This is a genomic window from Streptomyces sioyaensis (assembly GCF_004122735.1).
In the GTDB taxonomy this organism is placed as follows: domain Bacteria; phylum Actinomycetota; class Actinomycetes; order Streptomycetales; family Streptomycetaceae; genus Streptomyces; species Streptomyces sioyaensis.
In genome coordinates, this window is sequence record NZ_SDIF01000050.1 from 1 (window position 1) to 46,613 (window position 46,613).

Below are 46,613 nucleotides of genomic sequence, written 5' to 3' on the forward strand. Positions count from 1 at the left end.
GACGGAGGTCCTCGCGGACGGGTTCTCCTGCCGCACCCAGCTGGAGCAGCTGAGCGCCCGCCCCGGCTGAGTCGTCCTCCCCCAGCGCCTCCGCCAGGACCTCCGCCAGGTGTCGGCCGGGGCGGGCGCTCAGCTGCTCCAGCTGGGTGCGGCAGGAGAACCCGTCCGCGAGGACCTCCGTCCCCTCGGGGGCTTCCCTTACGGCGGGCAGCAACTGGTCCTCGGCGCAGGCCACCGACACCTCGTAGTGGCCGCGCTCGAAGCCGAAGTTGCCGGCCAGGCCGCAGCAGCCGCCGGTCAACGAGCCGGTGAGGCCGGCGCGTTCGCGCAGCCGGCGGTCGGCGGCGTCGCCCAGGACCGCGTGCTGGTGGCAGTGGGTCTGGCCGGCGACGGGGCGGTCGAGGCGCGGGGGCTGCCAGTCGGGGGCCAGTTCCTCCAGGGCCTGGGCGAAGGTCCGTACGGAGGTGGCCAGTCGGGCCGCCCGGGGGTCGTCGGGGAGCAGTTCGGGCAGGTCCGTGCGGAGGGCGGCGGCGCAGCTGGGTTCGAGGACGACCAGGGGGCGGCCGTCCCGGAGGAGGGGGCCGAGCACGTCCACCGTGCGGCGCATGACGGCGCGGGCCTGGTCGAGCTGGCCGGTGGAGACGTAGGTCAGGCCGCAGCACAGCGGGCGGTGGCGGCGCGGGAGGAGCGCGGCGGGGCCCGTGCGCGGGGGTGCGGTCGGCGGGAGGAGGGGGCGCAGGCCGGCCGCTTCCAGGACGCGGACGGCGGAGCGGCCGACCTCGGGGGAGAGGTGGTTGGTGAAGGTGTCGGGCCAGAGGACGACCGTACGGCCGGTGGCGGGGTGCGGGGCTCCGGTGGTCCGGCGCCGGTGCCACCACCAGTGGGTGAAGGTCTCGGTGGCCAGGGCGGGGATCGGGCGCTCGGGGGCGATCCCGCCGAGGCGCTTGCCGAGGGCGGCCAGGGGAGTACGGGCCAGGGCGTTGAGGGCGGGGGCCAGGGGGGCGGCGGCGTGCAGCCACTGGGGGAGGCGGCCCATGGAGTAGTGGGCGGCGGGGCGCAGCCGGCCCTCGTAGTGGTGGTGGAGGAACTCCGCCTTGTAGGTGGCCATGTCGACGCCCACGGGGCAGTCGCTGCGGCAGCCCTTGCAGGAGAGGCAGAGGTCGAGGGCGTCGCGTACCTCCGGCGACTGCCAGCCGTCCGTGATCACCTCGCCGGAGAGCATCTCGTGCAGCAGCCGGGCCCGGCCCCTGGTGGAGTGCTGCTCCTCGCCAGTGGCGCGGTAGGACGGGCACATGACGTCCGTCGAGCCCGGACCGGTGGTGGTGTTGCGGCATTTGGCGACGCCGACGCAGCGCCGTACGGCCGCGGAGAAGTCGCCGCCGTCGTGCGGGTAGCCGAACTCGACCGGGACCGGGCGCTTGGGCAGCGGCGCGAACCGGAGGTTCTCGTCGAGCCGGGCGGGACGGACCAGCATGCCGGGGTTGAGGCCGGCGGCCGGGTCCCAGAGCGACTTGAAGCGCTCGAAGACGCCGACCAGCTCCGGGCCGTACATCTTCGGGAGGAGCTCGGCGCGGGCCTGGCCGTCGCCGTGTTCGCCGGACAGCGAGCCGCCGTGCGCGACGACCAGCTCGCCCAGGTCGTAGGAGAACTCCCGGAAGCGGCGGATGCCGGGTGCGGTCAGCAGGTCGAAGTCGATACGGATGTGGATGCAGCCGTCGCCGAAGTGGCCGTAGGGGGTGCCGCGCAGGCCGTGCTGGGCCAGCAGGGCACGGAAGTCCCGCAGATACGGGCCGAGTCGGGCCGGCGGGACGGCACAGTCCTCCCAGCCGGGCCACGCTTCGCTGCCGTCCGACAACCGGGTGGCGGTGCCGGAGGCGTCCTCGCGGATCCGCCAGAGCGCGCGCTGACCGGCCGGGTCGGTGACGAGGGCATGGTCGGTGGTGCCGTCCGCGGCCGCCGCCCGGCACAGCGCCTCGGCCCGGGCCGCCGCCTCGCCGGGGCTCGCGCCGCCCATCTCCACGAACAGCCAGGCGCCGCCCCTGGGCAGCCCGGCCGCGCTGCCCACCAGGTCGGCGGCCATCCCCTCGACGGTCATCGGGCGGTGCGGGAGGAGGGTGTGCGCGGCCTCGGCGGCGGCGCTCTCGTCGGGGTAGCCGAGGACGGCGAGGACCCGGGCGGCGGGGGTCTCCACGAGGCGTACGGTCGCCTCGGTCAGCACCCCGAGGGTGCCCTCGCTGCCGGTGAGGGCGCGGGCGAGGTCGGTGCCCGCTTCCGGGAGCAGCGCGTCCAGGGCGTATCCGGAGATCCGTCGGGGGAGGTCGGGGTAGCCGGTGCGCAGCAGCGCCAACTCCGCGTCCACCAGCGCTTTCACCCCGTCCCGCAGCCGCGGTGGGAGGCCGGTGGGGGCGCCGGTGGGGTCCGTGCCGCGGCCGGCCCGTACCTGCTCGCCGCCGTAGGTGAGCAGCTCCAGCTCGCGGACGCTGTCGGCGGTGGTGCCCCAGGCCACCGAGTGCGAGCCGCAGGAATTGTTGCCGATCATGCCGCCGAGGGTGCAGCGGCTGTGGGTGGAGGGGTCGGGGCCGAAGGTCAGGCGGTGGGCGCCGGCCGCCGTCCGCAGGTCGTCGAGGATGACGCCGGGCTGGACGACGGCGGTGCGGGCGGCGGGGTCCAGCGACACGATGCGGTTCAGGTGCCGGGTGAAGTCCAGCACCACGCCCACCCCGGTCGCCTGCCCGGCGATGCTGGTGCCGCCGCCGCGCGGCACCACCGGCACCGCATGCTCCCGGCACACCCGCAGCGCCGCCGCGACGTCCTCGGCGTCCCGGGGCGCGACGACCGCCATGGGCACCCGCCGGTAGTTCGAGGCGTCCATGGTCATCAGCGCCCGGTCGGCCGCGGCGAACGAGACCTCCCCCCGCACCGCGGCCGCCAACTCCTCCGCCAGATTCCGCTTCTCCGTCTCCGTGCGATCAGCCATGTCCCCAGCCTGCCCACTGGGGCGGGGTCATGGCCCGTCGACGGGGCCGTTCCTTGCGAACGGCGACGGTCATTTTCGGCCGGGGGCGGCGGACGGTCCCGCCGGCCGGGGCGCCCCGTACGGGTGACGGCGGGGACGGCGCGGAGGGCGGGGGAGGAGCAGCCACGCCGCCGGCGCCCCGCTCCGTGCGGCGCCGACCGGCCCGTCCACCGTACGGGCGGCCGGCATCTCACCCGCTGGACGCGCCGCCGAACCCCGCAGCGCGACGGATTAGGCTTCCCCCGTGGCTGATATCCAGATCCCCGCTGACATCAAGCCCGCCGACGGACGCTTCGGCGCGGGCCCCTCCAAGGTGCGTACGGAGGCGCTCGGCGCCCTGGCCGCCACCGGTAGCTCCCTTCTCGGCACCTCCCACCGCCAGGCCCCGGTCAAGAACCTGGTCGGCAAGGTGCGCGACGGCGTACGCGAGCTCTTCCAGCTCCCCGAGGGTTACGAGGTCGTCCTCGGCAACGGCGGCTCCACCGCGTTCTGGGACATCGCGACGCACGGCCTGATCGAGCACAAGTCCCAGCACCTCTCCTTCGGCGAGTTCTCCTCGAAGTTCGCCAAGGCCGCCAAGCTGGCCCCGTGGCTGGACGAGCCCACCGTCATCTCCGCCGAGCCGGGCAGCCACCCGGACCCGGAGGCGGAGGCGGGCGTGGACGTCTACGGCTTCACCCACAACGAGACCTCGACCGGTGTCGCCGCGCCGATCAAGCGCGTCCAGGGCGCCGACGCCGGCTCCCTGGTCCTGGTCGACGCCACCTCGGGCGCCGGCGGTCTGCCCGTGGACATCACCGAGACCGATGTCTACTACTTCGCCCCGCAGAAGTCCTTCGCCTCCGACGGCGGACTGTGGCTGGCGGCCTTCTCTCCCGCCGCTCTGGAGCGCGCCCGCGCCGTCCACGCGTCCGGCCGCCACATCCCGGAGTTCTTCTCGCTGCCCACGGCGATCGACAACTCCCTGAAGAACCAGACGTACAACACCCCGGCGCTGTCCACCCTCTTCCTGCTCAACGAGCAGCTGGAGTGGATCAACGGCCAGGGCGGTCTGGACTGGGCGGTGCGCCGCACCGCCACCTCCTCGCGCACCCTCTACGGCTGGGCCGAGGACTCCAAGTACGCCACCCCGTTCGTCGTCGACCCGGCCAAGCGCTCGCAGGTCATCGGCACCATCGACTTCGACGAGGGCATCGACGCCGCCGCCGTCGCCAAGGCCCTGCGCGCCAACGGCATCGTCGACACCGAGCCCTACCGCAAGCTCGGCCGCAACCAGCTGCGGATCGCGATGTTCCCGGCGATCGACCCGGCGGACGTCGAGGCCCTGACGGCCTGCGTCGACTACGTGATCGGCAAGCTGTAGCAACGGGTCCGGCCCGGCCGGACCCGCACCACAGGCCCCGGCGGGCTTCCCGCCGGGGCCTGTGCCGTCGGGCGGGCCGCACCGCCGGACTCCCCCGAACGGACGCGCCGCATTGTGACCGAACGGGCCGGATGTGCCTGTATGGGTGCCATGACGAATCCCCCGGTGCCCGGCCTCGCGTCCTTCGCACGGCAAGGCACGATCTTGCTGACCACGTACAAGCGGGACGGCACCGGCGTCGGCACACCGGTCAATATCGCCGTCGACGGCGATCACGCCTATCTGCGGACGTACGGCAGCGCGTGGAAGGCCAAGCGGATGCGGAACTTCCCGGACGTGGAGATCTGCGCGTCCACCTGGCGGGGGCGGCCCACCGGGCCCGCCGTCCGGGCGCGGGTGCGGCTGCTGGATCCGCAGACCCGGGAGTACCGGCGCGCGGAGCGCTCGCTGACCCGGAAGTACCCGCTGATCCACGGGCTGCTGGTGCCCCTGGCCCACCGGCTGAAGAAGGAGCCGACGCTCCATTACGAGCTGCGGCTGGCCGAGGGGGCGAAGGGAACGGGGGAGGGGTAGGCGGGTTGCCGTCATGGAGGACGTTGTCCACCATGACGGCAACCCCGGCCCGGCCCCGTGGGCTACACCGGGCCCGCGGCTTCGTGCTCCGCCGGGCCCGGCTCACTCACTGTGGACGATCACGCAGGGCATGCCCTTGAAGGGGTGCTTGTAGCCGTAGCCCCACCACTCGGCGCACACCCGCCAGCCGTTCGGGATGTGCTGCTTGATCGACCAGGTGCGGTAGTCCGTGTCACCTTGGTTGTTGGTGTCCCCCCAGCCGCGCAGTTCCCGGCTGTAGTGGTTGCCGCTGTCCCTCAGGATCAGGTGCGCCGTGTCCTTGAACGCGTGCGGCTTGCGCGTCGTCGTCACCGACGACACATAGGTGCCGCTGCCGTGGACGGTGATGGTCTCGCCCCGGCTGGAGGAGTGGCCGGTGGCGGAAGCCGGCGTCTGCAGAGCGCCGACGGCCAGGAGCGCGAGCCCCGCCGCTACCGGCGGCGCAGCAGCCTGCGTACCCCGACGACCAGGGCCGTCGCCAGGGCGAGGACCATGGCGCCCTTGATGAAGGACGGGTCCAGGTCCTTGCCCGGACTCCCCTTCCCGTCCCGGCCGTTGGTGCCGCCCCCGTCCCCGTTCGCGGGGTCGTCCTTCGCCGAGTCCGGAAGCTGGCCGTCGCTCAGGCCGACCGGCTTGACCTCGCTGTCCGCGCCCTCGGAGCCGTACATCAGGGTGCGGCCGTCGGGGGTGAAGGTGACCGACTCGCCCTGCTGCTGGACCGGTACGCCCACGCTGCCGAGGTCCTTGGGGCGGCCGTCCTGCCAGCGGTACATCCGGGCGCCGAAGTAACTGCGCAGCGCCAGCCGGCTGCCGTCCGGGGAGAACGCTCCGTCGGTCACCCACAGATCGATCGGGGCGACCTTGCGGAAGGTGTTGGTGGCGCCGGCGGTCAGCCGCCGCGGGCCCTCGTAGAGCGCGCCGCCGCCGTCCTGCTTCTTGCTGGCGATGTAGACCCGGCCCGTCTTGGGGTGCACCATCAGCGCCTCCGCGTCCCGCGGGCCGTCCGCGTACTTCACGCTGAACTGGGTGGCGGTGACGGTGGCATCGCGCAGCGTCTTCGGCTCGGGAAGGCGGTAGATCCATACGTGGTCCCACGAGCCGCCGAGGTTGTCGCCGATGTCGCCGACGTAGAGGTTGCCGTCCGGGCCGATCGAGATCGCCTCGACGTCGCGGGGCGAGCCGATGCCGCGCAGCGTGATCCTGGCGACCGTGCGGCCCGATCGCCCGTCGACGGCGTAGAGGTACGGGCCGTCGTCGCTGTCGTTGTGGGTCCAGTAGATCCCGGGGTGCGCACGGCTGGCGGCCAGGCCGCTGGACTCGGTGATCCGGGGGTCGCCGATGGTGAAGGCGTCGGGCTCGTCGGCGGCGGCGGGCACCATGGACGCCGACCACAGGATTCCCGCGGCACCGGCCGCGCACAGAAGCGAACGCATGGGCACAGACTGCCATCCCGGACGCGGCAGGGGAGCCGAGTGCGGCCGTCGCGGGGCCGGACGGGCGGGGCGTGGCCAGCGTCACGTACCGGGGAGTAGGGGTTCTCGGCCATCATGACCGGATGAGGATCATGTTCGTCGGTGACTCGATGACGATAGGGAGCACCGGCGATTTCACCTGGCGCTACCGGATGTGGCAGCACCTGAACGCGACGTCCGGCGACCCGTACCGCATCGTCGGCCCGCGCCGCGCGCTCCATGACCCCGTCACCGGCGACGCCTCCTCGTCCGCCTACGCCGACCCGGGCTTCCCCGAGGAGGCCCGGTGCCATCTCGCCGGCTGGGGTGAGGGCTGGCTGCACATGGCCCCGCTGATCGGCGACGCGGTGCGCCGGTACGAGGCCGACACCCTGCTCGTCTCGCTCGGCCTGATAGACCTCGGCTTCTACACGAACGCCGAGCAGACCGCGGAGAACGTCCGGCGCTTCGTGGCCGGCGCCCGACAGGCCGCGCCGCACGTCCGGGCCGTGCTGATGCCGGTGATACCCAATGTGCGGGCCGCGACGGACGCCGCGTTCGGTGCGCAGTGCGCGCGCTTCAACGAGCTGCTGGCCAAGGCCGTCGCCGAGTTCTCCCTCCCCGGCTCGCCGTTGCTGCTGGCCTCCGAACCGGGCGGATGGGACATCGAGCGCGCCACCTACGACGGCACTCATCCCTCGGAGTGCGGCGAGCACTTGCTGGCGGCGGCGTTCGCCCAGGCGATGCATCAGGCGTGGGGCGTCGGCGGGCCGTACCGCGCCGACGCGGTGGCCGGCGCGGCCGTGCCGGCGCGGTGAGGTGCGCGGCCCGCGGGCGGGCCGGTGCCGCTCAGGAGGGCACCGCCGCCGTCCACGAGTCGGCCAGCGCGCACAGTTCCGCCAGCGCCGCCTCGGTGCGCTCGCGGTCGCCGGTGACCAGGAAGTCGGTCCGCAGGCCCGCGTAGGCGCTGTTCAGGAAGGTGGCACGGACGCGCGCCGCGGCGGGGGCGAGGCCGCGGGCCTGGAGGGCGCCGGCCACGAACTCGGCGCGGTCCGCGAGGAATGCGGGGACCCGGCCGCCGAGCCGGCCGGCCGCCGCCAGGCCCTCGATCTCGTGGAGGAGCCGGGTCGCGCCGATGTTCTCCGGCTCCAGATGGCGCCGCCAGGAGTCCCGCACGATCGCCCCGACGCCGCGGGTGGTGTCCTCCCAGCCCTCGGTGGCCCGCAGCTGCCCGTGCTGTATCTCGTCCAGCCGCTGGAGCACGGCCGTCAGCAGCGCGTCCTTGTCCGTGAAGTGGTGGGTGAGCACCCGTGTGCTGTGCCCGAGCGCCTGGGCCAGCGGGCGCAGGGAGAGTTGGGCGATCCCGGTCTCGGCGAGGTGACCGATGACCGCATCGAGGATCTCGGTACGGCGGTGCGGGTCGCGGGGCCTGGCCATCGGTCGGACTCCTTGTGCTGCGGGGATCTCTGGCCCCTAACTGTGGCCCCCCGCACTCCGGGGCCGTTCGGCGGGGGCGGACCGCCGCCCTACGCCGGGCGGCCGGGCCCGCCGCCGCGCCCCGGTGCGGGACCCCGCCGCGGTCTCGCCACGGCCGCCGGACACACGCCGACCGCCACCCCCGAACGGTCCTTGCTTCGAGCGCGCTTCAAGGCGTTGGCTGAACAACCATGAAGTACACGCAGCTCGGACGCACCGGACTCAAGGTCAGCCGACTCGTCCTCGGCACGATGAACTTCGGACCCCAGACGGACGAGGCCGACAGCCACACGATCATGGACGCGGCGCAGACCGCGGGCATCAACTTCTTCGACACCGCCAATGTCTACGGTTTCGGCGCCGACAAGGGCCGCACCGAGGAGATCGTCGGTTCCTGGTTCGCCAAGGGCGGCGGCCGGCGCGACAAGACCGTGCTGGCCACCAAGGGCTACGCCAACATGGCGCCGGAGGGCGACAAGGTCTGGCCCAACCACGACAAGCTCTCCGCGCTCAACATCCGGCGCTCGGTGGACGCCAGCCTCAAGCGGCTGGGCACCGACTACATCGACCTCTACCAGTTCCACCACGTCGACCGGGACACGCCCTGGGACGAGATCTGGCAGGCCATGGACGTCCTCGTCCAGCAGGGCAAGATCCTCTACGTCGGTTCCTCCAACCACGCCGGCTGGCACCTCGCCCGCGCCAACGAGACCGCCGCCCGCCGCGGTTCGTACGGCCTGGTCAGCGAGCAGTGCCTGTACAACCTCGCCGAGCGGCGGGCCGAGATGGAGGTCATCCCGGCCGCCGAGGGCTACGGCCTGGGCGTCATCCCCTGGTCGCCGCTGTACGGCGGGCTGCTGGGCGGCGCGCTGCGCAAGGAGCGCGAGGGTGGCGGGGGCCGCTCGGCCGTCGGACGCTCGGCCGATTCCCTCGCCAACTCCGCGATCCGCGCCCGGATCCAGTCCTACGAGGACCTGCTCGACAAGCACGGTATGGAGCCCGGTGAGGTCGCGCTGGCCTGGCTGCTCACCCGTCCCGGCGTCACCGGCCCGATCGTCGGCCCGCGCACCGCGGACCAGCTCGCCTCCGCGCTGCGCGCCGTCGAGCTGACCCTCACGGACGAGCTCCTCGCCTCGCTCGACGAGATCTTCCCCGGCCCCGGGCCGAGCCCGGAGGCCTTCGCCTGGTGAGGCGGGGTGGGCGCCCGGAGCCGGCTCCGGGCGGACGCCGGGCGCCCGTCGGCGGCCGCGGCGGTGCTCAGCGCAGCGCCGCCGCCACGATCACGACGACGAGCAGCACGGCGAGAAGTCCGGACATGATCCGGTTACGGGTCTTGGGATCCACCCCCTGAGCGTAACCGGGGCAGTTCCGGGCGATTCAGCGGCCCGGGCCGATCGCGGCCGGGACGAGCAACCGGACGGGTCCCGGCCGCGGACGAGCACTGCTGTGGGCGGGCACCGCCGTGGACGAGCGGCCGGCCGGGCCCGGCGGCTCAGTGGCCGAGCGGCCAGGACCCCACCTCCTCGTAGTGGGGCTGGCGGCCCGCCTCGCCGGGCGCGGGCAGACGGCTGTGCATCAGCGAGAGGGTGTCGACGGTCCAGGAGGTGCCGGCGAACTCCTTGAGCGCGTGCGCGTACGGACGCAGGTCCAGGTGGGGGACCCGGTTCCGGGCCAGCGTGAGGTGGGGCGTGTACGGGCGGTGCTCGTCGTCCATGGGGAGGCCGGCCCGGCGGCCCGCCGCCGACGCCGAGTCGGCGAGCCGGCGCATGGCGGGGCGGTCGCCGTCGGCCCCGGCCCACACCACCCGGTCCGAGAAGCGGCCCCCGCCGGCGATGCGCAGCTCGTAGGGGTCACGACGATGCGCGGCGCGGGCCAGGCGCTCCCGGAGCCCGGGGACCAGGTCCTCGGGCACCTCGCCGTAGAAGGCCAGGGTGAAGTGCCAGCCGTCGCGGCCGGTCCACCGCAGCCGGTCGGCGGCCGGGAGCGCCTTCAACTGCGCGACCTCGGCGGCCAGTTCTTCCAGCGCGCGAGCGGAGGGCAGGACGGCGGCGAAGAGTCTCATGCGGCCAGTGTGGCGCAGCACACCTGCCGTCCGGCGGAGGCCGGAGCGGCCGCGGACGCCGGCCCGGCCCGGCGCCACGGACGGCCGTGGTGGGCAGCACGGCCGTCCGCGCCCTCCTGCGGCTCGTCATCCCCGGGCGCTGCCCAGGTTCCGGTCCGCGTCGGCCCCTTCGAGCATGAGGGTGACCTCCTCGATACGGCGGAAGCGGCCGTCGGCGGCGAATTCGGCGAACACGTAGACCTCCGTGCGCACGGCGGAGCCGTCCTTCTTCGTGACGTGGACCGTGTGCCGGTCGGCGTAGCGGAGGCCGTCGGACAGCTCGTCGTGGACCTCGATGGAGCCGTCGGCCACGACCGTGCGGAGGTGGGCGATGTGCTGGAGGAACTCGTTGCGGTCGGCCCACTGACCGTCCGTGCGCTGGCGGTAGTCGGGGGCGAAGTGCCGGTCGGCGGCTTCGTCGAGGTCGAGTGCGGGAGTGAAGAGCAGGTCGGTGAGTGCGGCGGCGATACCGGTGCGGTTCATGGCGCGATCCTTTCGAGACCCCGGGACTGCGTGTCGAGCCCCTGGGAATGCGTGGCGAGACCTGAGAATGCGTGCGCTGCGCACGCTTCGCCTTCACTGTAACGCACATGCGTGCGTCGCGCACGCTATTCTGGGGTGATGAAGAAGACCGAGGTAGGAGACGAGATCGCCGCTGCCCTGGGCGTGCTGCTCAGGCGCAGCACCCGCACGGAGCTGTACCGAACGCTGACCGACGGCATGGGGGAAGCCCTGGACGAGCTGACCTACCCGGTCCTGAGCGGGCTGGCCAGGACCGGGCCGCGCAGCGCCGCCCACCTGGCCCCCGACGTGGGACTCGACCGCTCCGGCGTCACCCGCCGCGCCTCCAGGCTGGAGGAGGCCGGGCTCGTACGCCGCGAACCGGACCCCGCGGACCGGCGCGCGACGCTGCTCGCCCTCACGAGCGAGGGCGAGCGCACGGTGGACATCCTGCGCCAACGCCTGTCCGCCCACATCGAGGCCAGCCTCGCCTCCTGGCCCGCCGACGAGGCCAAAACCTTCGCGCGCCACCTCCAGCGCTTCGTCACCGAGGGGCCGTTCGCCTAGGGGGTGTCTCTCCGATCTCCGTGGGCCTGCGAGGGCCTGTCCGATGCGTCAGGCCCTAGGCAGCCGGTGCCAATTCCTTTTCCTTCTCCGCGGACGAGGTGCTCTTGCAGCTCCGGGGGACGACGGCGACGTGCTGTCGGCCCCTGCGCAGGTCGATCTTGAGGCGCAGGCCGCCCACCCGCGCGAGGATCAGACCGATGACGACCGCGGCGCCCATGGAGATCGCACCGCCCGCCACGAAGCCGGTCCGGGGGCCGAAGGTGTCGGTGACCCAGCCGACGATCGGGGCGCCGAGCGGGGTGCCGCCGACGAAGACCATCATGAACAGGCTCATCACCCGGCCCCGCATCAGCGGATCGGTGGCCATCTGGATGCTCGAATTGGCGGTGACATTGATCGTCAGGCCGACCATGCCGATCGGGGCGAGGAGCGCCGCGAAGACCCAGAACGACGGGGCGAGCGCGGCGGCGATCTCCAGGGCGCCGAAGAGCAGCGCGGCACCGACCAACAGCCGCAGCCGGGAGCCGGCCCGGCGGGCGGCGAGCAGCGCGCCGATCAGCGAACCGGCCGCCATCAGGCCGTTGAACAGGGAGTACGTGCCGGCGCCCTGGTGGTAGACGTGGTGGGCGAACGCGGTCAGCCAGATCGGGAAGTTGAAGCCGAAGGTCCCGATGAAGCCGACCAGCACGATGGGCCAGATCAGGTCGGGGCGCCCGGAGACATACCGCAGGCCCTCCCGCAGCTGCCCCTTGCCGCGCGGGGCCCGCTCGACCTCGTGGAGCTCGGACGTCCGCATCATCAGCAGTCCGGCGATCGGGGCGAGGAACGACAGGCCGTTGAACAGGAAGGCCCAGCCGCTGCCGAACGCGGTGATCAGCACACCGGCGACGGCGGGCCCGATCAGCCGCGCGGACTGGAAGTTGGCGGAGTTGAGGCTGACGGCGTTGCTCAGCTCGTCCCGGCCGACCATCTCGGAGACGAACGCCTGCCGGCAGGGATTGTCGACGACGGTGACCAGACCAAGAGCGAAGGCGACCAGGTAGACGTGCCAGACCTGCACCTCTCCGCTGAGCGTGAGCACGGCGAGGACCAGGCCGGTCAGGCCCATGGCGGACTGGGTCAGGAACAGCAGCGTGCGCTTGGCGAAGCGGTCGGCGATGACGCCGCCGTAGAGGCCGAAGAGCAGCATCGGCAGGAACTGCAGCGCGGTGGTGATACCGACCGCGGCGGAGGAGCCGGTGAGGCTGAGCACCAGCCAGTCCTGGGCGATGCGCTGCATCCAGGTGCCCGTGTTGGACACCATCTGGCCGGTGGCGAAAAGGCGGTAATTGCGTATGCGGAGCGAGCTGAACGTGCCCTTGCGCGGCGTGGCGGCGGGGCCTGCGGTGAGCGCCGGGGCTGTGCCCGGGGCGGTCGCGGTCGCGTCGTCGGAATCCGCGTCGTCGGAATCCGTGTCGTCGGAAACCGTGTCGTCGGGGACTATGTCGCCGGAATCCGTGTCGTCGTGGGAGTGCGGTGCGGGGGCGGAGTGTGCTCCGGATCCCGTACTCAAAGTGGGTTCGCCTCCTCGGGCTTGGTGTTCTACAACTGGGCGAGCTTCTCCAGTACCGGCGCGGCGGCGCGCACCTTCGCCCACTCGTCCTCGTCCAGCCCGGAGGCCAGCTCGGCGAGCCAGGCATTGCGCTTGCGGCGGCTCTCTTCGAGCATCGCCTCGGCCTGTTCGGTCTGGGTGACGACCTTCTGACGGCGGTCGTCGGGGTGCGGTTCGAGCCGGACCAGCCCCTTGGCCTCCAACATGGCCACGATGCGGGTCATCGACGGGGGCTGCACATGCTCCTTGCGGGCCAGCTCCCCGGGGGTGGCGTGGCCGCAGCGGAACAGGGTGCCGAGCACCGACATCTCGGTGGGGCTCAGCGATTCATCGACCCGCTGATGCTTGAGCCGGCGCGACAGGCGCATCACGGCGGACCGCAGCGCGTTCACCGCGGCTGCGTCGTCTGGGGGCACCTCGCGGCCGTCAGGCTCGGGGCGGGACAGTTCCGGCATGTTCCTTAGCGTAACTTATTACCTTCGCTAAGGAAACCCGGAGTCCCCGTGCAATCACCCGAACGAGTGAGGGCGCGGGGGAAAGTGACGCGCCTGACGGCAGGAGGACGGGACCGTGTCCGCATGGGATCGCAAGTGCTCAGCGTGCGGGTGGACGGGGAACTGCTGGAGCGCATACGGCAGCACGCCGCAAAACGCGGAATGAGCGTCCAGGACTATGTCGTCCGGACGCTCATCCGCGAGGACTTCGACGAGCGGTTCCACTCTTCGCTCGACAAGTCGGAGAAGCTGGGGTTCCAGTAGCCGGCTACTTGACCCCGAGGGCCTGCTCGATCGGGTGGAGCAGGAAGTAGACCAGGAAGAAGAACCCGACGACGTTCAGCAGCCAGGGGATCTCCTTGACTCGCCCGGTCGCCGCGCGCAGCAGGATGAAGGCCAGGACGCCCATGCCGATGCCGTTGGTGATGCTGTACGAGAACGGCATCGAGATCATCGTCAGGAACGCCGGGATGCCGATGGTGAAGTCGCCCCAGTCGATGGCTTTTACATTCGAGGCCATGATGAGGAAGCCGACGACCACCAGGGCGGGCGTCGCGGCCTGCGAGGGGACGACGGTCGCCAGCGGCGTGAAGATCAGCGCGAGCAGGAAGAGGCCGCCGGTCATCAGGTTCGCCAGACCCGTGCGGGCGCCCTCGCCGACACCGGCGGTGGACTCCACGAAGCAGGTGTTGGCGGAGGCGGAGCCGAAGCCGCCGCCGGCGACCGCGAGGCCGTCGACCATGAGAATCCGGCCCATGTTCGGCAGCTGACCGGTCTCGTTGTCCAGCAGCTCGGCCTCCTCGCCGACGCCGATGATGGTGCCCATCGCGTCGAAGAAGCCGGACAGCAGCACGGTGAAGACGAACAGGCAGCCGGTCAGCACACCGACTTCCTTGAAGCCGCCGAACAGGCTGATCTGCCCGATCAGCCCGAAGTCCGGGGTGTCGATGATCTTGCTCGGGACGTTCGGGACCGCCAGGCCCCAGGCCGCGTCCGGGATCGTCGCGACGGCGTTGATGACGATCGCGAGGACGGCCATGCTGACCATGCCGATCAGGATCGCGCCCCTGGTCTTGCGGACGACCAGCACGAACATCAGCACCAGACCGATCACGAAGACCAGCACCGGCCAGCCCTGGAGCTGTCCGCCCTGACCGAGACCCATCGGGACGGTGGTGTGCGCGGCGTCCGGGTTACGGGTCACGAAGCCCGCGTCGACCAGGCCGATCAGCGAGATGAACAGGCCGATACCGATGGCGATGGCGCGCCGCAGGCCGTTGGGGATCGCATCCATCACCCGCTGCCGCAGACCCGAGGCGACCAGGATCATCAGCACCAGACCGGCGAGCACGACCATGCCCATCGCGTCCGGCCAGCTCATCTTGGGCGCGAGCTGCAGCGCGACCACGGCGTTGATGCCCAGGCCCGCCGCGATGGCGATCGGGACATTGCCGATGACGCCCATCAGGACCGTGCTCAGACCGGCCATCAGCGCGGTGGCGGTGACCAGCTGGGCGTTGTCGAGGTGATGGCCGAACTTGTCGACACCGGAGCCGAGAATGATCGGGTTCAGCACGATGATGTAGGCCATCGCGAAGAACGTCGCCAGCCCGCCGCGCAGTTCGCGGCCGACCGTCGACCCCCGCTCGGAGATCTTGAAGAAGCGGTCGAGGGCGCTCTTGGGCGGCTTCGGACCAGGGCTCTCGGGGGTGTCGACCGGCGTGGTGGCCGAGGAGGGCATGCGGGGACCTCAGTAGGACGGGCCTGGGCAGGCGCGGGGGCCCGAGGGCCCGGAACACGTACGGATGCAGAAGCTGACGGATCAGCTTGGATGAATCGACGATCCATTCCAGTCAGATCCAGAAAGGTTCAGTATGAATAAACAATTCGTTGATCGCTATCTCCGCGCGTAGACCCTTGGGGGGCAAGCCTTCGCGCCCGCTCTCGTACGCCCCGCACCCTCCCCTTACTCCGCCCGCGGCCGCCGCGTCCCCTCCCCGTAAGCTGAGCACCATGTGGAAGAAGTCCGAACTGCGCGAGGCCCCGGCGCCTCTGGAGGGCCCCGTCGTCGGCACGGTCATCGGCGGCACCATCATCTGGTTCGTGCTCTTCCTCGGCCAGCTCCCCTTCTACGGCTGGTACGCCGACCATGGCCACGCCTGGTGGGTGTGGAGCTGTCTGGCCGGCGGCGGCCTGGGACTGGTCGGCATCTGGTACGTCCGCAAGCGCGACGCCGCGATCAAGCGGGCCGCCGCGGCGGCGGCCGACGCCGAATCCTGAGCGCAGCGCCTCCTCGCCGCTCGGGCCTCCACCCATCCAGCGGGTGAAGTGCACCTTCCGCCCGTAACGTCGAGGGCATGACGGAGCGGGCGAGGTCCGACACCGGGCACCCCGGCCCCGGCGGTGAGCCGGCCGGCCGGCCGGTCCAGGAACCGGTCAACCCCGGGCTGACCGCCGCCGAGGTCGCGGAGCGGGTCGCCCGGGGCGAGGTCAACGACGTCCCCGTACGGTCCTCCCGCTCGACCGTCGAGATCGTCCGCGCCAACGTCTTCACCCGCTTCAACGCGATCATCGGCGTGCTCTTCGTGATCATCCTGATCGTCGGGCCGCTCCAGGACGGCCTGTTCGGCTTCGTCATCGTCGCCAACACCGGCATCGGCATCGTCCAGGAGCTGCGCGCCAAGAGGACGCTGGACAACCTGGCGGTCATCAGCGAGGCCCGACCGACCGTGCGGCGCGACGGCACCACCCGGCAGATCCCCACCGCCGAGGTCGTCCTCGGCGACCTCATCGAACTCGGGCCGGGCGACAAGGTCATCGTCGACGGCGAGGCCCTGGAGTCCGACGGCCTGGAGATCGACGAATCGCTGCTGACCGGCGAGGCCGACCCGGTCCTCAAGAAGCCGGGGGAGCCGGTGATGTCGGGCAGCTTCGTGGTGGCGGGCGCCGGTGCCTTCACCGCGACCAAGGTCGGCCGGCAGGCGTACGCGGCCCAGCTCGCCGAGGAGGCCAGCCGGTTCACCCTGGTCCACTCCGAACTGCGCACCGGCATCAGCCAGATCCTCAAGTACGTGACCTGGATGATGATCCCGACCGCGATCGGCCTCATCCTCAGCCACCTGCTCACCCTCGGGCTGCCCGGCGACGCGGCCATCCGCCGCATGGTCGCCGGCATCGTGCCGATGATCCCCGAGGGCCTGGTGCTGCTCACCTCCGTCGCCTTCGCCATCGGCGTGATCCGACTCGGCCGTAAGAAGTGCCTGGTCCAGGAGCTGCCCGCGATCGAGGGGCTGGCCCGGGTCGATGTGGTCTGCCTGGACAAGACCGGCACGCTGACCGAGGGCGGGATGGACGTCAAGGCGCTACGGGTCCTCGACGGCGACCAGGCGTACGCCGCCCAGGTCCTGGGCGCGCTGGGCGCCGCCGATCCGCGCCCCAACGCTTCCCTCCAGGCGGTCATCGACGCCTATCCGGCGGACGGCACCTGGCGCTGCACCCGGTCGCTGCCGTTCTCCTCCGCCCGCAAATACAGCGGCGCGATCCTCAGCGGCACGGACGGCGAGCGCACCGGTTGGCTGCTCGGCGCCCCCGATGTGCTGCTGCCGCCCGGCGACCAGCGCCTCACCGACGTCGACGACCTCAACGCACAGGGCCTCCGGGTACTGCTGCTGGCCCGGTCCGCGCGGGAGCTGGACGACCCCGAGGTCGCCCGGGGCGTGCGGCCCGTCGCGCTGGTCGTCCTGGAGCAGCGGCTGCGCCCCGACGCCCCCGACACCCTGCGCTACTTCGCGGAGCAGGGCGTCCAGGCGAAGGTCATCTCCGGCGACAACGCCGTATCGGTCGGCGCGGTGGCCGCCCACCTGGGGCTGCCGGGCGCCGATGCCCCGGTGGACGCCCGCGAACTGCCCTCCGACAAGGCCGCGTTGGCGCCCGCACTCGACCGGGCCGCGGTCTTCGGCCGCGTCACTCCGCAGCAGAAGCGGGACATGGTCGCCGGTCTCCAGTTGCGCGGCCACACCGTCGCGATGACCGGTGACGGCGTCAACGACGTCCTCGCCCTCAAGGACGCCGACATCGGCGTCGCCATGGGCTCCGGCTCCGAGGCGACCCGCGCGGTCGCCCAGATCGTCCTGCTCAACAACAGCTTCGCCACGCTGCCTTCGGTCGTCGCCGAGGGCCGCCGGGTGATCGGCAACATCACCCGGGTCGCCACCCTCTTCCTCACCAAGACCGTCTACTCGGTCCTGCTGGCGATCCTGGTGGCCTGCTGCCAGATCCCCTACCCCTACCTGCCGCGGCACCTGACGCTGCTCTCCACCCTGACCATCGGGATCCCCGCGTTCTTCCTGGCGCTGGCCCCCAACAAGGAGCGCGCCCGCCCGCACTTCGTCCGACGGGTGATGCGGTACGCGATCCCCTCCGGCCTGATCACGGGCCTCGCCGCCTTCACCACCTACCTCCTGGCCCGCAGCTACTACACCGGCGCCGGCGCCCTCTCCGCCGAGACCAGCGCCGCGACCCTGACCCTCTTCCTCGCCGCCCTCTGGGTCCTGGCGATCATCGCCCGCCCGTACACCTGGTGGCGGATCGCCCTGGTCCTGGCGATGGGCCTGGCCTTCGTCCTCGTCCTGGCCACCCCCTGGCTGCAACACTTCTTCGCGCTGCGCCTGGTCGGCACGACGATGCCCTGGGCAGCCGTCGCCATCGCGCTGGTGGCGGCGGCCCTGCTGGAGATCACCTGGCGGTGGGTGGGCCGACGGTTCCCGGCCTGAGGGGGCGGCGATTTCCGGTCCGGGGGCGGGGTGTTGGCCTTGCTGCACGCGGGGCCACGATTCCCGGCCGGTACGCCCGGCGGCCGCCGCGGTCCCGCCCGCCGTCTCGGCCCGGTCACGGTCACCACCCCCGCATGCCGGCGCCCGCCCCGCCACCCCTAGAGTCCGCGTACATGACATTCCATCCGGGGGGCCGCGCGTACGAACTGCTGGCGCGCTCGCACCACCACTCCAGCCATGTCAGCCACTACTCGACCGGCCACCACCACACCTCAGGCGTCACCTTCGGCGGCTGGTGGATGATCGTGGTCGGCGCCGCCATCGCCTTCGTCTGGGTCTTCGCCAAGCGGAAGTTCGGCTCCCGCTGACGGTGGAAGCGCCCCTCTGCCCCGCGCCCGCCGCCCGGCGCCCCGATCCCAGCCGTCCCAGTACACTCCGGCCCCATGACATTCCACTCGGGGGACCTGACGTACAGGGTGCTGGCCCGCTCGCATCACCACTACCACCACTACAGCGGCGGCACCGGTGACGGTGCCGTCGACTGGTGGGTGTGGCCCCTCCTCGCCCTCTCCGCGATCGTCGTCATCTGGAGCCTCGTCAAGCGGTTCCGCTCGAACTGACCCCGCACCGCCGGGTCCGCGAGGAAGTCGGCGGCGCGCGGGCCGCCGGCCCGGTGTCGCAGGCAGGGCGTGGTGGGCAGGGCCTGACCGGTGAGGGAGAGGAGCGGAGCGGCTCTCCCCTGTGCAGTCGCTCCGCTGATCTCCTCCGTCGGGCCGGTCGGTGGTGCTGCCGCTGCCGCTGCCGGTCCGCAACCTCTTGATCTTCGGTGTTCGGGCGGGTGAGGGGAACCCGGAGCCTCATGACGATGTGTGACCGATTGATAACCTCCGTGCATGACGGAAGAGGGGCGGAGCGCGGGCGACTTGGGCGAGTTGGGGATGGTTTCCCGGCATGCGCCGAGCGTTCAGCAGCTGGAATCGTTCCTGGCGCTGGCGGAGGAGCTGCACTTCGGCCGGGCGGCCGCGCGGCTGTTCCTGACGCAGCCCGCGCTCAGCCGTCAACTGCGGGCGCTCGAAGAGCGGTTGGACGTGTTGTTGGTGCAGCGCTCGCGTCGTCATGTCGAGATCACCGCGGCAGGTGAGGCGCTGCTGCCGAAGGCGCGTGCCGTGGTGGAGGCGATGGCCGGTCTGTGCCGGGCGGCCGGCGCCCATGCCCGGCAGGTCGACGGACGGCTGGTGATCGGGTCCATCGGCGCCGAGGCCGCGATGCCGTACACCCGGGCCATTCTCGACGAGCTGCACACCCGCCATCCGCGGCTGCGGACCAGCGTCCGGGGCCTCGATCTCGCCACCCACTTCGACGCGTTGGAGCGGGGCGAGGTTGATGTGGTGTTCCTGCGTCCGCCGGTGCCGCCCGGTATCGAGACGCTGGTCCTGGCCAGTGAGCCGCGGGTGGCGTGTCTGCCGGCCGACGACCCGCTGGCCGGGCGGGACGAGGTGCGGCTGGCGGAGCTGGCCGGACGCACCGTGGTGGACATTCCGCCGCCGTGCCCCCGGGTGTGGTGGCGGTTCTGGGCGGCCGACCCGCGGCCGGACGGCTCGGTCGTGCGGTACGGGCCGATGGTGCCGGACATGGAAGCGCTGCTGCTCGCCGTCTCCCGGGGCGAGGCCATGGCCTTTCTGCCGGCCGTCGCCCGGCAGTTCTTCCCCCGGCCCGGCGTCGGTTACGTGGCGGTGCCGGATCTGCCGCCGGGCACCGCCGCCCTGGCATGGGCCGCCAGGAACCGTGCCCTGCCCACGGTCGCCGCCATCCGGCAGGCGGCCGCCGCCGTACTGCGCCGCACACCCGCGGCCCGGTAAGGCCGGCGCAGTCCGCACCATGTCCGTCCGCACCATGTCCGTCCGGACCATGGGTGCCCGCTGCGGTAGCCCGCAGACCGGCCACGGCCGGTCGGGGTGCCGAGCGGCTGTCGGTACCGAGCGGGCGGTCGTCAGCCGTCGCCGGGGGCCCGCCAGATATTGCTGAAGGCCTCCTCGTCGATGGCTCGCCGCTGGCGTTCGAATTCCAGCTCCCGCACCGCGTCATTGACGGCGGCGAGCACTGTCGCCACCGCGTCGTCGGTCACCTCCGGCGGGTCTTCTGTCCGCCCGCCGCGGATCCCGAGGGCCGCCGCAAGGGCGGCGAGGACGGGCTCCTCCGAAGCCAGGCGGTTCGCCGCCGCGCGGCGCGCGGGCGAATCGGCCAGCGTCAGCCGACCGGTCCGGACGCGCAGCCAACGGCGGCGGGGTTGGGTGAGCTGCCCCTCCGCCTCAAGGGCGGTCAGATAGGCCGTGGCGAGGCCGCGGCCCCTGCGCCACAGCCAGTCGTCGACCGACTCGTACGGCGGTTGCTGGGTGAGCGACGACGCGGCTTCGTCCATGAGGCGATCCGCTACGGCGGGCCGGTAGCCCGGCACGATGCGGTCGCCGTCCAGGCTGATGGCCCGGGCTTCCAGCAGGTCGATCAGCTCGGCTCCCGCGAGCGCGAGCGACACCTCGCCGCGCTCCCGAGTGGGACTGGACTCCATGTCCATGGCAACGAACAACAGGTCCCGCGGTGTGGTCATGAAGGGCTCCACGTCAGGGGCATCGGGAGCGATGCGTCGCTGAGCAACTGACCCGGCATCCGGCGCACCGCCGGCGGCACCGGACGGGCTTCTCGGCCCGCCGGTGAGCGCTCCCTCCTACGAGCTTATGGAGCGAGGACGGCGACTGCCATCCCACACCGGGCCCGTCCCGCCGGGGGGAGCGACCGCCGCGCACGCCAGGGCTTCGGGTCGCAGCGGTTGGCGTCTCCTCAGCGGGCGCGCCGCGGCTCTCCGCCCGTCGCCCTCCCGATGACGTCGCGGGCCAGTGCGATCAGGTCCGGGATGCGGGGATGGCCCGGCTCGTCGCGCCAGGCGAGGACGACCGGGACCGGTGGCGCGTCGGTCAGCGGGACGTACGCCATGGCGGGGTGCGGGTGCATCTCGGCGGTGGCGGAGGTGGTGACGCCCACGGCGCGGCGGCCGGTGATGGCGGCGATCCAGTCGTCGGCGTTCCCGGTGGTGATCGACGAAGCGGGGCGGGCCCCGGCGGGCCACAGGTCGAGGGTGGTGATGCCGGAGACGGTGTTGAGGGCGATGGTGCGGTCGGTCAGCTCGGCGAGGGAGAGGCTGGCGCGCCCGGCGAGGGGGTCGTCGGCGGGAACGCCGGCGACCCGGGGTTCGGTGGTGAGCTGCTCGGTGACCAGGCCGGGGGCGCGGACCTCGCCGCGCAGCAGGGCGGCGTCCACGTCACCGCGGGCCAGGCCGGCGGTGCGGTCGTCGATGCGGAGGAGTTCGAGCGGGGTCCCGGGGTGCTCCTCGCGCCAGCGGCGCAGCAGCGCGGTGGTGTCGGTCCCGGCGGCCGACCAGGCGTGACCCAGGCGCAGCGGCCAGTCGGTGTGGTGGGCGGTGGCGAGCGCCCGGTCGAAGGCGGTGACCGCGATCCGGGCCCGGTCGCGGAACGCCCGGCCGTCCGGGGTGAGCGCGAGATGGTGCGTGGAGCGGTCGACGAGCCGGATCCCCAGCTCCTGCTCCAGCCGGTGCAGGGTGCGGGAGACGGCCGGCTGGGTCAGATGCAGGCGCTCGGCGGCGCGGGTGATGCTCAGGGTTTCCGCGATGGCGAGAAAGCAGCGGAAATGACGCAGCTCGATGGTCATGCGTGCGGAGCATAACAACAGGAAAAGAGGCATTTCACGGACCGGAAGGGTGGGCCGTAGCGTGGTGGCGTGAATGCTTCGCCCGAGAGCCCCGAGGGCCGTGTGCCCGCCACCGATGCCCCCACCGCGCCTGCCGCCGGTGAGGGCATTCCCTACCCCGTGCCGCCCTCGCCCGAGGTGCTGACGGCGGAGGCGCAGGCCGGGACCGCCGGGGCGGCGGGCGCAGGCGGGCGCATCGGGTCGGTGGCGCTGGTCATCGGTGGGATCGTCTCGCTGCAGTTCGGCTCGTCGGTGGCGGTGCTGCTCTTCCCGCGGGCCGGTGCGCTGGGGGTGGTCACGCTGCGGCTGGTGGTCGCCGCGCTGGTGCTGCTGGTCTTCTGCCGCCCGAAGGTGCGCGGTTACACCCGGGGCGACTGGGCGACGGTGCTCGCCTTCGGCTTCGCACTGGCCGGCATGAACTCGCTCTTCTACCAGGCGATCGACCGTATTCCGCTGGGCGCCGCGGTCACCCTGGAGTTCCTCGGGCCGCTGATTCTCTCGGTGGCCACCTCGCGGCGGATGCTGAGCCTGGTGTGGGCGGCGCTGGCGCTGGGCGGGGTGGTGCTGCTGGGGCGCGAGGGGTTCGACGGGCTCAACCTCGCCGGAGCCGCGTTCGCGCTGGCGGCCGGCGGGCTGTGGGCCGCTTACATCCTGCTCTCCGCCCGTACGGGGCAGCGCTTCCCGCAGGCGGACGGGCTTGCGTTGGCGATGACCGTCGCGGCGCTGCTCAGCCTGCCGCTCGGTGTCGCCAGTGCGGGGACGGCGCTGCTGGACCCGGTCACCCTGGGGCTGGGCGCCGCGGTCGCCCTGATGTCGTCGGTGCTGCCGTACACCCTGGAGCTGCTGGCCCTGCGCAAGCTCCCGGCCTCCGGATTCGCCGTGATGATGAGCCTGGAGCCGGCCGCCGCGGCCACCGCCGGGTTCCTCGTGCTGCACCAGGCGCTGGGCTGGGCCGAGGTGCTGGCGATCGGGCTGGTCGTGGTCGCGAGTGTGGGGGCGGTACGGAGCGCGGGGGCGGGCTCGCACTGAGCGTGGCCGCCCCCCCGGCCGGCCTCCTCGTCCACCCGCTGTGCCGCAAAGGCACCGGTGCGGCCAAAAATCATGCAGGCGTGCTTGATTGTTTCCGGCGACGCTGCCAGGCTCGGAGCGCATTCGCACCACACCGCACCCGCACGGCCGCAGCAGCGGCCGTCGCTGCCTGCCAACCTGCCCCGCTGTCACGGCAGTTGGGACGACGAGGGGAGTGTCGCGTGTCCGATCCCGGCGCCGTACTGGCCGATCTCAGGGCGGAGAGCGAGGAGTTGGACGCGCTGGTCGCCGGGCTGCCGGCCGAGCGCTGGGCGGCCCCGACGCCCGCCGAGGGGTGGACCATCACCCACCAGATCGCCCATCTGGCCTGGACCGACCGGCAGGCGCTGCTCTCGGCCACCGACCCGGAGGGCTTCGCGCGCGCCGCGCAGGAGGCGCTCGCCTCGCCGCTGACCTTCGTCGACGAGGCCGCCGAGGCCGGGGCCCGGACGCCGCCGGCCCAGCTGCTCGACGAGTGGCGGGACGGCCGCGGGCAGTTGCTGAGGGCGCTCGCCGAGCGGCCGACGGGCGAGAGGCTGCCGTGGTACGGGCCGCCGATGAGCGTGGCGTCGATGGCCACCGCGCGGCTGATGGAGACCTGGGCGCACGGCCAGGACGTGGCCGACGCGCTGGGTGTCACCCGGGCCCCCACCGCGCGGCTCCGGCATATCGCCCGGATCGGGGTGCGGACCCGGGATTTCGCCTACGTGACGCATCAACTCACCCCGCCCGCCGAGGAGTTCCGGATCGAGCTGCGGGCGCCGGACGGCAGTGTGTGGGAGTACGGGCCGGCGGAGGCGGCGCAGCGGGTGACCGGGGAGGCGCTGGAGTTCTGTCTGCTGGTGACCCAGCGGGCGCACCGCCGCGATCTGCCGTCCCTGCGGGCCGAAGGAGCCGACGCGGAACGGTGGCTGGGGATCGCGCAGGCCTTCGCGGGACCGCCGGGCAAGGGGCGCGCGCCGTCGGGGAAAGGAACGGGGAAGGGAACCACGGCGTGAGCGGCGCCCCCGTGGACGGGAGCCATGGCGCGAGCGGCGCCCCCGCGGACCGGAACCACGGCGTGAACGGTGCCCCCGCGCACGGCAGCGGACCCGTGCGCCCCATAGGCGCGGACCCCGCCCTGCTCCGGATCGGCAACGCCTCCGGCTTCTACGGCGACCGCTTCGACGCCCTCCGGGAGATGCTCACCGGCGGCCCCCTGGACGTGCTGACCGGTGACTATCTCGCCGAGCTGACCATGCTGATCCTCGGCCGGGACCGGCTGAAGGACCCCACGCGCGGCTACGCCAAGTCCTTTCTGCGGCAGCTGGAGGACGGGCTCGGGCTGGCCGTCGAGCGCGGGGTGCGGATCGTCACCAACGCGGGCGGGCTGAACCCGGCCGGACTGGCCGACGCCGTACGGGAGGTGGCGGAGAAGGCCGGGGTGTCCGTCCGGGTGGCGCACGTGGAGGGTGACGACCTGCTGGGCCGCGGGGGGTGGGGCGAGGGGGTGCTGACCGCCAATGCCTACCTGGGCGGCGGCGGGATCGCCGCGTGTCTGCGGGCCGGTGCCGATGTGGTGGTGACCGGGCGGGTCACCGACGCCGCGCTGGTCAGCGGCGCGGCGCAGGCGCACTTCGGCTGGCGGCCGCAGGACCTGGACCAGCTGGCCGGGGCGGTGGCCGCCGGGCACGTGCTGGAGTGCGGCACCCAGGCCACCGGCGGCAATTACTCCTTCTTCGGGGCCCATGACCTGCGTCGGCCCGGCTTCCCGCTCGCCGAGATCGCCGCCGACGGCAGCTCGGTGATCACCAAGCACCCCGGCACCGGCGGCGCGGTCACCCTCGGCACGGTCACCGCCCAACTGCTGTACGAGACCTCCGGCGCCCGTTACGCCGGACCGGACGTGACGGCGCGGCTGGACACCGTACGGCTGACCGAGGAGGCGCCGGACCGGGTCCGGATCGCCCCGGTGCGCGGCGAGGCGCCGCCGCCGACCCTGAAGGCCGGGCTGACCCGCCTCGGCGGCTGGCGCAACGAGGTCACCTTCGTGCTGACCGGGCTGGACGTCCCGGCCAAGGCCGCGCTGGTCCGGCGGCAGATGGAGGCCGCGCTCGACGCCGCGGAACACCGTCCGGCCGAGGTGCGCTGGACGCTGGCCCGCACCGACCGGGACGACGCGGACGTCCAGGAGGAGGCGAGCGCACTGCTGCGGCTGGTGGTGCGGGACGCCGACCAGGACGCGGTGGGGCGGGTGGTCAGCGGCGCCGCCGTCGAGCTGGCGCTGGCCAGTTACCCCGGCTTCCACGTCACCGCGCCGCCCGGCAAGGGCACCCCGTACGGGGTCTTCGAGGCGGTGGCGGTGGACGCGGCGGAGGTGCCGCATCGCGCCGTACTGCCGGACGGAACCCGCGTCAGCAGTCAACCAGCGCCCGATACACGGGAGTTGGTGCGCCTGCCGGATCCGGACCTGCCCGAGCCGCTGCCCGCCGCGGGCACCCGGCGGGCGCCGCTCGGCCTGGTCGCCGGTGCCCGTAGTGGGGACAAGGGCGGCTCGGCGAACGTCGGGGTGTGGGCCCGCACCGAGCAGGGCTGGCGCTGGCTGGCCCACGAGCTGACCGTCGAACGGTTCCGGCAGCTGCTGCCGGAGACCGCCGGCCTGCCGGTCGACCGGCACGTACTGCCGAATCTGCGCGCGCTCAACTTCGTCGTCGACGGGCTGCTCGGCGAGGGCGTCGCCGCCCAGGCCCGGTTCGACCCGCAGGCCAAGGCCGTGGGGGAGTGGCTGCGCGCGCGGCACATGGACATACCGGAGGTGTTGTTGTGACCGTGCTCGCGACCGGGCTCGATACGGCGGGCGCCGAATACGCCGAGCGTCGTACGGCGATGCTCGCCAAGCTCGCGGAGGTCGAGGCCGCACACGCCGAGGCGACCGCGGGCGGCGGGGAGAAGTACGTCGCCCGGCACCGGGGACGCGGCAAGCTGCTCGCCCGGGAGCGGATCGAGCTGCTGCTCGACCCCGACACCCCGTTCCTGGAGCTGTCACCGCTCGCGGCCTGGGGCAGCGACTACCCCGTCGGCGCCTCGGTGGTCACCGGCATCGGCACCGTCGAGGGCGTGGAGTGCCTCATCACCGCCAACGACCCGACGGTGCGCGGCGGCGCCAGCAACCCCTGGTCGCTGAAGAAGGCGCTGCGGGCCGACGAGATCGCCTTCGCCAACCGGCTGCCGCTGATCTCGCTCGTCGAGTCCGGCGGCGCCGATCTGCCCAGCCAGAAGGAGATCTTCATCCCGGGCGGCGCGCTGTTCCGGGACCTCACCCGGCTGTCGGCGGCCGGCATCCCGACCATCGCCGTGGTGTTCGGCAACTCGACCGCGGGCGGTGCCTACGTCCCCGGCATGTCCGACCACGTCATCATGGTCAAGGAACGCGCCAAGGTGTTCCTGGGCGGACCGCCGCTGGTGAAGATGGCGACCGGCGAGGAGAGCGACGACGAGTCGCTGGGCGGCGCCGAGATGCACGCCCGCACCTCCGGCCTCGCGGACTACTTCGCGCTGGACGAGCCGGACGCGCTGCGCCAGGCCCGGCGGGTCGTCGCCCGCCTCAACTGGCGCAAGGCGCACCCGGATCCGGGCCCCGCGGCACCGCCGAAGTACGACGAGGACGAGCTGCTCGGCATCGTCCCCGGCGACCTCAAGGCGCCGTTCGACCCCCGTGAGGTCATCGCCCGGATCGTGGACGGCTCGGACTTCGACGAGTTCAAGCCGCTCTACGGGCCGAGTCTGACCACCGGCTGGGCGCGGCTGCACGGCTATCCGGTCGGCATCCTCGCCAACGCCCAGGGCGTGCTCTTCAGCGCGGAGTCCCAGAAGGCCGCACAGTTCATCCAGCTGGCCAACCAGCGTGACATCCCGCTGCTCTTCCTCCACAACACCACCGGCTACATGGTCGGCAAGGAGTACGAGCAGGGCGGCATCATCAAACACGGCGCGATGATGATCAACGCGGTGTCGAACTCGAAGGTCCCGCACCTGTCCGTCCTCATGGGCGCCTCCTACGGCGCCGGCCACTACGGCATGTGCGGCCGCGCCTACGACCCCCGCTTCCTGTTCGCCTGGCCGAGCGCCAAGTCCGCCGTCATGGGGCCGCAGCAGCTGGCCGGCGTGCTCTCCCTCGTCGCCCGCGCCTCGGCCGCGGCCAAGGGGCAGCCGTACGACGAGGAGGCGGACGCCGGGCTGCGCGCCATGGTCGAGCAGCAGATCGAGTCGGAGTCGCTGCCGATGTTCCTGTCCGGGCGGCTCTACGACGACGGCGTCATCGACCCGCGCGACACCCGAACCGTTCTCGGCCTGTGCCTGTCCGCCCTGCACACCGCCCCGGTCGAGGGTGCGCGGGGCGGCTTCGGCGTCTTCCGGATGTGAGGCAGAAGTGATCCGTTCCGTCCTCGTCGCCAATCGCGGCGAAATAGCCCGGCGGGTCTTCCGTACCTGCCGCGAGCTGGGCATCTCCACCGTCGCCGTGTACTCGGACGCGGATGTGGGCGCACGTTTCGTCCAGGAGGCCGACACCGCCGTACGGCTCCCGGGCGAGGCCCCGGCCGACACCTATCTGCGCGGCGATCTGATCGTGGCCGCCGCACGGGCCGCCGGCGCGGACGCCGTCCACCCCGGCTACGGCTTCCTCTCCGAGAACGCCGGATTCGCCGCGGCGGTGGCCGACGCGGGCCTGACCTGGATCGGGCCGCCGCCCGCCGCCATCGAGTCCATGGCCTCCAAGACGCGGGCCAAGGAGCTGATGGCGGCGGCCGGGGTGCCGCTGCTGGCGCCCGTCGACCCCGGCTCGGCCACCGACGCCCAGCTGCCGCTGCTGGTGAAGGCGGCGGCCGGGGGCGGCGGCCGCGGCATGCGCGTGGTCACCGAACTGGCCGACCTCGACGAGGAGTTGACGGCCGCCAAGGCTGAGGCGGCGGCCGCCTTCGGCGACGGGGAGGTGTTCGTCGAGCCGTACGTCGTCGGCGGGCGCCATGTCGAGGTGCAGATCCTCGCCGACGCGCACGGCACGGTCTGGACGCTCGGCACCCGCGACTGCTCCCTCCAGCGCCGCCACCAGAAGGTCATCGAGGAGGCCCCGGCCCCCGCACTGCCGCACGAGCTGCGGGACACCCTGCACCGGGCCGCGGACCGGGCCGCCCGCGCCATCGACTACCGGGGCGCGGGCACCGTGGAGTTCCTGGTCTCCGCGGACGGCCGGGCGTACTTCCTGGAGATGAACACCCGCCTCCAGGTCGAACACCCGGTCACCGAGGCGGTCCACGGCCTCGACCTGGTCGCCCTGCAGCTGCGGGTCGCCGAGGGCCGCCCCCTGGACGGCGATCCGCCGCCGCCGCACGGGCACGCCGTGGAGGCCCGGCTGTACGCCGAGGACCCCGCCGCCGGCTGGCAGCCGCAGACCGGCACCCTGCACCGGCTGGCACTGCCCGAGGGCGTCCGGCTGGACTCCGGGGTGGGCGACGGCGACACCATCGGCGTCCACTACGACCCGATGCTCGCCAAGGTCATCGCCTGGGCGCCGAGCCGGGACGAGGCGGTACGCAAGCTCGCGGGCGCCCTGGAACGGGCCGAGATCCACGGCCCCGCCACCAACCGCGACCTGCTCGTACGGTCCCTGCGCCACCCGGAGTTCACCGACCCCGGCGCGCTGGACACCGGCTTCTACGACCGCAACCTCGCCGCGCTGACCGGGACCGGCGCGGACGGCGGGGGCGTCTTCGCGCTCGCCGCCGCCCTCGCCGACGCGGCCGGCCGCTCCCGCTTCGGGGGCTTTCGCAACGTCCCCTCGGGGCCGCAGGTCAAGACCTACGCCTGCGGGGACATCGCATACCCGATCCGCTACCGGCTCGGCCGGGACGGGCTGTCGGCCGAGGAGTTCCCCGGCGTACGGCTGCTGACCCTCGGCGCCCACGAGGTGGTGCTCGACGTCGACGGCGTACGGCGGCGGTTCGCGGTCGCCCGCTACGGGGACCGGGTCCATGTCGACGCGCCCCCGCTGGCCGGCGCGGCCGCCGCACCGTGCTCCTGGTCGTTCACCGCACTGCCCCGCTTCGCCGACCCCGCCGCCCGCACCGAGCCCGGCTCGCTGCTGGCGCCGATGCCCGGCACGGTCGTCCGGATCGCGCCCGGCCTTGCCGAGGGCGACCGGGTCGCGGCCGGCCAGCCGCTGCTGTGGCTGGAGGCCATGAAGATGGAACACAAGATCACCGCCCCCGCCGCCGGCACCCTCACCTCGCTGCCCGTCCACACCGGACGACAGGTCGAAGTCGGGGCCCTGCTGGCCGTCGTGGACACCACGGCCGCGCAGGAAACGGTCTGACCCCGCCCTCTGCCCCCACCTCGTACGCGCACCACCTCACCCACCGCACACATGGAGCCGCCATGAGCAACCCTGTGATCGAGACCGAGGAACACCGCGCCCTCCGCAGCTCCGTCGCCGCCCTCGGCAAACGCTACGGCCGGGAGTACATCGCGCGGACCGTGGCCGAGGGCGGGCACGCCGACGCGCTCTGGGCGGAGGCCGGCAAGCTCGGCTACCTCGGCGTCAACCTCCCCGAGGAGTACGGCGGCGGAGGCGGCGGCATCGCCGAACTCTCCCTCGTCCTGGAGGAGTTGGGGGCGGCCGGGTGCCCGCTGCTGATGCTGGTGGTCTCGCCCGCGATCTGCGGCACGGTCATCGCCCGGTTCGGCACCGAGGAACAGAAGCGGACCTGGCTCCCGGGCCTCGCCGACGGCACCCGCACCATGGCCTTCGGCATCACCGAGCCGGACGCCGGGTCCAACTCCCACCGCATCACGACCACGGCCCGCCGGGAAGGGGGAGGGTGGGTCCTCAACGGCCGGAAGGTCTTCATCTCGGGCGTCGACATCGCCGACGCGACCCTGATCGTCGGCCGCACCGAGGACGCCAGGACCGGGCGGCTCAAGCCCTGCCTGTTCATCGTCCCGCGCGACGCCCCCGGCTTCGGCCGCAGCCCGATCGACATGGAACTGGCCGCCGCGGAGAAGCAGTTCGAGCTGACCCTGGACGAGGTGCGGCTGCCCGCCGACGCGCTGGTCGGCGACGAGGACGCCGGGCTGCTGCAACTGTTCGCCGGGCTCAACCCGGAGCGCATCATGACCGCCGCGTTCGCCCTGGGGATGGGCCGCTACGCGCTGGACCGGGCCCTCGACTACGCCCGCACCCGGCAGGTGTGGAAGGAGCCCATCGGCGCCCACCAGGCCATCGCCCACCCCCTCGCCCAGGCCCACATCGAGCTGGAACTCGCCCGGCTGATGACGCAGAAGGCCGCCCACCTCTACGACGCCGGTGACGACATGGGCGCCGGCGAGGCCGCCAACATGGCCAAGTACGCGGCGGCCGAGGCCGCGGTGCACGCCGTCGACCAGGCCGTGCACACCCTCGGCGGCAACGGCCTCACCCGGGAGTACGGCCTCGCCTCGATGATCACGGCGGCCCGGGTGGCGCGGGTCGCCCCGGTCAGCCGCGAGATGATCCTCAACTTTGTCTCACACCAGTCGCTCGGGCTGCCCAAGTCGTACTGAGGGAGGGATGCTGCGCGAGCCGGCCGGGCCCGCCCCGGCCGGCCAGGGGGCTCCGTCCCCGCCCGCCGTCCGCCCACCGCCGAAGGGAAGTCCCAGGCATGGTGTCCCAGGTACCCCAGGTGTCCCACGTATCCCACGTGTTCCGCAGCGAGTACGCCGACATCGCGCCCGTGGAGCTGCCGATCCACGAGGCGGTCCTCGGGCGGGCGGCGGAGTACGGCGACCGGCCCGCCCTCGTCGACGGCCTCGACGGCAGCACCCTCAGCTACGCCCGGCTCGACCACCTCAGCCGCCGGACCGCCGCCGCGCTCGCCGCCTCCGGACTCCGCAAGGGCGAGGTGCTGGCCCTGCACAGCCCCAACAGCGTGCTCTTCCCGGCCGTGTTCTACGCCGCCACCCGCTGCGGGGCGGCGGTCACCCCCGTCCATCCGCTGGCGACCGAGGACGAGTTCGCCAAGCAGCTGGGGGACTCCGGGGCCCGCTGGATCGTCACCACCTCGGCGCTGCTGGACACCGCCCGCGGCGCGGCCCGGCGGGCCGGCGGCATCGCCGAGATCCTCGTCTGCGACCGGGCCCCGGGCCACCGCGGCGTCCTGGACCTGGCCGCCTGCACCGGCCCGGAACCCTCCGTCGCCCTCGACCCGGCCGCCGACCTCGCCGTCCTGCCCTACTCCTCCGGCACCACCGGCGCCCCCAAGGGCGTGATGCTCACCCACCGCAGCATCGCCACCAACCTCGCCCAGCTCACCCCGCTCATCTGCAGCGGCCCCGACGACCGGGTGCTGGCCGTGCTGCCGTTCTTCCACATCTACGGGCTGACCGCGCTGATGAACGCCCCGCTGCGGCAGGGCGCCACCGTCGTCGTGCTGCCCCGCTTCGACCTGCGCCAGTTCCTCGCCGCGATCGAGCAACACCGCATCACGGCCGTCTACGTGGCGCCCCCCATCGTGCTGGCCCTGGCCAAACACCCCCTGGTCGCCGACTACGACCTGTCCTCCTTGCGCTACCTCGTCAGCGCCGCGGCGCCGCTGGACGCCGAACTGGCCGCGGCCTGCTCCCGGCGCCTCGGCCTGCCCCCGGTCCGCCAGGCCTACGGGATGACCGAGTTGTCCCCGGGTACGCACGCCGTGCCCCTCGACGCACCGAACCCGCCCCCGGGCGCCGTCGGCAAGCTGATCCCCAACACGGAGATGCGTCTGGTGTCCCTGGCGACCGGCGCGGACCTGCCGCCGGGGGAGAGCGGCGAGATCCTCATCCGCGGCCCGCAGGTCATGCGGGGCTATCTGGGGCGCCCCGCCGATACCGCCGCGATGATCGACCCCGAGGGCTGGCTGCACACCGGCGACATCGGGCGGGCGGACGCCGATGGCTGGCTCCATGTCGTCGACCGCGTCAAGGAGTTGATCAAGTACAAGGGCTATCAGGTCGCCCCTGCCGACCTCGAAGCGCTGCTGCTCGGGCACGAGGCGATCGCCGACGCCGCGGTCATCGGCGTCACGGACCCGGACGGCAACGAGGTGCCCAAGGCGTTCGTGGTCCGCCAGCGGGGGGCCCAGCTCAGCGAGGACGAGGTCATCGCGTACGTTGCCGGGCAGGTGGCCCCGTACAAAAAAGTGCGCCGCGTGGAGTTCCTGGACACCGTGCCGCGCGCCGCCACCGGAAAGATCCTGCGGCGCGAACTGCGCGCCAGGGAAAGGAGTTCGACGCCCCGATGACCGACGCCTCCGCGACACCCCTGGTGCTGCGCTCCCACGAGCGCGGCATCACCACGCTCACGCTGGACTCCCCGCACAACCGCAACGCCCTCTCCACCCGCCTGGTGGGCGAACTCCACCAGGCACTCGCGGACGCCGCGGCCGACCAGGAGACCCGTGCCGTCGTCCTCACCCACACCGGCGGCACGTTCTGCGCCGGCGCGGACCTCTCCGAGGCCACCTCGGGCACCGCGAAGGACGGCCCGCTGGGCCTGGCCCGGCTGCTGCGCGCGATCGTGGCCCTGCCCAAGCCGGTCGTCGCCCGGGTCACCGGACACGTCCGGGCCGGCGGCCTGGGCCTGCTCGGCGCCTGCGACATCTCCGCGGCCGGACCCGACGCCACCTTCGCCTTCACCGAGGCCCGCCTGGGCCTCGCCCCCGCCGTCATCTCCCTCCCGCTGCTGCCGCGCCTGGACCCCCGGGCAGCCGGCCGCTACTACCTCACCGGCGAGAAGTTCGACGCGGCCGAGGCGGCCCGGATCGGCCTGGTCACCCTCGCCGCCGCCGACGTCGACACCGGCCTCGCGCCCGTACTGGACGGCCTGCGCAAGGGGTCCCCCCAGGGCCTGGCCGAGTCGAAGAAGCTGGTCACCGCCCAGGTGCTGGGCACCTTCGACCGCGACACCGAGGCGCTCGCCGAACAGTCCGTGCGGCTCTTCGGCTCCGCCGAGGCCCGCGAGGGCATGACCGCCTTCCTGGAGCGACGGGCCCCGGCATGGGCGCGCTGACCCCCGCCCGCGGCCCCAAGCAGCCCCAGCAGGAACGCAGTCGCGCCACCCGCCTCAAACTGCTGGAGGCCGCCATCGCCTGCCTCGCCGAGCGCGGCTGGAGCGGCAGCACGGTCTCGGTGGTCGCCGAGCGCGCGGGCGTCTCCCGGGGCGCCGCCCAGCACCACTTCCGCACCCGCGAGGACCTCTTCACCGCGGCCGTCGAACACGTCGCGGAGAAGCGCCGCGGCGCCGTCAAGGCCGTCGCCCACAACCTCCCGCCGGCCGGCTCCATCGCCCGCACCTGGGTCATCGTCGAGGAACTCGTCGGCCTCTACACGGGGCCGCTGTTCCGCGCCGCGTTGCACCTGTGGGTGGCCGCCTCCGACGAGGAGCAGCTGCGCGACCGGGTCACCGCCCTGGAAGCCCGGGTGGGACGGGAGGCACACCGCACGGCGGTGGCCCTGCTGGACGCCGACGAAGCGGTGCCCGGTGTACGGGAGACCGTCCAGGGCCTGCTCGACATGGCCCGCGGCCTCGGTCTCGCCAACCTCCTGACCGACGACTCGGCCCGCCGCGACCGGGTCGTCGAGCAGTGGGCGAAGATCATCGACAGCGTCCTGAACCCGGCGGACCGCCGGTGAACATCCCACGTTGTCGGCTTTCCCGCCGCGGTGGCGTCCCGCCGTTGCGCCTGGCGGCGGGCGTGGGTGGTCGGGTGCGGTGCCGCTCCTCCGGACTCCGTCCTGCGGCGCGGCCCCTCCCGTGAGTGGGTGGGAAGAGGCCGGTGGGGGCGGGCCCCGGCCGTCGTCTGCGTGCAGTCGAGGGACGAGGCCCGCCCCCACCGGTCTTCATCCACACCCAACGGGAGGGAGCGGACCGCAGGACGGAGTCCGGAGGGCCGGTCCCGCAGCCGAACAGCCAGCGCAGCGGCAACAAGCCCGCCGCAGGCGCAACGGCGAACAACACCCACGGCGGGCCAGCCGACAACGTGCGGCGCGCCGCAAAGCGCAACGGCGAGAAACCACCACGGCGGGAAAGCCAAAAACGTGCGGCGCGCCGCAAAGCGCAACGGCGAGAAACCACCACGGCGGAAAAGACAAAAACGTGGGAAGGCCCGGCGGCCGAAGGCCGCCTCAGCGGGGGGCGATGTCCTCGAACCCGTCGATCTCCCGCGGCCCGCGCGCCCCGGGCCCCACATACCGGGCCGACGGCCGGACCAGTCGGCCCGTCCGCTTCTGCTCCAGGATGTGCGCGCTCCACCCCGCCGTCCGGGCGCAGGTGAACATCGAGGTGAACATGTGCGCCGGGACCTCGGCGAAGTCCAGGACGATGGCTGCCCAGAACTCGACGTTGGTGGCCAGCACCCGGTCGGGGCGGCGGTTGTGCAGCTCCTCCAGCGCGGCCTTCTCCAGCGCCTCGGCGACCTCGAAGCGCGGGGCGGCCAGCTCCTTCGCGGTGCGCCGCAGCACCCGCGCCCGCGGGTCCTCGGCGCGGTAGACGCGGTGGCCGAAGCCCATCAGCCGCTCGCCCTGGTCCAGCGCCTTGCGGACGTACGCGCCGGCGTCGCCGGTCCGCTCGATCTCCTCGATCATGCCGAGGACGCGGGAGGGCGCACCGCCGTGCAGCGGGCCGGACATCGCGCCGACCGCCCCGGAGAGCGCCGCCGCCACGTCCGCGCCGGTGGAGGCGATGACCCGGGCGGTGAAGGTGGAGGCGTTCATGCCGTGCTCGGCGGCCGAGGTCCAGTAGGCGTCGACGGCCTTGACGTGCTTGGGGTCCGGCTCGCCGCGCCAGCGCTTCATGAAGCGCTCCACGACGGTCTCCGCCTTGTCGATCTCCTTCTGCGGCACCATCGGCAGGCCCTGCCCGCGCGCCGACTGGGCGACGTACGACAGCGCCATCACCGCGGCGCGGGCGAGGTTGTCACGAGCCGTCGCCTCGTCGATGTCCAGCAGCGGTTTGAGGCCCCACACGGGCGCGAGCATGGCGAGCGCGGACTGTACATCGACCCGGATGTCCCCGGAGTGCACCGGGATCGGGAAGGGCTCGGCGGGCGGGAGACCGGGGTTGAACGCCCCGTCGACCAGCAGCCCCCAGACGTTCCCGAAGGACACCTGACCGACGAGCTCTTCGATGTCGACCCCGCGATAGCGGAGGGCACCGCCTTCCTTGTCCGGTTCGGCGATCTCCGTCTCGAACGCGACGATTCCCTCGAGTCCGGGTACGAAGTCGGGCATCAGGCGGCTCCTCAAGCTGGGCCGGCAGGCGCTCCTGAGCGGCTGCCGTGCGGTCGTGGTGTGCGGCGCCGGTGCGGTTACGCGGCTGCTGGCAGCTCGCGGTCCGAACCGGTCACCCCCCGGTGATGCCCTGTCAGGGCACGGGTCACGCGAGGGTCCTGCCCGCGGTGGTCGGCCACGGGCCGGCGGTGCGGTGCGGCGGTGTGGTGCGTCGATACAGCCGGACGGACACGATAGCTCTCCCTGTCCGGAGCCCACAGTGGGCCGGGCCATGATTTTGGCGGGTCCCTCACCTGCGGGGAAGCGTGAGATCCGGCACAGTGGTCGATTCGCCGGCGGGAGGGTTACGGCTGGTCGGCCAGGGGCAGACTTCCGCCCCTCCCGGCTGACCGGGCCGAGCGTGATGTTGCAAGATGAGGCCGTGCACCCAGCCGACGCGCCTCACGCCGAGAACCCCGACCCTTCCTCCATGCGTGCGCACTACCGCGCCGAGGGACTCGCCGAGTCCGATCTCGCCGCCGGCCCTTACGACCAGTTCGCCCGCTGGTTCAAGGATGCGACCGTGGCCGGGCTGCACGAGCCGAACGCGATGGTCGTCTCGACCGCGGACGCCGCCGGCCGGCCGAGCTCGCGGACCGTGCTCCTCAAGGGGTTCGACGACCGCGGCTTTGTGTTCTTCACCAATTACAACAGCCGCAAGGGGCGTGAACTCGCCGAAAATCCGGCCATTTCGCTGCTGTTCCCCTGGCACCCGCTCGCCCGCCAGGTCGTGGTGTCCGGCACCGCACAACGCATCGGCCGGGACGAGACGGCCGCCTACTTCCGCACCCGCCCGCACGGCTCCCAGCTGGGCGCCTGGGCCAGCGACCAGTCCGCCCCGATCGCCTCGCGCGCGGAACTGGAGGACGCCTACGAGGAGTTGGCGGCCCGCTACCCGGAGGGCGAGCAGGTGCCGGCGCCGCCGCACTGGGGCGGCTACCGGATCGCCGCCGAGACGGTCGAATTCTGGCAGGGCCGGCTCAACCGGCTGCACGACCGGCTGCGGTACGTCCGCGAGGCCGGGGGCTGGCGAGTGGAGCGGCTGGCGCCCTGAAACGGGTGCCCGGGGCGGCGGGCGGCTGCGCACAAGCCTCGGGCCGACCGGCTCTCCGGCGCTGCCGGTTCTCGGGCCGTACCGGCCCTCCCGGTCTCCCGGTCTTCCGGCCGTACCGGCTCTCCGCGGCCGTGGCCGCACACGCAGACGACCCGCGGGCTGCCTCCTCCGCGCTCGATGGCGCGAAGGGCCGGTCGGACGAACCGGCAGCCCGCGGGTCGGGTGACTGCTTGGGATTGGCCGGCTGCGCATCTGCAGTATGCGCTGGTCCGGCGCTGCACTTCGGTGAAGCGACGGGCCGCTAGCCCGCAGCCACCTCACGCGTCCGGTGCGAAATCATTGGCCGAACCACCTCCCTTCTCGTGTGCTCCACACATTAGGAAGCCGGTCCGCCCGACACAACCACATTTTCCGGAAGCAACGATTTCCCTGAATCGCGGGTGCGCTGTGTCACGTTCCAGTTGAATGTTCCCAGGTGGAGCATGTGTGGCCGCGTTCATGAGGGGTGCCAGTGACTGCTTCGTCAGCTTCTTCCGACCTTTCCGGGGCCTCCGGCCCGACCGGCCCTCCCGGTGTCTCCGGTCCGGTGGCCCCGACGCGCCGCGCCACCGAGCAGACCGACGACTCCGGTGTCTCCCGTGACTCCGGTCTGCTCGCCGCGCTCCTGGACGGCATGGACGCCGCCCTCGCCGCCTTCGCCGCGGACGGCACGGTCACCCACTGGAACCACGAAGCGGAACGCATCCTGGGCTGGACCACCGCCGAGGCCGTCGGCCGTACGGGGCTGACCGGCTGGGCGGTCCGTAAGGAGGACGCCGACGGGATCGAGGCCGCCCTCGCCGCCGCGATGCGCTCCCCGGGCCGTCAGGTGCAGGAATTCGCCCTGCTGACCAAGGACGGCCGCCGCGTGCTCGTCCGCACCCAGTCCTCCGCGGTCCGCGGCCCCGGAGGCCGGGTCGTCGGCGTGTACTGCGCCTTCAGCGAGGTGCACACCCAACTGGACCTGGAGCGGTCCGTCGCGCTGGCCGAGGCGCTGTTCGAGGACGCGTCGTGGGGCGTGGTGCTGATCGACGCCGATCTGCGGCCCGCCGTCGTCAACGCCCACGCCGGCCGCATCCTGGGCGTGGGGCGCACCGCCCTGCTGGGGCGCCCCCTGGGCGAGCTGCTGGCGCAGGGCGTCGAGGAGCTGGAGTCCGCGCTGCAGCACGTCCTCGCCGAGGGCGCCCCGCCGGCCACCGCCGAACTGTGGGTGACGCTGCGCTCCGAGGGGGCCGGATCCCCGCGCCGGTGCTGGCGCAGCGGCTTCGTCCGGCTGGCCTCCCCGCTGGCCGAGGAGCCGGTGCCGCTGGGCGTGGCCTGGCTCTTCCAGGACGTCACGGACACCAAGCGCGCCGAGCAGGAGAGTTCTCTGCTGCGGTTCCGCGCTCGTCAGCTCCACCGGGCGGGACGGGCGGCCGCGGAGTGCCCGGACCCGGCCGAGGCCGCCGCCGTCCACCTCGACTTCGCCCTGGCGGGCTTCGCCGACCACGGCCTGGTCGACCTCGCCACGACGCCCCTGCCCGCGCCGTACGGGGCGGTCGCCGAGGACGACGCGTACGACGCCTGCGACGGGCTGGGCGCGGCGGGCGGCACCGGCCTGCCACCGGGCGGCGCACCCGGCGCGGCCGCCGGGTACGGTGCGCGCCACGGCAGGCCCCGGCTGGTACGGACGCTGGCCTCCCCGGCCGGTGCGCCCGGCCCCGCCGAGCGGCTTCCGGCGACCGGCGTCCCGGTGCCGTACGCGCCGCGCCATCCGGTGTTCCAGGCGTACGAGCGGCGCGGCTCGGTGCGTACCGGCGCCGGACCCGCCTCACCCGAGGGCTGGGCGGCCGCCCGTCATTGGCCGGACGGCACCGTGCACGGCCTGTGTGTGGCGCTGCGCAGCCGCGGCCGCACCCTCGGCGTCGCGACCTTTCTGCGGACCCCCGCGCGCCGCCCCTTCGACCGCGCGGACGCGGACTACGCGGAGGAGGTGGCGGCGCGGATCGCCGCGGCCCTCGACCTCGCGGGCGCCGCGGCGCTCGGCGGCGCGCCGTCCGCTCACTGCCGGTAGAAGATCCGGTCCGCGTAGGCCCCCATCACCCGGGCGTTCCAGTCGTGGCCGCCGTCGACGTTCCCGGAGCGCAGCAGCGGCGGGTCGATGCCCCGCTCGGCGAGGGTGCCCGCGGCCGTCGCCACCATGGCCTGCATGATCGCGCTGGTGACGACCGTGGAGGCGGGGGCGAACGGCGCGTCGATGCCGGGCAGCGTCAGCTCCGCGTCGCCGACCGGGATCCGGCTGTCCAGGACGAGGTCGCAGTGGTCCTTGAGGAAGCCGCCGGAGGCGTGCCGGGACGTGGTGGCTTCCGCATACGCCACCGACGTCACGCCGATGACCTTGATCCCCAGGGCGCGGGCGTGCAGCGCCATCTCCACGGGCAGCGCGTTGCGGCCGGACAGCGAGATGATCACCAGCACATCGCCCGCCTCCAGGGGGCTGGTGTCCAGGACCGCCGCGGCCAGCCCGTCGACCCGCTCCAGCGCGCTGCCGAGCGTCGCCGGCCGTACGTCCACGCCCACCACACCCGGGACGGACAGCAGATTCATGACCGCCAGGCCGCCCGCGCGGTAGACCGTGTCCTGCGCGGGGAGCGAGGAGTGGCCGGCGCCGAAGGAGAAGATCCGGCCGCCCGCCGCGACGGCGTCCGCGAGCAGCGTCCCGGCCGCGGTGATCCGGTCGCCCTCCGCGTCGCGGACCTGTCGCAGCAGGTCGATCGCGGCGTCGAAGTAGTTCCCGGCCAGCCGGTCGCTCCGGTCGCTCTCAGCCATTGCCGCGGGCCCCTCTCGTCGGATCTCGTCGGAATCTCGGCGTCTGTGATCAGTGGCGCGGATCACGTTGCGGTCTGGACCAGTGCCCTGTCAACACGGCGACGAGGGCCCGCGGGCGCGCACGAGGCGGCACCGATGTCAGCGGGATGCGTCAGAATTGGGAGCAGGGCCACCGCACCACACATCAAGGGGCACGCATGTCAGGACTGATCGACACCACGGAGATGTATCTCCGCACCGTCCTTGAGCTGGAAGAGGAAGGTGTGGTCCCCATGCGCGCACGCATCGCGGAGCGCCTCGAACAGAGCGGCCCGACGGTGAGCCAGACCGTGGCGCGCATGGAGCGGGACGGGCTGCTGACGGTCGCGGGCGACCGTCATCTGGAGCTCACGGAAGAGGGCCGGCAGCTGGCGACCCGGGTGATGCGCAAGCACCGCCTCGCCGAGTGCCTGCTCGTCGACGTCATCGGCCTCGAATGGGAGCAGGTGCACGCCGAGGCCTGCCGCTGGGAGCACGTCATGAGCGAGGCGGTCGAGCGCCGCGTCCTGGAGCTCCTGCGGCACCCGACGGAGTCCCCGTACGGCAACCCCATCCCCGGGCTGGCGGAGCTGGGCGAGAAGTCCGAGGTCGACCCGTTCCTCGACGCCGGCATGGTGAGCCTGATGGACCTGGACGCCGGGGCCGACGGCAAGACGGCCGTGGTGCGCCGGATCGGCGAGCCGATCCAGGCCGACGCCCAGCTGATGTACACCCTGCGCCGGGCCGGTGTGCAGCCGGGCGCGGTGGTGAGCGTGACGGAGTCGCCGGCCGGGGTGCTGGTCGGCAGCAGCGGTGAGGCCGCCGAGCTTGGCTCCGAGATCGCCTCGCATGTCTTTGTCGCCAAGCGTTGAAAGCAGTTTCAGACTCTTTCCTTTTCGCACCGCCGCCCGCTTTTCCCTGACGAGCCCGCTGAGCTGCGCTGACGCGCCGTTCGGCGGGCTCGGCAAGTTCTTGCCTCTTGAACGGACTTGTGCGAATCCGTGCGATACGGCCGGTCTCGTGTCACGCTGACGCATGGCCGTGCAGCGGCTTGTCCTGGCCGGGAGGGGGTCGGATGCATCCACTCGTGGTGGGAACAGTCAGGGCCCCGGCGCTGCGAGCAGCCGGGGCCCTGCCTCCCCATGTCCCCCACCCAAGACCCGGAGCCCCGAGCTCTCAGGGTCTTTCCCCACGGGCCCCCTTCCCGGAAGGGCCCGCCTCCCGGCAGATGTCTCCCCGTGGCGGGCGCGGCCAATCCCCGAGTGAGGTCACTCGAACGAGGGGTATTCCGCGCCAACGCGGTGCGTTCGAATAGGGGTTCGATAGTGTGGAAGTGCTCACGGGACGATTGGGGGTGCCAGGGCACATGGTGCGACGCATCGATGTAGCAGGGGCAGGCGGCGTGCGTCTCGCCGCCTGGGAATTCACCGACCCGCCCAAGACCGGCGGCGGTCTGGAGGAGCCCGAGCAGCGTCCGGGCGTGCTGCTGCTCCATGGCCTGATGGGGCGCGCCTCGCACTGGGCGGGCACCGCCCGCCGGCTGAGCGCACGCCACCGCCCGGTCGCCCTGGACCAGCGGGGCCACGGCCGCAGCGAGAAGCCCGCCGTGGGGCCGTATGACCGTGAGGCCTATGTCGATGACGCCATCGCCGCCGTCGAGCAGCTCGGCCTCGCCCCCGTCGCCCTGGTGGGGCATGCCATGGGTGCCCTGACGGCGTGGCAGTTAGCGTCCCGGCGACCGGATCTGGTCAGCGCGCTGGTGATCTGCGACATGCGGGCGTCGGCGCTGGGGGCGGCCTCGCAGCGCGAATGGACCGAGTGGTTCCGGTCCTGGCCGGTGCCGTTCGCGACCCTCGCCGATGTCCGCAAGTGGTTCGGTGAGGACGATCCGACCCTGGAGCGGCCGCGGCCGGCCCGTGGTGAGTACTTCGCCGAGGTGATGGCCGAGCGCGCCGACGGCTGGCGCCCCGTCTTCTCCCGCCGGCAGATGCTCACCGCCCGGGAGACCTGGGTCCACGACGCCCATTGGGAAGAGCTCGCCCAGGTGTCCTGCCCGGCCCTCGTCGTCCGCGGCCTCGACGCCGAACTGGGCCGCGCCGAGGCCCAGGAGATGGTCCGGGTGCTGCCGCGCGGCGCCTACGCCGAAATCCCCGACGCCGGGCATCTGCTCCCCTGGGAGCAACCCGACGCCTGGTGCGCCGCCATCGAACCGTTTCTCCACGCGGCCACGATGCCGGGCTGAGCGCCCCCGGCGGCGGTCCGCCGGGGGCTCCGGCCGGTTCGCCGGCCGTGGCTCTCAGCCCTTGCTGACCGCTCCCAGGATCTCCGGCAGCCGGGTCGCCACCCGGGGCGCCGCCACCCGCAGGCCCGCCTCGGCGAGCCCCACGCCGTAGACCGCCCCGGCCGGCAGCAGCAGCCACAACAGCTGGTGCAGACCCGCCACATGCAGCCAGACGGTCAGCGCCACCAGCGGGCTGCACAGCACCGCGGCGACCAGGACCCCGCCGAAGAGGCTGAACCACGCGATCGCGCCCTGTCCCGGTGCGACGTTCTTGTTGCCCTCCGAGGGGATCGAGTACGGGAACAGCGCCGACGACATCGCCCCGGTGGCCAGCAGCGCGCCCAGTACGGCCAGCGAGAGGCCGTAGACCTCCACGAAGTCCGACCACGGCCCGATGAGTGCGGCGGCGCCGACGACGACCAGCGTGACGTAGGGGACGGCCACCAGCGCCAGCGTCAACGCGCGGGCTCGCAGCTCCTGATAGGCGTCGCGCGGGGTGGCGATCGTCGAGGCGACCATCCAGAACGCCGAGGTGTCCTGCCCGAACTGGTTGTACATCTGCGCGCCGAGCAGCGCGGAGGCCGAAAACGCGGTGTACATGCTGCCGTTGCCCTGCGCGGAGGTGGCGATCGGGACCAGCAGGCCGACGCCGAGCGCGGTGGCCCAGGCCATCTTCGACTTGGGGTCGCGCCAGGCGTAGCGCAGCGAGCGGCGCATGACGGTGCCGGTACGGCCGTCCGGCAGCAGCCGTGCGAGCCCGCGTTCCCCGGTGCCGGACCGGCGGGCGCCGTCCTTCTCCAGCGCCTGGAGGGTGGAGGAGTCCGGGGAGGTCATCAGGGCGGTCAGCGTGCGCTGCCACCACCACAGCAGCAGCGCGAGCGCCAGCGCGGTCAGCGCCAGACCGGCCAGCGCCCGCCCGTACGCCCCGTGCCCGGCGTCGTCGACGGCGCCGAGCGCGGAGGCCGGCGGCACCCAGCGCAGCACCTCGCCCAGCGGTTCCAGTACGGACAGGCCGTCCGGCCGCCCCAGCCGCTGGGCGGCGATGTTGACGCCCTGCCCGCCGAGCGCGATGAACAGCCCGCCCAGCACGGCGAGATCGCGGCCGCGGCGGCTGGTCAGCAGCCGGACCGAGGCGGTGGCGATGGCCCGCGCCAGCGCCACGCACACCAGCAGCACCAGGACGGCGGCCACGACACCCACGACCGCGGCGAGGGCGCCGTCGGCGACCGCGATCACCGCGCCGGCCACCAGCATGAGGGTGACCACCGGGCCGATGCCGACGAGCGAGGCCATCAGGAGCGAGACGATCAGCGGCCGCGGCCGCAGCGGCAGCATGACCAGCCGGGTCGGATCGAGCGTCTCGTCGCTCCCGGGGAAGAACAGCGGCATCACCGCCCAGCCCACGGTGAGCATCCCGGTGAGCAGGACGGCCAGCGCACCGGCGTGCGCATTGCCGCGCAGCGCGGTCAGCCCCAGCACGACAGCGCCGGCGAACAGCAGGCCGACGACGATGGAGGCGACGTATGCCAGGGTGCGCCCGGTCGACTGGCGCAGCCCGTTGCGCAGCAGCGACAGCTTCAGCCGGACGAAGACGCCGGTCAGGGACGGTGCGGTGGCGGGGCGGGCGGCCGCGGCGGATGCGGTGCTCATCGGGCGCGGCCTCCGCCCAGCCAGTCGAGGTCCGCGCCCGCGCCGCGGTCCTGTGCACCGACGAGTTCGAGGAAGGCGTCCTGCAGCGAGGGCGCCGCACCGCGTACCTCGGCGAGCGGCCCGTCGGCCCGGATCCGCCCGGCGGCCAGCACCGCGACCCAGTCGCACAGCGACTCGACCAGCTCCATCACATGGCTGGAGAAGATCACGGTGGCGCCGGAGGCGGTGTAGCGCTCCAGGACGCCGCGGATGGTCTGCGCCGACACCGGGTCGACGCCCTCGAAGGGCTCGTCGAGGAAGAGTATTTCGGGGTTGTGCAGCAGAGCGGCCGCCAGCCCGATCTTCTTGCGCATACCGGTGGAGTAGTCCACCACCAGCTTGTGCTGGGCGCCGGACAGGCCGAGCACGTCCAGCAGCTGCCCGGCACGCTTGTCGACCTCGTCACCCGGCAGACCGCGCAACCGGCCTATGTAGCTGAGGAGTTCGCGTCCCGACAGCCGCTCGAAGAGCCGCAGCCCCTCGGGCAGCACTCCGATCCGGGACTTGACCGACACCGGGTCCTGCCAGACGTCGTGCCCGCCGATCTCGACCGTCCCCGCGTCCGGCCGCAGCAGGCCGGTCACCATGGACAGGGTGGTGGTCTTGCCGGCGCCGTTGGGGCCGACGAGTCCGATGAAGCGGCCGGCCGGCAGGGTCAGATCGATGCCGTGGACGGCGGTCTGCTCGCCGAACTTCTTCCACAGGCCCTGGATGCGGACGGCGGGCGGACCGGCCATGACGTCCCCGGGGGCCGTGGCCGGCCCGCCCGGAGCGACGGTGCTGTGCTGCGGCGGTGCCGTCTCGGCCCGCCCCTCGATGTGTTCCGGCTCGTTCGCCACCGGTCCCGCCCTTCGACGTCCCCGCAGGGGCCGGTCCGACCCCCGTCCGGCGTCCCACGATACGGCCGGGGTGCCGGACGGAGCCGTTCCGCGAGGGCGTCGGGGCGCGGCGGACGGAACGGGCCGCGGGTCAGCGTGCCCGGGCCGCGACCGCCTCCCGGGCACAGGCGTAGCCGAGCGGGCTGATCAGCTCCTCCGCGTCCGGCAGCCAGCGGTTCGCGGCGGTGGGGCGGCGGGCCCACTGCACCACGCCGTGCGTGCCCACCCGGGTCGGTGGCGCCGCGATGTACTCGCCCTCGCCGCGGCAGATCAGATCGAGCGCGGCCGGCACCCAGCCCAGGGCCCGGACGAGAGCGGGCACCTTCGCCGAGGCGCCGGGGAGGACGAGGAAGAGCATCCGGCGGTCGGGGGTGCGCAGCACGGGGCCGGCCGGCAGCCCCATCCGCTCCATGCGGGCCAGCGCCAGACAGCCCGCGGTCTCGGGCACCTCCAGCGCCTCGAAGGTCCGGCCGGTCGGCAGCAGGATCGAGGCCCGCGGCCGGCTGCTCCACAGCCGGCGGACGGCGCTCGCGCTGCCGGTGGCCTCGCCGGCCCAGCCGGGCGCGGTGGGATGCGCGCCGGGCGCAGCGCAGTCGTGGGCGCGGCACGAGCAGCGCGGCGTCCTGCCGTCGTGCTCCAGCCATGCGCCGGGGAACACGTCCCAGTGCCGCTCCTCCGCATAACGCACCGCAGTGTCCAGCAGCTGCTCGCCGCGCTGCGCGGGGAGCTGCGGGGCTCCTGTGACTCCGATGGTCTTTTCCACGCCCAGGACAACTCCCGTTGTGACCAAGGGTTACGCCCAAATGGCTGACGTCCGGGGCGCATCGTTCCCGCATGTGGGGCGCATGGGAGCACCGGTGGGGGCGCGTGTGCGGGCGGGGACCGGCGAGCGGGTAGCCACCTGCGTGACGGGCGGAGAGGCCGCCCGGCGGCAGGCCGGCGTGGATCCCGGGGGAGCCCGGCACGGCGGCGCCGCGAGCTGCGTACGGACATCGCGCACCAGCCCACTCGTGAACGAGCGCCACGCACCGAGGACGCACGGACCGGATCCACCACCGCTCACCAACCGCGCACAACCGCGCATCCTCGGAACGGTGCGTACCGCTCTGATCCCACTTATCGCGCATATCCCGGAACTCTCGGATATCCGGTATATGCCTGGGGAATCGATCACGGGGAACGGCGTTCGTCGGTGAACGCGCGCAGCAGTACTCAGGGGGTACCAGCATGGCCGCCAGGCCACTCGTCGCACGGCAGCCCAACGAACGGCTCCAGTCGCTGATCCAGGAAGCCGCCTGCTCCAACGCGGGCCTCGCCCGCCGCGTCAACATGTGCGGTGCGGAGCACGGTCTCGACCTCCGCTACGACAAGACCTCCGTGGCCCGGTGGCTGCGCGGGCAGCAGCCGCGGGGCCGGGCTCCGGCCGTCATCGCCGAGGCGCTGGGCCGCAAGCTGGGGCGCACGGTCACCATCGACGAGATCGGGATGGCCGACGGCAAGAACCTCGCCTCCGGGGTGGGACTGCAGTTCTCGCCGACCGTCCTCGGGGCGATCGAGCAGGTCTGCGAGCTGTGGCGCAGCGACGTCGGGCGGCGCGACTTCCTCAGCGGCTCCACGGTCGCGGCCTCGGCGCTGGTGGAGCCCAGCCGCGACTGGCTGATCACCGGCGCCGATGTCCAGGTCGCCCGGAACGCCGGGGCCCGCGTCGGGATCTCGGACGTCGAGGCGGTCCGCGCGATGACCTCGGCGCTCAGCGAACTCGACCACCGCTTCGGCGCCGGGCATGTCCGGCCGGTCGTCGTGCACTACCTCAACAGCGTCGTCTCGGGGCTGCTCGCCGGCTCCTACCGCGAGTCGGTGGGGCGTGAACTCTTCGCCGCCGTCGCGCGGTTGACGGAGCTGGGCGGCTACATGGCTGTCGACACCGGCCAGCCGGGCCTCGCCCAGCGCTACTACATCCAGGCTCTGCGGCTGGCCCAGGCGGCCGGCGACCGCGGCTACGGCGGCTACGTCCTGGCCGCGAGCATGAGCCATCTCGCCGCCTCGCTCGGCAATCCGCGCGAGATCGCCCAGCTTGCCCGCGCCGCCCAGGAAGGCGCCCGCGGCCATGTGACCCCGCGTGCGGAGGCGATGTTCTGCGCGGCGGAGGCGCGCGGACATGCGCTGATGGGCGACGGCCGGGCCTTCCAGGCGGTGGCCGGCCGGGCGGTCGCCGCGATGGAGCGGGCCGAGGCGGCCGCCGACGCGGGCGACGATCCGGTGTGGATCGCCCATTTCGACCAGGCCTATCTGGCCGATGAACTCGCCCACTGCCACCGGGACCTGGGGCAGCCGGGGCCCGCCGGACAGCGTGCGCAGGAGGCGCTGGACGGGCATCCGGAGGGCCGGGCGCGGCGCCGGGCCATCGGTCTGCTGCTGCTGGCCGGCGCCCAGGCGCAACAGCGCGAGGTGGAGCAGGCCTGCCACACGGGAACGCAGGCGGTGGAGCTGCTCGGCGCGCTGCGCTCGGACCGGGGCGCGGAGTATCTGGAGGACTTCCAGCTGCGGTTGGAGCCGTACCGCGACGAACCCGTCGTCAGGGAGTTCAGCGCACGGCTGGAGCTGCGGGCCGCCGCGGCGTGAGCAACGCCTCGTGCGGGGTTGGCGGCAGTATTTGTCGCGCGGAGTCGGGTTTGTCGTGTGGTGCGGGCGGGCCGGTGGGTGCGGTCCGCCCGCACCACACGACAAACCCGACTCCGCGCGACAAATACTGCCGCCAAC

41 protein-coding genes are annotated in these 46,613 nt (G+C 73.1%); 25 read left to right on the forward strand and 16 right to left on the reverse strand.

Annotated features, from left to right (window positions below; all coding sequences use genetic code 11):
* Positions 1–2,977: FAD-binding and (Fe-S)-binding domain-containing protein (locus EST54_RS18385; RefSeq protein WP_244942553.1), on the reverse strand; the 2,977-nt coding region annotated here is incomplete at its 3' end.
* 283 nt (positions 2,978–3,260) lie between these two features.
* Between EST54_RS18385 and serC the strand changes: the two genes are divergently transcribed.
* Both serC and EST54_RS18395 read left to right on the forward strand, forming a co-directional pair.
* On the forward strand, positions 3,261–4,379 hold the full coding sequence (gene serC, locus EST54_RS18390; RefSeq protein WP_129248734.1) for a phosphoserine transaminase: 1,119 nt from the start codon (positions 3,261–3,263) through the stop codon (positions 4,377–4,379).
* Positions 4,380–4,529: 150 nt separating this feature from the next.
* A complete protein-coding gene (locus EST54_RS18395; protein ID WP_129248735.1) occupies positions 4,530–4,952 on the forward strand; it encodes a PPOX class F420-dependent oxidoreductase in 423 nt (140 codons plus the stop codon).
* Between the two features lie 102 nt (positions 4,953–5,054).
* Here EST54_RS18395 and EST54_RS34875 read toward each other — a convergent pair whose 3' ends face one another.
* The gene (locus tag EST54_RS34875; protein WP_174857460.1) at positions 5,055–5,303 is read right to left on the reverse strand and encodes a hypothetical protein; all 249 of its coding nucleotides are present in this window, start codon (positions 5,301–5,303) and stop codon (positions 5,055–5,057) included.
* Positions 5,304–5,422: 119 nt separating this feature from the next.
* Positions 5,423–6,424, reverse strand: coding sequence for an esterase-like activity of phytase family protein (locus tag EST54_RS18405; protein ID WP_129248736.1), 1,002 nt, complete (start codon positions 6,422–6,424; stop codon positions 5,423–5,425).
* Between the two features lie 131 nt (positions 6,425–6,555).
* Between EST54_RS18405 and EST54_RS18410 the strand changes: the two genes are divergently transcribed.
* Positions 6,556–7,260 carry a GDSL-type esterase/lipase family protein gene (locus EST54_RS18410; protein ID WP_129248763.1) on the forward strand — a complete coding sequence of 235 codons (705 nt, stop codon included), beginning with the start codon at positions 6,556–6,558 and terminating at the stop codon, positions 7,258–7,260.
* Positions 7,261–7,291: 31 nt separating this feature from the next.
* Here the strand turns inward: EST54_RS18410 and EST54_RS18415 are convergent, their stop codons facing one another.
* Positions 7,292–7,879 (reverse strand): TetR/AcrR family transcriptional regulator, encoded by a 588-nt coding sequence (locus EST54_RS18415; protein WP_129248737.1) that lies wholly within the window; start codon positions 7,877–7,879, stop codon positions 7,292–7,294.
* A gap of 230 nt (positions 7,880–8,109) precedes the next feature.
* On the opposite strand from EST54_RS18415, the gene EST54_RS18420 reads away from it, so the two are divergent.
* Positions 8,110–9,108 carry an aldo/keto reductase gene (locus EST54_RS18420; protein WP_129248738.1) on the forward strand — a complete coding sequence of 333 codons (999 nt, stop codon included), beginning with the start codon at positions 8,110–8,112 and terminating at the stop codon, positions 9,106–9,108.
* Between the two features lie 302 nt (positions 9,109–9,410).
* Here EST54_RS18420 and thpR read toward each other — a convergent pair whose 3' ends face one another.
* Both thpR and EST54_RS18430 read right to left on the reverse strand, forming a co-directional pair.
* Complete coding sequence (gene thpR, locus EST54_RS18425; protein ID WP_129248739.1) at positions 9,411–9,980, reverse strand: RNA 2',3'-cyclic phosphodiesterase; 570 nt, start codon at positions 9,978–9,980, stop codon at positions 9,411–9,413.
* Between the two features lie 126 nt (positions 9,981–10,106).
* Positions 10,107–10,502 (reverse strand): nuclear transport factor 2 family protein, encoded by a 396-nt coding sequence (locus EST54_RS18430; RefSeq protein ID WP_129248740.1) that lies wholly within the window; start codon positions 10,500–10,502, stop codon positions 10,107–10,109.
* Between the two features lie 138 nt (positions 10,503–10,640).
* Here EST54_RS18430 and EST54_RS18435 point away from each other — a divergent pair, with 138 nt between their 5' ends.
* Positions 10,641–11,087, forward strand: a complete 447-nt coding sequence (locus EST54_RS18435) for a MarR family winged helix-turn-helix transcriptional regulator (protein WP_129248741.1) — start codon at positions 10,641–10,643, stop codon at positions 11,085–11,087.
* 55 nt (positions 11,088–11,142) lie between these two features.
* On the opposite strand, the gene EST54_RS18440 is transcribed toward EST54_RS18435, so the two are convergent.
* Together EST54_RS18440 and EST54_RS18445 are read right to left on the reverse strand one after the other, a co-directional pair.
* A complete protein-coding gene (locus EST54_RS18440) occupies positions 11,143–12,639 on the reverse strand; it encodes an MFS transporter (protein WP_129248742.1) in 1,497 nt (498 codons plus the stop codon).
* A 29-nt stretch (positions 12,640–12,668) separates the two neighbouring features.
* On the reverse strand, positions 12,669–13,133 hold the full coding sequence (locus EST54_RS18445) for a MarR family winged helix-turn-helix transcriptional regulator (RefSeq protein ID WP_006603817.1): 465 nt from the start codon (positions 13,131–13,133) through the stop codon (positions 12,669–12,671).
* Positions 13,134–13,256: 123 nt separating this feature from the next.
* Between EST54_RS18445 and EST54_RS18450 the strand changes: the two genes are divergently transcribed.
* Positions 13,257–13,436, forward strand: coding sequence for a ribbon-helix-helix protein, CopG family (locus EST54_RS18450; protein WP_006603818.1), 180 nt, complete (start codon positions 13,257–13,259; stop codon positions 13,434–13,436).
* A gap of 4 nt (positions 13,437–13,440) precedes the next feature.
* Here EST54_RS18450 and EST54_RS18455 read toward each other — a convergent pair whose 3' ends face one another.
* A complete protein-coding gene (locus EST54_RS18455; protein WP_129248743.1) occupies positions 13,441–14,913 on the reverse strand; it encodes an NCS2 family permease in 1,473 nt (490 codons plus the stop codon).
* A 272-nt stretch (positions 14,914–15,185) separates the two neighbouring features.
* Between EST54_RS18455 and EST54_RS18460 the strand changes: the two genes are divergently transcribed.
* The 5 genes from EST54_RS18460 to EST54_RS18475 all read left to right on the forward strand — a co-directional run bounded on the left by EST54_RS18460 (position 15,186) and on the right by EST54_RS18475 (position 19,803).
* The gene (locus EST54_RS18460; RefSeq protein WP_129248744.1) at positions 15,186–15,452 is read left to right on the forward strand and encodes a DUF2530 domain-containing protein; all 267 of its coding nucleotides are present in this window, start codon (positions 15,186–15,188) and stop codon (positions 15,450–15,452) included.
* Between the two features lie 77 nt (positions 15,453–15,529).
* Complete coding sequence (locus tag EST54_RS18465) at positions 15,530–17,944, forward strand: HAD-IC family P-type ATPase (RefSeq protein ID WP_129248745.1); 2,415 nt, start codon at positions 15,530–15,532, stop codon at positions 17,942–17,944.
* Between the two features lie 173 nt (positions 17,945–18,117).
* Entirely contained in the window at positions 18,118–18,312 is a 195-nt protein-coding gene (locus tag EST54_RS18470; RefSeq protein WP_129248746.1) for a hypothetical protein, read from the forward strand.
* A 75-nt stretch (positions 18,313–18,387) separates the two neighbouring features.
* Entirely contained in the window at positions 18,388–18,564 is a 177-nt protein-coding gene (locus tag EST54_RS34280) for a DUF4175 domain-containing protein (RefSeq protein ID WP_135796892.1), read from the forward strand.
* Positions 18,565–18,837: 273 nt separating this feature from the next.
* On the forward strand, positions 18,838–19,803 hold the full coding sequence (locus tag EST54_RS18475) for a LysR family transcriptional regulator (protein WP_372448224.1): 966 nt from the start codon (positions 18,838–18,840) through the stop codon (positions 19,801–19,803).
* 131 nt (positions 19,804–19,934) lie between these two features.
* Here the strand turns inward: EST54_RS18475 and EST54_RS18480 are convergent, their stop codons facing one another.
* Both EST54_RS18480 and EST54_RS18485 read right to left on the reverse strand, forming a co-directional pair.
* Entirely contained in the window at positions 19,935–20,549 is a 615-nt protein-coding gene (locus EST54_RS18480) for a GOLPH3/VPS74 family protein (protein WP_129248747.1), read from the reverse strand.
* A 230-nt stretch (positions 20,550–20,779) separates the two neighbouring features.
* On the reverse strand, positions 20,780–21,664 hold the full coding sequence (locus tag EST54_RS18485; RefSeq protein WP_129248748.1) for a LysR family transcriptional regulator: 885 nt from the start codon (positions 21,662–21,664) through the stop codon (positions 20,780–20,782).
* A 180-nt stretch (positions 21,665–21,844) separates the two neighbouring features.
* On the opposite strand from EST54_RS18485, the gene EST54_RS18490 reads away from it, so the two are divergent.
* The 9 genes from EST54_RS18490 to EST54_RS18530 all read left to right on the forward strand — a co-directional run bounded on the left by EST54_RS18490 (position 21,845) and on the right by EST54_RS18530 (position 33,451).
* Positions 21,845–22,732 carry an EamA family transporter gene (locus EST54_RS18490; RefSeq protein WP_239013248.1) on the forward strand — a complete coding sequence of 296 codons (888 nt, stop codon included), beginning with the start codon at positions 21,845–21,847 and terminating at the stop codon, positions 22,730–22,732.
* A 221-nt stretch (positions 22,733–22,953) separates the two neighbouring features.
* Positions 22,954–23,769 carry a TIGR03084 family metal-binding protein gene (locus EST54_RS18495; protein WP_129248749.1) on the forward strand — a complete coding sequence of 272 codons (816 nt, stop codon included), beginning with the start codon at positions 22,954–22,956 and terminating at the stop codon, positions 23,767–23,769.
* A 104-nt stretch (positions 23,770–23,873) separates the two neighbouring features.
* Positions 23,874–25,577, forward strand: a complete 1,704-nt coding sequence (locus tag EST54_RS18500) for an acyclic terpene utilization AtuA family protein (RefSeq protein WP_129248766.1) — start codon at positions 23,874–23,876, stop codon at positions 25,575–25,577.
* Entirely contained in the window at positions 25,574–27,172 is a 1,599-nt protein-coding gene (locus EST54_RS18505) for an acyl-CoA carboxylase subunit beta (RefSeq protein ID WP_129248750.1), read from the forward strand. The genes EST54_RS18500 and EST54_RS18505 overlap by 4 nt, the downstream gene beginning before the upstream one ends.
* Before the next feature lie 7 nt (positions 27,173–27,179).
* Positions 27,180–29,120, forward strand: coding sequence for an acetyl/propionyl/methylcrotonyl-CoA carboxylase subunit alpha (locus EST54_RS18510; RefSeq protein WP_129248751.1), 1,941 nt, complete (start codon positions 27,180–27,182; stop codon positions 29,118–29,120).
* Positions 29,121–29,182: 62 nt separating this feature from the next.
* Positions 29,183–30,346 (forward strand): acyl-CoA dehydrogenase family protein, encoded by a 1,164-nt coding sequence (locus EST54_RS18515; RefSeq protein WP_129248752.1) that lies wholly within the window; start codon positions 29,183–29,185, stop codon positions 30,344–30,346.
* A gap of 98 nt (positions 30,347–30,444) precedes the next feature.
* Positions 30,445–32,061 carry a 4-coumarate--CoA ligase family protein gene (locus tag EST54_RS18520; protein ID WP_174857461.1) on the forward strand — a complete coding sequence of 539 codons (1,617 nt, stop codon included), beginning with the start codon at positions 30,445–30,447 and terminating at the stop codon, positions 32,059–32,061.
* Entirely contained in the window at positions 32,058–32,828 is a 771-nt protein-coding gene (locus tag EST54_RS18525) for an enoyl-CoA hydratase family protein (RefSeq protein ID WP_129248753.1), read from the forward strand. The genes EST54_RS18520 and EST54_RS18525 overlap by 4 nt, the downstream gene beginning before the upstream one ends.
* Positions 32,816–33,451 carry a TetR/AcrR family transcriptional regulator gene (locus tag EST54_RS18530; protein ID WP_129248754.1) on the forward strand — a complete coding sequence of 212 codons (636 nt, stop codon included), beginning with the start codon at positions 32,816–32,818 and terminating at the stop codon, positions 33,449–33,451. Before EST54_RS18525 ends, EST54_RS18530 begins: the two co-directional genes overlap by 13 nt.
* A 492-nt stretch (positions 33,452–33,943) precedes the next feature.
* Here EST54_RS18530 and EST54_RS18535 read toward each other — a convergent pair whose 3' ends face one another.
* Entirely contained in the window at positions 33,944–35,047 is a 1,104-nt protein-coding gene (locus EST54_RS18535; RefSeq protein ID WP_129248755.1) for a citrate synthase 2, read from the reverse strand.
* Between the two features lie 469 nt (positions 35,048–35,516).
* On the opposite strand from EST54_RS18535, the gene pdxH reads away from it, so the two are divergent.
* Positions 35,517–36,140, forward strand: a complete 624-nt coding sequence (pdxH, locus tag EST54_RS18540; RefSeq protein ID WP_129248756.1) for a pyridoxamine 5'-phosphate oxidase — start codon at positions 35,517–35,519, stop codon at positions 36,138–36,140.
* A gap of 586 nt (positions 36,141–36,726) precedes the next feature.
* A complete protein-coding gene (locus EST54_RS18545; protein ID WP_129248757.1) occupies positions 36,727–38,232 on the forward strand; it encodes a PAS domain-containing protein in 1,506 nt (501 codons plus the stop codon).
* Here the strand turns inward: EST54_RS18545 and EST54_RS18550 are convergent.
* Complete coding sequence (locus EST54_RS18550) at positions 38,220–38,987, reverse strand: SIS domain-containing protein (RefSeq protein ID WP_129248758.1); 768 nt, start codon at positions 38,985–38,987, stop codon at positions 38,220–38,222. The two genes, EST54_RS18545 and EST54_RS18550, sit on opposite strands and share 13 nt — an antisense overlap.
* Before the next feature lie 197 nt (positions 38,988–39,184).
* Here EST54_RS18550 and EST54_RS18555 point away from each other — a divergent pair, with 197 nt between their 5' ends.
* Both EST54_RS18555 and EST54_RS18560 read left to right on the forward strand, forming a co-directional pair.
* Positions 39,185–39,877, forward strand: a complete 693-nt coding sequence (locus EST54_RS18555; RefSeq protein ID WP_093484695.1) for a metal-dependent transcriptional regulator — start codon at positions 39,185–39,187, stop codon at positions 39,875–39,877.
* 494 nt (positions 39,878–40,371) lie between these two features.
* A complete protein-coding gene (locus EST54_RS18560; RefSeq protein WP_129248759.1) occupies positions 40,372–41,247 on the forward strand; it encodes an alpha/beta fold hydrolase in 876 nt (291 codons plus the stop codon).
* Positions 41,248–41,301: 54 nt separating this feature from the next.
* Here EST54_RS18560 and EST54_RS18565 read toward each other — a convergent pair whose 3' ends face one another.
* From EST54_RS18565 to EST54_RS18575, 3 genes are all read right to left on the reverse strand, one after another.
* Positions 41,302–42,936 carry a transporter gene (locus EST54_RS18565; RefSeq protein WP_129248760.1) on the reverse strand — a complete coding sequence of 545 codons (1,635 nt, stop codon included), beginning with the start codon at positions 42,934–42,936 and terminating at the stop codon, positions 41,302–41,304.
* Positions 42,933–43,712 (reverse strand): ABC transporter ATP-binding protein, encoded by a 780-nt coding sequence (locus tag EST54_RS18570; RefSeq protein WP_129248768.1) that lies wholly within the window; start codon positions 43,710–43,712, stop codon positions 42,933–42,935. The genes EST54_RS18565 and EST54_RS18570 overlap by 4 nt, the downstream gene beginning before the upstream one ends.
* 232 nt (positions 43,713–43,944) lie before the next feature.
* A complete protein-coding gene (locus tag EST54_RS18575; RefSeq protein WP_129248761.1) occupies positions 43,945–44,616 on the reverse strand; it encodes a bifunctional DNA primase/polymerase in 672 nt (223 codons plus the stop codon).
* Between the two features lie 464 nt (positions 44,617–45,080).
* Between EST54_RS18575 and EST54_RS18580 the strand changes: the two genes are divergently transcribed.
* Positions 45,081–46,475, forward strand: a complete 1,395-nt coding sequence (locus EST54_RS18580) for a transcriptional regulator (RefSeq protein ID WP_129248762.1) — start codon at positions 45,081–45,083, stop codon at positions 46,473–46,475.
* The last annotated feature ends 138 nt before the right edge of the window (positions 46,476–46,613 follow it).

What these genes read in the sequence shown, in the direction of transcription:
- EST54_RS18395 (WP_129248735.1), top strand. Translation starts at nt 4,530, where the DNA reads ATGACGAATCCCCCGGTGCCCGGCCTCGCGTCCTTCGCACGGCAAGGC.
- EST54_RS18405 (WP_129248736.1), bottom strand. Translation starts at nt 6,424, where the DNA reads ATGCGTTCGCTTCTGTGCGCGGCCGGTGCCGCGGGAATCCTGTGGTCG.
- EST54_RS18410 (WP_129248763.1), top strand. Translation starts at nt 6,556, where the DNA reads ATGTTCGTCGGTGACTCGATGACGATAGGGAGCACCGGCGATTTCACC.
- EST54_RS18415 (WP_129248737.1), bottom strand. Translation starts at nt 7,879, where the DNA reads ATGGCCAGGCCCCGCGACCCGCACCGCCGTACCGAGATCCTCGATGCG.
- EST54_RS18420 (WP_129248738.1), top strand. Translation starts at nt 8,110, where the DNA reads ATGAAGTACACGCAGCTCGGACGCACCGGACTCAAGGTCAGCCGACTC.
- thpR (WP_129248739.1), bottom strand. Translation starts at nt 9,980, where the DNA reads ATGAGACTCTTCGCCGCCGTCCTGCCCTCCGCTCGCGCGCTGGAAGAA.
- EST54_RS18430 (WP_129248740.1), bottom strand. Translation starts at nt 10,502, where the DNA reads ATGAACCGCACCGGTATCGCCGCCGCACTCACCGACCTGCTCTTCACT.
- EST54_RS18435 (WP_129248741.1), top strand. Translation starts at nt 10,641, where the DNA reads ATGAAGAAGACCGAGGTAGGAGACGAGATCGCCGCTGCCCTGGGCGTG.
- EST54_RS18445 (WP_006603817.1), bottom strand. Translation starts at nt 13,133, where the DNA reads ATGCCGGAACTGTCCCGCCCCGAGCCTGACGGCCGCGAGGTGCCCCCA.
- EST54_RS18450 (WP_006603818.1), top strand. Translation starts at nt 13,257, where the DNA reads ATGGGATCGCAAGTGCTCAGCGTGCGGGTGGACGGGGAACTGCTGGAG.
- EST54_RS18455 (WP_129248743.1), bottom strand. Translation starts at nt 14,913, where the DNA reads ATGCCCTCCTCGGCCACCACGCCGGTCGACACCCCCGAGAGCCCTGGT.
- EST54_RS18460 (WP_129248744.1), top strand. Translation starts at nt 15,186, where the DNA reads ATGTGGAAGAAGTCCGAACTGCGCGAGGCCCCGGCGCCTCTGGAGGGC.
- EST54_RS18465 (WP_129248745.1), top strand. Translation starts at nt 15,530, where the DNA reads ATGACGGAGCGGGCGAGGTCCGACACCGGGCACCCCGGCCCCGGCGGT.
- EST54_RS18470 (WP_129248746.1), top strand. Translation starts at nt 18,118, where the DNA reads ATGACATTCCATCCGGGGGGCCGCGCGTACGAACTGCTGGCGCGCTCG.
- EST54_RS34280 (WP_135796892.1), top strand. Translation starts at nt 18,388, where the DNA reads ATGACATTCCACTCGGGGGACCTGACGTACAGGGTGCTGGCCCGCTCG.
- EST54_RS18475 (WP_372448224.1), top strand. Translation starts at nt 18,838, where the DNA reads ATGACGGAAGAGGGGCGGAGCGCGGGCGACTTGGGCGAGTTGGGGATG.
- EST54_RS18480 (WP_129248747.1), bottom strand. Translation starts at nt 20,549, where the DNA reads ATGACCACACCGCGGGACCTGTTGTTCGTTGCCATGGACATGGAGTCC.
- EST54_RS18485 (WP_129248748.1), bottom strand. Translation starts at nt 21,664, where the DNA reads ATGACCATCGAGCTGCGTCATTTCCGCTGCTTTCTCGCCATCGCGGAA.
- EST54_RS18515 (WP_129248752.1), top strand. Translation starts at nt 29,183, where the DNA reads ATGAGCAACCCTGTGATCGAGACCGAGGAACACCGCGCCCTCCGCAGC.
- EST54_RS18520 (WP_174857461.1), top strand. Translation starts at nt 30,445, where the DNA reads ATGGTGTCCCAGGTACCCCAGGTGTCCCACGTATCCCACGTGTTCCGC.
- EST54_RS18525 (WP_129248753.1), top strand. Translation starts at nt 32,058, where the DNA reads ATGACCGACGCCTCCGCGACACCCCTGGTGCTGCGCTCCCACGAGCGC.
- EST54_RS18530 (WP_129248754.1), top strand. Translation starts at nt 32,816, where the DNA reads ATGGGCGCGCTGACCCCCGCCCGCGGCCCCAAGCAGCCCCAGCAGGAA.
- EST54_RS18535 (WP_129248755.1), bottom strand. Translation starts at nt 35,047, where the DNA reads ATGCCCGACTTCGTACCCGGACTCGAGGGAATCGTCGCGTTCGAGACG.
- pdxH (WP_129248756.1), top strand. Translation starts at nt 35,517, where the DNA reads ATGCGTGCGCACTACCGCGCCGAGGGACTCGCCGAGTCCGATCTCGCC.
- EST54_RS18550 (WP_129248758.1), bottom strand. Translation starts at nt 38,987, where the DNA reads ATGGCTGAGAGCGACCGGAGCGACCGGCTGGCCGGGAACTACTTCGAC.
- EST54_RS18555 (WP_093484695.1), top strand. Translation starts at nt 39,185, where the DNA reads ATGTCAGGACTGATCGACACCACGGAGATGTATCTCCGCACCGTCCTT.
- EST54_RS18560 (WP_129248759.1), top strand. Translation starts at nt 40,372, where the DNA reads ATGGTGCGACGCATCGATGTAGCAGGGGCAGGCGGCGTGCGTCTCGCC.
- EST54_RS18565 (WP_129248760.1), bottom strand. Translation starts at nt 42,936, where the DNA reads ATGAGCACCGCATCCGCCGCGGCCGCCCGCCCCGCCACCGCACCGTCC.
- EST54_RS18570 (WP_129248768.1), bottom strand. Translation starts at nt 43,712, where the DNA reads ATGGCCGGTCCGCCCGCCGTCCGCATCCAGGGCCTGTGGAAGAAGTTC.
- EST54_RS18580 (WP_129248762.1), top strand. Translation starts at nt 45,081, where the DNA reads ATGGCCGCCAGGCCACTCGTCGCACGGCAGCCCAACGAACGGCTCCAG.